Source organism: Ruegeria sp. I1 (assembly GCF_056532675.1).
The window spans coordinates 229,096-286,766 of the sequence record NZ_JBQFNM010000006.1 but is presented as its reverse complement, the minus strand read 5'-3'; the positions used below and the strand labels follow the sequence as shown (position 1 = coordinate 286,766).

Below are 57,671 nucleotides of genomic sequence, written 5' to 3'. Positions count from 1 at the left end.
ACACGCGGCCTTCGAAACCAAGCCCAAGCATCTCGCGCGTGGGCGAGCTCGCGCCGTCACAGGCTACAAGGTAGTCGGCTTCGACTTGATAGGGTCCATCCGGCGTATCGACGTCCAAAAGGACGTGATCTTGGTTTTGTGTCAGCGCTGTAAGTTGGTTCTGTCCGCGAATCTCAATCGGCGCGCCCAAAGCTTGCTGGCGGCGAATTTCCTCGACGATGAATTGCTCGAAATAGGGTTGTTGCAGGTTGATGAAGGCCGGGCGTTTGTGGCCTTCCTCTGGCAGCAGGTTGAACGAGTATATCTCTTCCGTGTCACGGTAGACCCGGCCCAGATTCCAGACCACGCCTTTCTCGACCATGGGTTCCCCGCAGCCTAGACGGTCGCAAATTTCCAGTGTTCGTTTGGAAAAGCAAATCGCGCGGCTACCCATGCCCACGCCGTCATGGTCATCCAGCACAAGGCACCCAACGCCTTTCTTACCAAGATCCAGTGCAAGCGCCATTCCAACGGGACCACCACCCACGATAACAACCGGATGGCGGCTGGGTCTGGTTGCATCCTGATCGGGGACCCTTTCATAAGGATAAAGCTGAAATGCCGTTTGATATCGTGCTGTAACCATGGCGGTTTACCCCTGCAGGGCCTCCCACATGTCCAAATCGCGCTGAGCGGTCCAGATCCGGGGTGTGTCGATGCCGCGGGCCTCGTCATAGGCGCGTGCCACATTGAAGGGCAGGCAGTGTTCATAGATGGCGTAGTCTTTGAACTTGGGATCGCATTCTGCGCGGACCGCGTCCCATGCATCTTTGAGGGAGCCGCCCTTGGCGGCAATAGGTTTCACCGCATTATAGGTGCTATCCACAAAGTCGCGCGTATTGGCCAAGGCTGCGTCGACCATCTGACGCCCGACAAGCGCATCCCCACGTCCGGGGGCAATGCTTTGCGGATCGTAAGACTTGACTGCATCCAGCGTTGCGCCCCAATCTTCGAAATGGCCATCACCGCAGTAGCAGGCTGAATGATATTCGACGATATCACCGGTGAACATCGTCTGGCTATCGGGAACCCAGATGACGCTGTCACCCGCCGTATGCGCGCGCCCGATCTGCTTGATCACAACCTTACGATTGCCCAGATAGACGGTCATCTGATCGTCGAAGGTTGTTGTGGGCCAGGTCAAACCGGGGATGCTTTCATGCCCTTCAAACAGGCGCGGAAAACGCTGAAACTCGCTGTCCCAGTCTTCCTGTCCGCGCTCCACCACCATGGCGCGCGCCGTATCGGACATGATGATCTGATCTGCGCCAAAGGCTGAGGCCCCCAACACACGCACAGCATGATAATGGGTCAGAACCACATGAGAGATTGGCTTGTCGGTCACGCCGCGCACGCAGTCGATCACCTTTTGTGCAAGGCGCGGGGTGGCCTGAGCCTCAATGATCATGACACTATCGTCACCAATGATCACGCCCGAGTTCGGATCGCCCTCGGCGGTGAATGCGTAAAGCCCTTCGCCGATCTCGGTGAATGAGATATTCTTTTCAGACATATCCCCTTGGCTTGCGAATGCTTTGGCCATGATCGGCTTCTCCCTGATACGGCCGCCCGTTTGCATGCGAAGCGACAGTTTGTTTCATCTGCAACGAGCTGTTTGTCTTTGCAAATGAGGCAAAAGTCAATATCGTTCTAGATGCAACGACCTTGGATATTGCCTATATGTCTGACGAATTTAACCTGTCTTCCTTCTTGCCATACCGGCTAGCGATATTGTCCGAGCGGGTCAGCCGCCGCTTGTCGGTCGAATATGACCGGACACATGGGCTGGTTGCTGCAGAATGGCGGGTGTTGGTGCATCTTCAGCGCTGTGTAACTGCATCGGTCCGCGATATCCGAACCTATGTGAACCTTGAAAAGCCACGGGTCAGTCGCGCGGTTTCCAAACTCGAGGCGGACGGGCTTGTCACAAAGGTGCGGGGTGATACGGATGCGCGGCTTGTTTCGATTTCGCTGACCGATGCAGGGCACCAAGCTCTCGCCGAGATATTGCCCGCCGCCCGAGAGATCGAAGACCGTTTGCTGGCGGTCGCCAGCCCCGACGAATTGGCAACATTCTTTGATGTCATAGAGCGCATGCATCATGTTCTGGACAAGGACCCGCAGGCCAAGCCGCGCTCGGCCATGGATCTGGACGGTGTTGAGACCTGAAGCCAACCCCACGCTTCTAGGAAGGCGCCGACAATCCCAGCGTTTTCAGGGTCTCAGCCGTCGTCTTGTGCCAACGGTCGCGCAATGAAGCGTTTGTGGTCCGCCGCAGCCCAAGTAATTTCAAAAGCTCGAACCGCTTATCATCGTCACCACCGAATGAGCCAGCAACGCGGGGCCACCAGTAGGTGACTGAAGTTTGCATAGGCTCAGCTTCGCCCAGTTCGATCAGTTTGATCGCCCCCTCCTTCGCCAATTCACCATGATGCGCCTCGATTGGAGCAATTGCGCGGAAAGCTTCGGCCAGCGGCTGATATGAAATTGTTGAATATTCGGCCAGTTGTTCGGCCACAGCACCGCTCATGAGCAGGTTCATGATCACCGCGTCCGACCAGCCCGAAAACGGATAGTTGAACACGGCCAGACGCATGTCATGTTCGGACCGGGTGGCCCCGATATCAGCATCCCGGTTCAGCCGCGCTGTCCAGGGGTGATGATTGGCATAACGGTCCGTATCGACGCCAAACTCGCCCATGATGTTCAAAACGCGATCTGCATGATCCGTTTTTTCAAGCACGATCTTTGAGGCGGCGATGCGTTCCTTGATACCCGGTCCAAGGTTGATCACATCTGCAAAACCTGCTGCCCCTGCCAGCTCACTGTCGACAAATGTTGCCATCAGTTTCAACAGCTCCGCGCGATAGCGTGGCGGAACGTTTGACGGGTTGGTCAGCACACCGCCCGAGGCAAGATAGGTGTCGAGGGTCATGGCGTCGTTCATATCGGGTTCCTCGCTACTGATCGTAATCCACGACCACGCGGTCTGTCAGCGGATAGGCCTGACAGCTGAGCACGTAGCCCTTCGCAACCTCGTAATCCTCAAGCGCGTGGTTGGCGAGCATCTCAACCTCGCCTTCCAGCACCTTGCAGCGACAGGTTGAACACACGCCGGCCTTGCAGGCGTAAGGGGCGTCCATCGCGTTTTCCAGGGCGGCATCAAGCACGGACATGTCCTTGGGAATGGTCAGAGTCTGGGTCGAGCCGTCTAATGTAATGGACGCACTGGTCTGATTGTCCGTCCGGCTGGCATCCGCCGCTCTTGCCTTGCGCTTTGCGCGACCGGGCTGCGCGCTGGCGAACAACTCGAACTTGATCTGGCTTTCATCCAGCCCGTGGTCGCGCAGGGCGGCGGCAATGCCCAGCATCATCGGTTCCGGCCCGCAGATGAACGCCGTATCGACGTTTTCGATGTCGACCCAGTGCTTGAAAAGGTCCGCGCATTTTTCCTGCGTGACCAACCCGGTGAACAGGTCGATTTCCTGAGAATCCGTTTCCAGAATATGAATCACATTCAAACGGCCCATATAGAGGTTCTTGAGGTCCTCCAACTCCTCGCGGAACATGATCGTGTTGATGCCTTTGTTGGCATAGATCAGCGTGAACCGCGATTGAGGTTCACGGGCGAGGGTGGTTTTGAGGATCGACAGAACCGGTGTCACGCCAGAACCACCCGCAAAGCCGAGATAATGCTTTTCAGCATTTTCATTGATCGGAGCGTGGAAGCTGCCCATGGGCGGCATGGCCTGCACAATGTCACCGACACTCAGCTCAGCGTTGGCCCAGCCTGAGAACGCGCCGCCATCAACACGTTTGATGCCAACCTGCAGAACGCCATCGTCTTTGCCTGCACAGATCGAATAAGACCGGCGCAGTTCTTCGCCCTCAAAATCGCGCCGGAATGTCAGGTACTGACCGGCGATAAAGTCGAATTCTTCCGTTGCACCATTCATAGGTTCGAGCGTCACAACCACCGCATCGCGGATCGTTTTGTGGATATCGGTAACTTTCAGATCGTGGAAACGTGCCATCCGGTGCTTCTCCTCAGATGCACTTGAAATAGTCGAAGGGTTCCAGACAGTCGGTACAACGCCAATGCGCCTTGCACGGGGTCGAGCCAAACTGGCTGACTTTTTCAACTGCCTTGCTGCCGCAGTGTGGGCAACGCTCGGGGCCGCCTGCCGGTTGCGGCGGGGCGATCCCGTATTCTTCCAGCCGGGCGCGGCCTTTGTCGCTGAGCCAATCCGTGGTCCAGGCGGGCGCGATGGTGGTTTCGATCTTCAGATCCTTGATCCCCTGATCCCGCAGCGCCGTTTCGATGTCCATGCTGATGACTGAGGTCGCAGGGCAACCGGAATAGGTTGGGGTAACCGTCACAGTCAGTGTGCCCGCATCCCAGTGCACATCGCGCACGATCCCAAGATCGACCACTGAAATCACAGGGATTTCGGGGTCAGGAACAGCATCCAGCCATTCCCAAATCTGGTCCGTTGGCACCCGTTCCATGTGGGCCTACCAGCTAGCGCCGGGATAGGCGCGTTGCAGCCATTGCATCTGAGTCAGCAGATGCCCCAGATGTTCCGTATGCATCTGCCCGTTGCGTCCGCCCTTATGCGCAAATGCGCTGTCGGGGATGGTCAGCGTCGCATCTGCCAAAACCCGCTGGACCAATGTGTCATACTCGGCGCGCAGATCAGCGGGATTGGGCGCGATACCTGCTGCCACCATCTCGGCATCCACCTCATCGCTGGCGAACATCTCACCCACATAGGGCCACAGATAGTCCAGCGCCGCCTGCATCCGGTCATGACTTTCGGTTGTTCCGTCGCCCAATCCAACAACCGTGTCGCTTGAGCGTTCCAGGTGATAAGCGACCTCTTTGCTGGCCTTCGCAGCGATGGCCGCAACACGGTCGTCTGAAGACTTAATCAGGCGCCCCAGCATGATCGAATGCCACGAATCGAACAGGAATTGGCGCATCAGGGTCCGGCCGAAATCTTCATTCGGAACCTCGACCATAAGAACATTGCGGAAATCCCAAGCATCACGCAGAAAAGCCATGTCATCAGCGCTCTTATTGCCATCGATTTCGCCAGCAAGGCCCAGCCACATCTGGGTTTGGCCGATCAGGTCCAACGCGGTATTGGCCAGCGCGATATCTTCTTCCAGCACGGGTGCATGACCGCACCATTCGCTGACGCGATGACCCAGGATGAGTGTATTGTCACCCATTCTGAGCAGAAACTGCAGGAAGGCTTCGTCGCGACTCATTACATCGCCCCCACTTCATCGGGAATGTCGAAGAATGTCGGGTGACGGTAAACCTTGCTTTCGCTGGGCTCATATAGCGGGCCTTTGTCACTGGGGGATGAGGCCGCAATGTTGTTCGCCTCGACCACCCAGATCGACACGCCCTCGTTGCGGCGCGTATAGACATCGCGTGCGTTCTTGATTGCCATTTCCGCGTCAGCCGCGTGCAGCGAGCCGACATGGCGATGGCTCATCCCGTGTTGACCGCGGATAAAGACTTCCCAAAGGGGCCATTCGTTTTTCATCGGGTTTCCTCCTCAGGTCAGGCTTATTCAGCGGCCACTTGACCGGCGCGTTTCTTCTTTGCGTGCGCCAGCAGGCCGTCCCGCACCCATTGCCCGTCGTCCCAGGCCTTATTGCGGGCGGCCAGACGGTCGGTGTTGCAAGGGCCGTTGCCTTTGATGACGTCAAAGAACTCGGACCAGTCGGGTTCCGAGAAATCGTAGTGGCCGCGTTCTTCGTTCCATTTCAGGTCCGGGTCGGGGACGGTCAGGCCCAGGAATTCGGCCTGCGGCACGGTCTGGTCGACGAATTTCTGACGCAGCTCGTCATTTGTGTTCATCTTGATCTTCCAGGCCATCGATTGGGTCGAATGAACCGAGTCCTTATCCGATGGCCCGAACATCATCAGCGATGGGTACCAGAACCGGTTCAGGGCATCCTGTGCCATCTTCTTCTGCTCGGGCGTGCCTTCAGCCATCTTGCGAATGGCGTCGTATCCCTGACGCTGGTGAAAGCTTTCTTCCTTGCAGATGCGGATCATGGCGCGCGAATACGGCCCGTAAGACGTGCGCTGCAACGGCACCTGGTTCATGATCGCGGCACCATCGACTAACCAACCAACCGCGCCGATATCGGCCCAGTTCAGCGTGGGATAGTTGAAGATCGATGAGTATTTCATGCGGCCGTCCAGCAGCATTTCGGTCAACTCGTCCCGGCTGACGCCCAGTGTTTCTGCCGCGCAATACAGGTACAGCCCGTGCCCGGCCTCGTCCTGCACCTTAGCCAGCAGGATCGCCTTGCGTTCCAGCGTCGGCGCTCGGGTGATCCAGTTGCCTTCGGGCAGTTGTCCAACAATCTCAGAGTGGGCGTGCTGACCAATCTGGCGGATCAGAGTTTTGCGATAGCCTTGCGGCATCCAATCCTTCGGCTCGATCTTGATGTCCGCGTCGATTTTTGCCTGAAATTCGGCAAGCTTTTCGGGGTCATCATTTGTGGCCTCGGATTTAACCATTTGTGCGTACATCTTGTGTCCTCCGTTCAGGTTGACCCAGACTTGAACCGATCAGCACGGTTCGTTCTGTGATCTGCCCGTCAAACCCGTTCCAAAATCAAAGCGGCACCCTGTCCGACGCCCACGCACATAGTGCATAGCGCGTAACGACCGCCTGTCCGGCGCAGTTGATACGCAGCCGTTAGCACCAATCGCGCGCCAGACATGCCAAGCGGGTGACCCAAGGCAATTGCGCCTCCATTTGGGTTCACATGCGCTGCGTCGTCGGGCAGGCCCAACTCTCTGAGCGACGCCAATCCCTGGGAGGCAAAGGCCTCGTTCAACTCTATCACATCCATCTGTTCGATGGTTAGCCCGGCCCGGGCCAGCACCTTGCGACTGGCCGGTACTGGGCCAATCCCCATGATGCGCGGTTCAACCCCGGCAACAGACATGCCCACGACGCGCGCGATTGGGGTGAGGCCGTTCTTTGCGGCCGCTCCCTCATTCGCCATCAATATGGCTGCGGCGCCGTCGTTGACGCCCGATGCATTGCCCGCCGTTACTGTATTGTCTGGTGCATTCACCCCTTTAAGGCCCGACAGTTTTTCTGCCGTTGTGCCCGGGCGTGGGTGCTCATCGGTATCGATCACAACCGGATCGCCTTTGCGCTGTGGAACCGAGACCGGGGTGATCTCATCCGCGAACAGACCTGCTTTGTGTGCGGCGGCCCACCGGGCCTGACTGCGCGCGGCGAAACTGTCCTGATCTGCGCGGCTGATACCGTAGTCTTCCGCCACGTTGTCAGCGGTTTGCGGCATTGAATCAATGCCATAGGCTTGCTTCATCTTTGGATTTACAAAGCGCCAGCCAATCGTTGTGTCATAAACCGCATTGCTGCGCGTAAACGCGGATGTCGCTTTGGGCATCACAAAAGGCGCGCGGGACATGCTTTCGACCCCGCCCGCGATTGCCAGGTCATAGTCTCCTGCCTTGATCCCGCGAGCCACCATCCCAACCGCATCCATCCCGCTGGCGCACAGACGGTTCAATGTGGTTCCTGGCACCTCGACCGGCAATCCGGCCAACAAGGCAGCCATCCGCGCTACGTTCCGGTTGCTTTCACCAGCCTGATTGGCATCCCCATAGATGACGTCATCCACGCTGGGCCAGTCCACTTGCAGGTTCCGCTCTTTCAAAGCAGCCAGCGGAATGGCCGCCAGATCATCCGTGCGGATCGAGGACAACGCACCTCCATACCGCCCGATCGGAGTGCGCGTCGCATCGCAAATGAATGCATCCATCCGTGAGGTCTCCTAGGTGTTCACGTTATTCATAGACCGTATGGTCGGTTTATAGGGTTTCTACCGATTCGAGGCAAGTATCATGTTACCAAAAAATATCGATTTCGGACATATCGGTAACATATCGAATCATCACCACCGATGCTTGGCACGGTTGGCCGTGATCCAGCTTAGCTGCTCAATTCAGCTTCCAACGCAGAGAGCTTTGGCCGGGGCAACCGGTCCAGAAGGTCAGAAACGGCCGCTCGGCATTCTGACCCTTTCCAATCGAAGGGAAGGAAATCTGATGGAAACACCGGGTGGCGCAGTACGATGCGGCGCCAATTGTGTACGACGAGGACGCGTAACATCGCGGTTTCCATCGGATCGTCCACACCGGTTCTAGGTAGAAGGCCATCGACGATATGAACAGATTCTAAGAAATCAGCATATGCTGTTTTCAACGGCTGCGGCCCGAACAGGTCTTGCAACCAGTCAGGAACAGAAATGGCGCTGGTCTCATAGCCCAGCAATTCCTCCAGACCATCCGGCATAGGTCCCGAAGCCATAGCTGTTGCCGGATTGAGTGACACGTAGTCGCCGGTCAGCAATAGGTCAGCCAGTTCTTTTCGGGATGTGTCGGAGTTGTTTGCAATCAGCACGTGCCAGATATCCGGCATACTGACTTCACGCCCATAAATGCGCGGTGCGGCTGCAGCGCTTTGATTGCGCCCATAGTCCGTGAGGTGATGGGTGCTTGCGCGCCCGATGCGGGTGCTTTCGATCCACCCGTCTTTGCGCAACCGATGCAAGGCAACCCTTGTTGCCTCAGCCTTGATGCCAACGCGACCCGTCAACGCCGTAATAAGTGAGCCGCTGATCTGGTCCGATCTGTTTTGCGCAAGATCGCCAAAAATTGTCACCAAAACCGACCACACCCGCAGGGAGTCGGTGGATGTCAGTCGACCGATACAGGAGTCAAACCAGTCGTTGGGCGCGTCTTTCATGACCGCAGTATAGGCGGGCCGGGCTGAATTGCCATCCGGCCCGAAGCCTTTAGTAGGCCACCATGGTCAGCAGCTCGTATTCAGCGACAAGTTCATCATCCTGCTGAGTCAGCGTGACGTGCCAGCGAACCTCGCCATACTGATCATTGCGTTTCGTCTTTGACTTGACGGTCAAGCGCACCTTGATGGTGTCCCCCGGCACAACCGGCTTCATAAAGCGCAACCCGTCAAGACCGGTATTGGCCAGGACAGGGCCCTCGTTCGGTTCGACAAACAACCCGGCGGCGAAGGACAACAGCAGGTATCCGTGCGCGACGCGACCAGGGAAGAACGGGTTCCTCTCCGCCGCGGCCTGATCCATGTGCGCATAGAACGTATCGCCCGTGAATTCGGCGAAATGTTCGATATCATCCATCGTTACAACGCGCGGCGCAGTGTGGAGTGTCTCGCCGATTTCAAGATCGTTATAGCGTCGGGTGAAGGGGTGGGCGGGTCCTTTGATTTCGGTTGCGCCCGGAACCCATTTGGACCCGATCGCGGCCAGGATGTCCGGAGACCCTTGAATGGCCGTGCGCTGCATATAGTGTTTCACGCCCCGCACGCCGCCCATTTCCTCGCCACCACCCGCGCGGCCGGGACCTCCATGCACCATATGGGGCAGAGGGGAACCATGGCCGGTAGATTCTTTCATCGAGTCGCGGTTGTTGAAGTAAAGCCGCCCGTGATAGGCCCCGGCGCCCATGGCGAATTTGCAAGCGACATCCGTGTCATGCGTGATGACCGACGCAACCAAAGAGCCCTGTCCCTTATTCGCCAGCTCAATCGCGTGATCGGTATCGCGGTATCCCATTATGGTGCTGACCGGGCCGAAGGCCTCGGTGTCATGGACGCGCGTTGCCGCATCCGGATTGGCGCAATGGAACAGCATCGGCGGCAGGAATGCCCCTTTTTCGGCATCTGCACCGTCAAGGGCAAAGTCATTCGGATCGCCAAACACACGCTCGGCTTCTTGCCCAATGACCGCGGCTTTTTCCAGCACATCCCGTTTTTGACCATTCGAGACCAGCGCTCCCATGCGCGTGGTTTCAAGTTTCGGGTCCCCGATGACCGTTTTGGACAGGCGTGCGGAAAGGGCTTCGATCACCGCCTGGACCTGTGGTTCAGGCGCGATGATCCGGCGGATTGCAGTACATTTCTGACCCGCCTTTGTTGTCATCTCCCGCTGAACTTCTTTGATGAACAGATCAAATTCCAGCGTTCCCGGTTCTGCATCGGGGCCCAGAACCGAACAATTCAGGCTGTCTTGTTCAGCAACAAACCGTACCGAATTCCCAAGAATGACAGGGTTGGAGCGCAGTTTTAATGCCGTGTCTGCCGAACCAGTAAAACTGACCACATCCTGTAAGGTCAGACGATCCAGCATATCCCCCATACCGCCTGAAACAAGCTGCAGTGCCCCGGCTGGCAGAATGCCCGAGTCCAGGATCAGCCGCACGCACAGTTCAGTGACATAGCAGGAGTTTGTCGCCGGTTTGACGATCGCTGGAACACCAGCAAGCAGAGTCGGGGCGAGCTTTTCCAGCATGCCCCAAACCGGAAAGTTGAACGCATTGATGTGGACCGCCACGCCTTGCAGTGGGGTGCAGATGTGCTGGCCCAGAAACGTGCCGTTGCGCGATAGCTGCTCGACGTCACCGTCCAGATATACATGTCCGTCCGGCATCTCGCGGCGGCCCTTTGATGCGAAAACGAACATGGTGCCGATCCCGCCATCGATATCGATCAGGTGATCTGATTGCGTGGCGCCCGTATTAAACGACAGGTCATACATGGCCTGCTTATGCTGCCCCAGATGCAGAGACAGCGCCTTGAGCATCTTGGCGCGTTCGTGAAAGGTCAGCTTACGCAGCGCAGGCCCGCCAACTTTTCGGGCATAGTCCAGCATGCCCTGCACATCCAAGCTGTTGTTGCCAGCGGTTGCGATCACCTCGCCCGTTACGGCGCTGGCAATAGTGCGGGCCCCGTCGCCCGGGGCAATCCATTCGCCCGCTGCGAAACTTGAAATCTGCTGGATTGTCATGAGCCACTCCTCAGTCCTGAGATGATCTGCGCGGGCTTGCGCGCGATGAAGACAAGCATATTATTAACCGTATGGTCGGTCAATGTTTAACGGCTGCCTATTTGTTGTTCTGGTCATTTCAAACCTCTGCCGGTAATTGGGCGAAGCCGCGAAAACGGATACGCCCGCCGCGTATTGCGCCGTCTGTGATCTGATAGTTTGGAAAACGGTTCAGAAACCGGCTGACCGCGATCTTGCCTTCCATCCGGGCGAGTGTCAGGCCGACGCAGGTATGTGGACCACCGGCAAACCCATGATGTTTATTGGGCCTGCGGTCCAGCTGCACGTCATCAGGCTGGTCAAACTGCCTAGGGTCCCGGTTGGCGGCCCCTATGCATAGATGAATATCAGTCCCCGCAGGAATGGTGTGACCATGAAACGTGACCTCTTCGGTCGTCAGGCGGTTGCCAAACTGGTTTGGGCTTTCCAGTCGCAGGAATTCATCCACAGCCGAGGTGATGAGGTCGGGGGAGGTCAGCAACTCGGACCGTTTATCCGGGTGTCGGTGCAGCAGCTCCAGCGCGTTGCCGATCAGGTTTGTCGTGGTTTCGTGCCCGGCGTTCAGGATGAAAATGCAGTTCTGATACAGCTCAACCGCGGTCAGACCGCCATCCGCGTCGTCCTGTATCAACCGGGTCAGAACATCCGTGTCCAGGTTGCCGGGATTGCGTCTTCGGTCGTCAACGATTTGGCGCAGAAACTCTTTGAACTCAGTGACAGCGCGGTTGCCCCAGTCTTCCTGCTCAGGCGTCAATTGCGGTTCCAAGGCACCAAGAATGGCCAGAGACCAATCCCGCAAGGGTCCGCGTTCGGATCGGGGAATGCCCAGCAAGTTGCCGATGATTTCAATTGGGATTGCCCCGGCAAAATCCTCGATCAACTCCACACGGCCTTTTGCCTGCATCTGATCCAGTAGAGCATCGACCAGGTGGATCAAACCCGGTTCCATCTGCGCCAAAGCGCGCGGATTCATTGCCCCAACCATCACCTTGCGGACACGGGTATGCAGGGGCGGATCATTGAACACCAGACTGGTGGTGTGGTGTTCGTATAAGGGACTGTCGACCCCGTATTTGGGGCCAAACACCGCTTTTTTGTCCGAGATGAACCGCGTTGTATCCCGATAGACCAGATCCAGATCCTCGTACCGCGACAGGATCATTGAGCCGTCGGGTTGAGGGCAAACCGGCATATCCTCGCGCAATGCGGCATAGGTTGGATAGGGGTTCTCGTGAAACCCGTCTGGAAGCGCGGTCAGGGAAAACATCAGTGACCCATCGCCCCCATATGTTCAGGCAGGACCAGCACAAGCCATGGCACCAGAACGATCAGGGCCAGACGGAAGATATCGGCGATCCAGAAAGGCGTTACGCCTTTGAAAATCGTTCCGGTCGAGACATCCCCAACCACGCCTTTCAGAATGAACACGTTCAGGCCAACTGGCGGTGTGATCAGGCTGATCTCTGTCACGACGACAACCACGATGCCGAACCAGATTGGATCATAGCCCAGCGATGTCACCAGCGGGAAAAAGATAGGCACGGTCAGCAGGAGCATTGATAGCGATTCAAACACGCAGCCCAATATGATGTAGATGCCTAGGATCATCAGGATCACCACAAAAGGTTCTACATCATATGCGGAGACCAAGCCGATCAGCGCTTCAGGCAAACCGGCAAGGTTGATGAAGTTTGAAAATATCTGCGCCCCGATCAGGACCGAGAACAGTGCTGCGGCGGTAAACGTAGTTTCTTTCAAAACCTCGAAGGTGGAACTCAGGCTCAGCCCGCCACGCGACAGGGCAATCAGAAAGGCGCCCATGGCCCCCATACCTGCGGCCTCGGTCGGGCTGAATGTCAGGTTCAGTGGGTGAAAATCAAAGGCACCATAGAGGCCGCCAATGACCAGAAAGAACAGCAGTAACACAGCCCAGACCGAGCGCAGGGCATTCAATCGCTCCCCCCAGCCATGCTTTTCACCGGCCGGTCCCGACTCTGGCTTGCGCCAGACGGTCCAGCGGACTGCAAACAGGTATAAAAGGATGCCCAATACACCTGGGATGATCCCGGCGACGAACAGTTTGCCGATAGATGTTTCGGTCAACAAACCGTAGATCACAAGGATCACAGAGGGCGGGATCAGGATACCCAGCGTGCCGCCTGCCGCGATTGAGGCAGTCGACAGCTCATCTGAATAGCGATAGCGGCGCATTTCCGGCATGGCGACCTTGGACATCGTCGCGGCCGTTGCCAAAGACGACCCGCAGATCGCGGAAAACCCACCACAGGCCGCGACCGTAGCCATTGCGATCCCACCTTTGAAATGGCCAAGAAACGCATTTGATACGGCGTAGAGCTCACGCGCCAGACCGCCTTTGTTCACGAACAGTCCCATCAGGATAAAAAGTGGGATAACTGACAGGCCGTAATCCTGTGCTGTGTCGGTGATCTGACGACCGACCATCGACATGGCCGCTTTCAAACCGCGTTCGGACAGGATGCTGCCACCACGCTCATATGCAAAGCCCAACGTTCCGACCAAGCCCATCGCGAACACGATGGGCAGGCGCAGAAGCACGAGAACAAGAACAAGGCCAAAACCGATCAGCGCAGCAGTCATTGCTGGTTCTCCGTCAGAACTTGGGGCGCGAAGATGTACAGCAACCCGGTTGTGATCATTGCAACGGCAGTGACCGCAGTGGATGCAGCGATAAACCAGCCGATGTAGAAAACGGGGATCGACAGGTACTCGGTCACATCTCCATAGTCCCGTGCCCGTTCGGCAAGGATCCAGACTCGCTGAATCGGCCAGAACAGCATGATGCCCGAGATCAGATAGACAATCGCATCCCTGGCGCGGCTAAGCCGGAATCGTGAAAACAGCCCGTCGGTCAGATCAACGGCAATCTGGCCCTTTCCTGCGGACACCATTGGCAGGACCGAAAAAACGAGGATGGCCATCAGAATGCGCGTTAGTTCGGTTGCCGCCTCAATCGGTGCATTGAAGATTGATCGCAACAAGACGTCGAAGAACGTCATCACCATCAGCACGAATAGCGCCAGACAGGCAAGTATCGTCGGGGCGACGCTGACGCGACGCGCGAAGGTCACAAAGGATTGCATGTATAGTTCCCGCAGGCTGAGGGTGGCTGGCGGTTCGTTCCCGCCAGCCAGGCTTGGTTACTGCGACGCCATTTCGTTGACGATCATGTCATACGCGGCTTGTGCGTCGACACCTGCACCATTGACTTCGTCAATGACCTTGGCGCGGACATCGACAGCAATCGCGTTGAACTTTTCCAGGTCTTCGGCAGATGCGGTGTTGATCGCGTTGCCGTCGGTGCCCTCGGTGGCTTCGCGCCCGATGGCATCAATCTCATCCCAGATTTTACCGATTTCGCGGCTCAGCGGTTCACCAAATACCTGCTCTTCCAGCGCTTGCTGCAGCTCAGCAGGCAGATCAGCAAATGTGTCTTCATTCATGATGAACGCGAAGGATCCACGGTACAGACCGCCAGGAACTTCATAGACGTTCTGCGCGACTTCGGTCAGCTTAAAGCCTTTGCGAGATTCAAACGGCATCACAACGCCATCGGCCGCTTTGGATGCCAGTGTCTCGTACACTTTCGGGGCTGGCACCTGGATGCCGGTTGCGCCAAGTGCTGCACCGACATCGCCGCCAACACCGCCTGGGATGCGAACCTTAAGGCCCGAAACCTCGTCCAGCGAGGTAACTGGGTTGCTGGAATGCAGCTGCGCCGGTCCGTGGGTGTGCAGGGCAATCACTTTTACGCCGCGATGTTCGTCTGCGGCTTTCAGGTGCTTGTCATAGGCGCGCCAATAGGCAACCGATGCGGCCTCGGCTGAGCCCTCATAGCCGGGCAGTTCGATCATTTTGGTGGTGACAAAGCGACCGGGCTGATAGCCGTGGAAGATGATCGACGCATCCGCCGCCCCGTCCATGATCAGGTCCATCTGGGCGGGTGGGGGCGCAATGCCCAGCTTCAGTTCCGCTGTGACCTGGCCGTCTGTCGCTTCTTCAACCATCTCAACGAATTTTGGCCACATCTTGGCGTTGATGCCGTGGGTCGGCGGCGCCCAGCTGGAAATCGTCAGCGTATAATCTGCGGCCAGTGCCACGGTGCCTGAAACGGCCAAAGCGGCCGATGCCAGCAAGGTGCTTAACTTGGTGAGTTTCATGTTCAGTGCCTCCCTTTGAAACATGCATTCAGAATGCGCTAATGGTTACTTTTGTAACTATCAACATGTTATTGGCGTTTTGCTTCGGTCGCTAAGACCCAAGACGCGGGGCTTTCTTCCGCCACAACCCGCATGGTCGCCGCTGACGTGCGGCTTCCGATTTCATTGCGATAGTTCATGGGTCCTCCGCGCCAGCGCGGGAAGCCATAGCCGTGGATTTGAACCATATCGACGGCCTCGGCGTTTTCGGCGATGCCTTCTTCAATGATCCGCTCGCCCTCATTCGCCAACACGGCCAGAAGACGCGAAGAAATATCCTGAGCGCTATAGCTACGCCGGGTAATGCCTTCGGCGGCAGAGTATGCTTCGATCAGTGTCTCTACTTCGGGGTCGCGGATCGGTTTGCGATCCCCGGCATCGTATCGATACCAACCTTTTCCCGAGCGCTGGCCAAGCCGCTCCATCTCGCAGAGTTGATCGGCGATGGTCACATAGCGTTCGTTCGGATCGCGCGTTGCGGCATTGCGTTTTCGATTGGCCCACGCGATCTGTAGACCGGTCAGATCCTGCAGCTCATATGGGCCCATGGGCATTCCGAACCCACGCATCGCCTCATCCACCTGATAGGGCAGGGCGCCATCCGCTAGCAGATAGTCGGCTGCGCGGCGATAGGCTGCCAGCATACGGTTGCCGATGAACCCGTCGCAAATGCCTGACAGCACGGAAATCTTGCGCAGCTTTTTACCCAGCGCGAACCCTGTGGCGACAACCTCTGGTGCCGTTTGAGGTGTATGCACAATTTCGAGCAGTTTCATCACATGAGCCGGGCTGAAGAAATGCAACCCGATGCAACGCGCCGGATTTTCGATACCTGCAAAAATTTCAACCGGGTCGAGATACGAGGTGTTGGTGGCCAGAATGGCTTCGGCGCTCATGTGCTGCGCCAATTCGGCAAAGACCTTTTGTTTGACCCTGATATCCTCGAACACAGCCTCAATTGCCAGTTGCGCGTCGGCCGCCTCAGCATAGCTGTCAACGGCGCGAAACCGGGACAGGGCGTTCCGGAATTGAGCCTCGGTCATCTTTCCGCGTTTGACAGCACCGTTCAACAGACGGTTAACCCGCTCATGAGCGGCCTTTGCAGCCTCGGTATCCCGCTCAATCAACGTAACGGATAATCCACTGCTCAGCGCGGCAGTTGCGATCCCAGCTCCCATCAAACCGCCGCCGACAACCGCAATGCGATGAATTTCGCGTGCCTCGACACCCTTGATCATGGCGGGTTTCGAGACGGCGCGTTCAGCAAAGAATGCGTGGCGTAAGGCGCGACTTTCCGCGCTTTGTCGCAGCGCCATATGAAGCGCGCGTTCTTTCGGTTGCCCCACAGAAAATGGTTCTGTCGCCCAGCCTAGTGCGGTCAGGTTTTCCATTGGTGATTGCTGCCCCTTGGCGCGCTTCTCCAATTTACTGCGCAAGGCCTCGATTAGGTCAGGCGCAAAATCAGCAACAGGGCGCTGGCTGACGGGTACGGGGCGTTCTGGCAAATCAGAGACAAAGCGATCAACTGCATCTTCCAAAGGATCTGCCACCAGATCGATGGCACCGTGCTGTTGCATAACCTCGGCTTTCAGGATCTTGCCCGAACAGGCCAGGTCAATCGCCAGGTCCATCCCCACAAGGCGCGGCAGACGCTGCGTGCCGCCCGCGCCGGGGATCAGCCCGACATTGACCTCGGGCAGTCCGAAGCCCGTGCCGGGTGCCGCAATGCGCCACGCGCAGGCCATCGCAATCTCAAACCCACCGCCCAGAACATTGCCATGCATGCAGGCGATGAACGGAACCTCGCTGTCTTCAATCATCTGAATGACATCGGGCAGATGTGGCTCGACGGGCGGCCTGTCGAACTCGGACATGTCGCCACCTGCGACAAAGGTTCTGCCAGCGCATCGCAGCACTGCAACCCGTGCGCCTTTGACTGCGGCAACGGCATCGACCAGCCCCTGACGAACGCCGACCGAGGTCGCATTCACAGGCGGATTGTCAATGGTGATCCATGCGACATCGCCCCTTAGTTCAACGCTCACAGTTGACGAATGCGGCATGTCTGCGCCCTTCAGATGGTTCGGATTCGAAATTGAATCATATATTGACCAACCGTTCGGTTAATGCAATGCTTTAATTCAACGGGCACCAGACGGGACAGTCATGAGCGATACGATTCTAGTGGGAAATCACGGGCATTGGGTGGAAATCACACTGAATCGGCCCGACAAGCTGAATGCGTTCAATGACGAGATGCATGAGGCGTTACAGAATGCTCTGAAGTCCGCCCGCGACGGCGGCGCGCGCGCGATCCTGCTGACAGGCGCGGGTCGTGGGTTTTGCGCCGGCCAGGACCTTGGAGATCGCGATCCGTCGAAAATGGATGGTCCCCCTGATCTGAGCGTGAGCGTCCGGACATACTACGCCCCGTTGGTGCGTTTGATCCGCTCGCTGAATTTTCCCGTTGTCTGTGCAGTGAACGGGGTCGCCGCCGGGGCCGGGGCCAATCTGGCACTGGCCTGCGATATTGTCCTCGCCAGTGAAAGTGCCAAGTTCATTCAAAGCTTTGCCAAGGTCGGTCTGATCCCTGACACGGGTGGCAGTTGGCATTTGCCACACCTAGTCGGAGAAGCGAGAGCCAAAGGCCTGGCGCTAACCGCTCAACCCTTGTCCGCACGCCAAGCGGAGGAATGGGGTCTGATATGGAAGGCGCTTCCTGATGAGGAGTTGCTGAGCGAAGCGCGTTCCTTGACCAGCCAATTGGCCAATGGCCCAACCGTTGGGTTGGGCAAAACCAAACAATGCATTCAGGCTGCTGCAACAACCACGCTTTCGGATCATCTTGAAATCGAAGCAGATGCCATGAAAATCTGTGGGGAAAGCGCGGATTATGCCGAAGGAGTATCCAGTTTCCTCGAAAAGCGTGCTCCGCGGTTTTTGGGCAAATGACAATGACCCCTCAAGAACGCGCAGCCAAATCCGCTGCCGCCATGTGGGCCCATGATGCGGCCAGCAAGTGGTTTGGCATGGAGCTTGTCGAAGTTGACGAAGGCCGCGCCGTTCTGGCGTTGACCGTCGCGCCGCATCATTGCAACGGGCATGGGATTTGCCATGGTGGCGTGACCCACGCTTTGGCAGACAGCGCGTTTGCATTTGCGTGCAACAGCCGCAATGCGACGACGGTCGGACAGCACACCATGATGAGCTATCTGGCGCCAGGGCAATTGGGTGACCGGTTGACCGCAACGGCCACCGAAACCACGATTGCGGGTCGTAGCGGTGTGTATGACGTGCGCGTCACCAACCAGGATGACACCATAATCGCCGAGTTCCGGGGTATGTCCCGTGCAATTGGCGGGCAGAATTTTGAAGAATAGAACGACGTCGGAGGAGCAACACTATGGATGACCTCTCACCGAGCAAAGCGGATTTGGATCCGATAGAAATTGCCTCGATTGATGAAATCCGTGCAACACAACTTGAACGCCTGAAATGGTCCGTTCGACATGCCTATGACAACGTCGCGATGTACAAGCAGCGTTTTGACGAGGCGGGCGTGCATCCCGATGATCTGCGGCACCTCTCGGACCTGTCGAAATTCCCGTTCACCTATAAGAACGATCTGCGCGACAACTACCCGTTTGGTCTTTTTGCGGTGCCACGTTCAGACGTGATCCGGCTGCATGCGTCATCCGGCACGACCGGAAAACCAACTGTCGTGGGCTATACCCAACGGGATATCGACAATTGGGCGGATCTGGTTGCGCGTTCGCTGCGCGCCGCAGGTTTGCGAAAAGGCGATATGATCCATAACGCCTATGGCTATGGCCTGTTTACCGGTGGTCTGGGGGCCCATTATGGGATCGAACGGCTGGGCGCGACCGTTGTGCCGATGAGCGGCGGGCAAACCGAAAAACAGGTCGGCTTGATCACCGATTTCCAACCCGACGCGATCATGGTGACCCCGTCATACATGCTCAATATCCTTGAACAGTTTCACAAAGCGGGGCTCGACCCCCGGCAAAGCTCTCTCAAGGTTGGTATCTTCGGCGCGGAACCCTGGACCGATGCCATGCGCGCTGAGGTCGAAGCCGCATTCGATATGCATGCAGTGGACATCTATGGCCTGTCCGAAATCATGGGGCCTGGCGTGGCCAGCGAATGTGTTGAAACAAAGGATGGCCCGGTGATCTGGGAAGATCACTTCCTGCCCGAGATCATCGACCCTGCGACTGGAGAGGTGCTGCCAGATGGCGAAACGGGCGAACTGGTCTTTACCACATTGACCAAAGAAGGGCTGCCGATGATCCGCTATCGCACGCGCGATCTGACCTGTCTTTTGCCCGGAACAGCACGTTCAATGCGGCGGATGGCCAAGATCACCGGGCGCAGTGATGACATGATGATCCTGCGGGGTGTCAACGTGTTCCCCAGCCAGATCGAAGAGCAAGTCATGGCGACAGGCGGTCTGGCCCCTCACTATCAGATCGAGCTGTACAAATCCGGTCGCATGGATGCGATGCGGGTGTTTGTCGAGGCAACTGAGGGGTCGACAGATGAAATGTCCAAAACGGCAGCGGCCCGTATGCTGACAAAGCGCATCAAGGACATGGTTGGTGTCTCAACAGAAATTGTTGTAGGTGATCCCGGCGAGGTCGAACGCTCTCAGGGCAAGGCAAAGCGCATCATCGACAACCGCGACAAGGAATAGGCCATGGCCCGAACAATCGCCAAAGACCATGACCAGAAGCGGGAACAGATCCTGAAACGCGCTGCAAAGATTTTTGCGGATCAGGGATTTGACCGCGCCTCCATGACTTTGCTGGCAAAAGAATGCGGGATATCAAAGGCGAATATATACCACTACTATGATAGCAAGGATGCCATTCTCTATGACATCCTTGAAACTTATCTTCGCGAGCTGCGTGATCGCATCTGCAGTGTCGAGCTAGGCGGGCTTACCCCCGAGGAAAAACTCCGCAAGGCGGTGCGCGAAATCCTGTATGCCTATCAAGGGGCCGATGACGAACATCGCGTGCAGATCAGCGGCATGGGGTCCTTGACCCAAGACCAGCAGAAAACACTGCGTGCCTACCAGCTGGATATGGTGAGCTTTATCCGCGAGCTCCTGACGGAGCTGTCCCCAGAGACCTTGCGTGATGACAAAGAAAAACTGCGCGGCGCCACCATGTCGGTCTTCGGGATGCTCAACTGGTACTACATGTGGAACACCGGGGCCGGAACCAAGGCGCGTACCGAATATGCTGACCTCGTCTGCACCCTGACAGTCCACGGTATTCGAAAGCTTTAGGCGCAAGTCTAATGGGGGCCAATATTCGGGTTTCGTCTAACTATAGCAGCCTCATCTTTAGATCTGCGCGTCCGCGTAGAAACGCCACGCGCAATCGCGCTATACATTTCCGTGGGCTTTCCACATAAAAGCGATATGTCAGTAATCGAATATGTCTATTCCGCACATTCCGCCTTTGCCTATCTGGGCTCTGCCGAACTTGCCCGAATATGCGCCAAGTACGATGTCACTCTAATCCACAAGCCGGTCCTGTTGTCACCAGTAGTTGAGGCGCAGGGAAGTTTGCCTTTCCATGCGCGCACGCAGGCTCATGTGGATTACTTCTTCGGGCGTGAAATCGAACGCTGGGCCGAGTATCGCGATGTCCCGGTTATCCGGTTCAGGCCGACATATCACGATGCGGACTACAGCTTGGCATCTGGTATAATCATCGCGCTGGGTGAGACAGGGCCGGAGACTGACGCCATGGCTCATAGACTGCTCGAGGCCCATTGGCGCGACGACGCAGACCTTTCCGATGCCGGGACGCTTGCGGCCGTGGCGGCAGAGTTGGGTCACAATCCAACCACGCTGCTGGATCAGGCCGGATCGGAGCAGGTCCAACAAAAACTGCGCGATAACTCGGCCTGGGCGCGAGCTTGCTACGTCTTTGGGTCACCAACCTATATCGTGGAAGGCGACCCGTTTTATGGGCAGGACCACCTGAGCCTTGTGGAACGCGCTCTTGAGCGACCGTTTCAGCCATCGACATGGACCAATCCATCGGTTGATTGAACCAAGCTCCTGCTCGTTTTTAACGTCCCAGTCCGGTTGGCGTGACCTCGTAGCCGGGTTCCTCAGGCTCATCATCTGTCATCTCGGCTGGGAAGCCAGGGGCGCGGATGTCCAGGCTAGTTGCGTCTTCCAAACGGCGGATAATGTTTGGCGAAAGCTCTCGGTCGCCGTAGCGCGCGATGCCATCGTCGAAGATTTTGCAGATCAGCGGCGAGATTTCCAGTGGCACATTGTTGCGCTCGGCAATCTCCTGAAACAGCCCGATATCCTTTTTCACAAGGTCCATAGTGAATGAGATATCACGCGACCCGTTCAGGATGACCTGGCTCTCGGTTACGTGACTAAAGGAGTTGCCAGACGATATCGCGATGGCCTCATAGGCGGTGTTGAGGTTCATCCCGGCGGCTTTGGCCACGACCAGCGCCTCGGCATTGGCCACCAGATGAACGGTGGCCAGATAGTTGGTCAGCACCTTAAGCATCGAGGCCGAACCCAACTCTCCCGTGTGCAGCACGCGGCGACCAAGGGTTGTCAGCAAGGGCAGAACCCTTTCGAACGTGACGCGATCACAGCCCGCAAAGATCGAGATATTGCCTGTATCTGCGCGATGGCAGCCACCCGAAACCGGGCAGTCCACCGCAGCCCCTCCGGCTGCGATGACAAGATTTCCCAGACGAACAGCCTCGGCCTGATCGGTGGTGGACATCTCCATCCAGATCTTTCCTTCGCGTACCTCGGGCAGCATCTGTTGCAGCACGGTTTCGCAGGCCGCAGGCGATGGCAGGCACGTGATGACCACGTCACACTCCCGCATCATCTGAGCCGGGTTGGCCCCGGCTGTCGCGCCCTGCGCAACTTTTTCAGCTACGAATTCGGCGTTCAGGTCGTGGACCATCACATCGCGCCCATTGCGGATCAGGCTGCCGCTCAGCTTGCCACCGACATTGCCAAGGCCGATAAATCCGATTTTCATTGTTTTGCGTCCTGTTGTTCTGAGAAGTTGTAGACCACATCGCCAAAACGATGCTGGGCGAAGCCATAGACAAACTCAAGGCTTTCATCGCTGGCGGTCACGCCATGTTCGGCCCCAGCGGGAACGAATACCGCCATGCCCGGGTATACAGCGGTTGCTTTGCCTTCGATGGTAACTTCGCCGTGGCCCGAAATGAAATAGTAGAACTCGGCCGGATCGTGACGATGAAGCGGCAAGCGACCGAACGCCGGAAGATGGGCTGTGCCCAGCACGATATCGTCCGAGTTCATTCGATCTTTGCAGATCAGTGTTCTCCAGGTGACATCTCCGAATTTGGGGTCGAAACCGCCCTCAATCGGGGCATCATCACGAAACGCAAACCAAGGGTTTTGCGGCGTGTCACTTGCGGGGCTTGGCTCTAGAGCCAGGTTGAGGTCCATGTCGGACATATTGCTTCCTCCCAAGCAAAAAAGTTTCTTTGACCGAAGTTGCCCGCAAGCTGTGTTCGGCGATTTAAGCCAGCCCCCTAAGCGGAAAGTGCCGGGGGCTGGCCTGTTGCGTATGGGTTAGACAGGCAGGCCAAGCCCACCCCGGACCTTCAGTTCCAGATAGTCTTCAAGCCCGAAGGTCCCGCCTTCACGTCCGTTTCCGGATTGTTTGTACCCACCGAATGGCGAGCCATAGTTTGTGCTTTGTCCGTTTATGGTGACAGTACCTGCCTGCAATGCGGCACAGACACGTTCGGCACGTTCGGCGTCGCCCGTCTGAACGTAAGCCGCCAGGCCATAGACAGTGTCATTGGCAATCTGAATGGCCTCGTCCTCGGTCTCGAACGGGATCAGGACGAGAACCGGGCCAAAAATCTCTTCTCGCGCGATGGCCATCTGGTTTGTCACATCTGCGAAAATCGTGGGCTGCGCATACCAACCGCTTTCAAATCCATCCGGTTTGCCGAGGCCACCGGAAATCAGGCGCGCGCCTTCGTCAATGCCGATCTGGATCATCCGCTGCACGCGGTCATATTGGATCTGATCAAAAAGCGGACCGATATGATCGCCGGGCTGGGCCGGGTCCCCCACCGTCTGCGCCTGTGCCGCCGCAGCGGCGATGTTAACGACCTCATCATAGCAGATGCGTTCGACAATCATCCGTGTTGGGGCGTTGCAGGATTGGCCAGTGTTATGGAAGCAGCTGATAACAGACGCTTCGACGCGCGCTTTCAGATCGGCGCCATTGTCAGCAAAGACCAGATTGGGGGATTTGCCTCCCAGTTCCAGCGCCACGCGTTTGACTGTATCTGCGGCGTCTTTCGACACCAGGATGCCCGCGCGGGTCGAGCCGGTGAAGGACATCATTGCGATGTCCGGATGCCGCGACATTGCAGAGCCGACTTCGGCCCCATCGCCAAACACAAGATTGAAAACGCCCGCAGGGTAACCGGCCTCATGAACGATCTCGGCAAAGATCGCGGCGGATAGGGGCGTGTGTTCCGAAGGTTTCAACACGCAGGTGGCCCCGACGGCAAGCGCAGGCAGGACCTTAAGGGCGATCTGGCTGATCGGCCAGTTCCAGGGCGTGATCAGACCACAAACGCCAATCGGCTCTCGATACAGTACATCACCACTGGGCAGAGTTTCGCGCGCGTCGTGGTCTTTGAGCACACGGATGAAATCCTTGATGTGCTCGATCCCGCAGCCTGCCTGCTCTTGGCGTGACATATCGATAGGTGCGCCCATCTCGCTTGTGATGGCCCAAGACATGTCCTCAAGACGTGCGGTGTAGACCTCTAGCAAACGCTCCAGCAAGGCAAGCCTTTCGGCCTTGGAGGTTCTCGAGAAGGTTGCAAAGGCACGCGACGCGGCGGCTACAGCGCGGTCTACATCCGCAGCCGATCCCAGCGCAACCGTGCCGATCACAGAGTCATTTGCCGGGTTCCTGATCGGGAAGCCTGTGCTCGACAGGGGTGCGACCCAGGCACCGTCGATATAGTGGGTGTTCAGGTTTTTCATATTGATTTTGCCTTTCGAAAGACCTTGGTCCTGCGTTGGTGCGCCTGTCGGCCGATCGCGTTTCATGCCGGGCGCCTGTGCACGCCCGAGATTTTTGCATCTGCCAGGATCATCTCGGCCCCGCGCGCGGCCAGCATCATGACAGGCGCGTTGGTGTTGCCAGAGGTGATGTTTGGAAACGAAGACGCATCGATCACGCGCAGCCCGGTCATGCCATGGACCCGCAGGCGCGAGTCGAGAACTGAATCTGCGGCCGAGTTCCCCATCCGGCAGGTGCAACTGGCGTGATACACCGAATTGGCGCGTGCTTGGAAATCCTTTAGCAACGCGTCATCGGAACATTCCGTGAGTTCGGCCCGGTCGCGGATTACAGCACGGATCGCAGGCGTGTTCGCGAGCTTCTGGATATTGCGCCCTGCGGCGATTGCCATGACGCAATCTTCATTCGTCGACAGCGAGTGTGGCCGGATTTCGGGCGCTTTATTCGGGTCCGCTGATGTGATCAGAACCGCGCCACGGCTCGTGGGGCGGCAGGGCTGCGCGCAGATCAAAAAGCCGGCCTTCTTGTCCACATCGGGCTTTCCGGCGGCATTCACGCGATAGGACATCGGATTGCAATACATCTGCAAATCGGCGTGCCTGTTGCGCCCGGACCGCACAAAGCCGCTGACCTGATTGATGGGTACGGCCAGGGGGCCTTGCCGCATCAAAGCATATTGCGCCCCGGCAATGATCTTGCCTGGCCAGTTGCCCAAGCGATTGTTCAGTGTCGGCTCAGTGGCCTGAAACTGATAAGAGACTGCCAGATGATCCTGCAAACCCTGACCCACCTGCTCAAGTTGATGCTGCACATCGATACCGTGCTTTTTCAGCAATGCTACAGGGCCGATGCCCGACCGCTGCAGGATCTGCGGCGAGTTCACGGCCCCGGCGCAGACGATTACTTCACACGCGGCGTGCGCCACGATGCTGCAGTCGCCCTGTCGATACGTGACCCCTGTTGCGGTACCGTTTTTGATGGCTATCCGTTCGACCAGAGCGTCAGTGACAATGTGCAGATTGGTTCGGCCTCGGGCCTTATGCAAAAACGCGTCTGCTGCCGACCAGCGCCTGCCGTTTCTGACGGTGCTGCGTAGGCGCGCCATGCCCTCGCGCGCTGACCCGTTCAGATGATCCAGAATGGGCCAGCCCGCCTGTCGCGACGCGGCCAGAAAGTGGTTCGAAAACGGATGCATCTTTTGGCTCAGATCAGAGACGTGAATTGGGCCGTTTCCGGTATCACCCGTCTCGGTATGCTGCGTTTCGAGCGCGGCAAAGGTTTCTGAAACAGCGGCCCAATTCCATCCCTTAGCACCTGCATATTCCCAATCGTCATAGTCATGCGGCAAGCCCTGAACATAGGCCATTGCATTGATCGAGCTTGACCCGCCGATCACACGCCCGCGCGGCCAAAAGGCCCGTCGCTGGTTCAAGCCCGGATCAGATGCGGCTGTGTAGCACCAGTTGACCTTTGGGTCATCATAGGTTTTGCCATAGCCCAATGGCATTTTGATCCAGAAACGACGATCCGATCCGCCCGCTTCGATCAGCAAGACCTTGTGACCTCCGCAAGCTGTTAGTTTATCGGCCAAAACGCAGCCCGCAGACCCGGCGCCAATAATGATGAAATCGTAGCTGTCCATCGTGACAACCTGCCTCCCTTTCGCGGCGCGCAACTGGCATCCACGATCCTTGGGGGCATCTTTCTGGCAGAAGTATTGTTAAATCAAACAATGGATTTTAGGATATAGGCTAAAATTTACTTAACGGTTATGTGACATGGACCTGCCTCATCCAACTTGGCTGCGAACCTTCGAGGCTGCCGCTCGGCTTGCCAGTTTTTCTGCTGCGGCTGACGAGCTGGGCCTGACCCCTGCCGCTGTCAGCCAGCAGATGCGTTTGTTGGAAGATCACCTGAAGACCACTCTGTTCGAACGCTTGCCGCGTGGTGTTGCACTCACCGATATGGGCGAAGCCTATGCGCAACCGGTGCGTCAAAGCCTTGCCGACATGCGCACCGCTACAGCCGGGTTGTTTGGTGCTGCCAGGAAGCGACAGATCAAGGTCAGGGCCTCGATCTCATATGCCACCCTCGTCATTGCGCCCCGCCTGAACGAATTTCTAGCCGAACATCCAGACATTGATGTTGAGCTTTCAACCTTTGTCTGGGCAGGCCGTTTTCAGCAGGGTTTAGGGGATGTCGACATCCGGTTCGGCCATGGCGATTGGGCAGACGGTCACGTTACGCATCTAGGCCATGAATATGCCATACCCGTCTGCCACAGGGACCATCTTGCGCGGTTTGGAAACGCGCCCACCTTTGATCAGCTTGCAGCCGATCACATCACAACCATCCATGGCTCCGAAACAGATTGGCCGCAGCTGATGGAACAGTTGGGCTTAACCTCGCCGGTTCCGCAAAAGGTGACGCGCTTTGATTCGTCGTTGATGGCTTTGCAATTTGTAAGTTCCGGCTACGGGACGGCCATTGTTGTCGAAAGCTTTGCCAGCGCGTTTCTTGATCGCGGCGCCGTCGTAAGGCCGATTCCAGAAAAGCTTGCGATCCGACCGGCTCATTTCATTGTCGAACGTGAGGGGGCGGAAAGACGTGACGAGGTGCGTGCGTTTTCGGATTGGGTGAAGTCAATCCACAACTGGTCCTAAGCCGAACAGTGCGCATCGTTGATGACACTATCTCAGGTCAAGTTGATCTGAGCGATCATCGGTGCGGCTCTGAGTTCGGTTCCTGCTTTTGAGCAGTATTGGTGTATCTGAGCCATTCTTTTCCGCTTCTTTGCTTTCCCAAGTTTAGCGCCCGCACAAAGATATTTGCCTGTCTGATGCGCCAAAATCCGATAATGCCATTCCTTGTTGACAGTTAGAAATGTATAATGGATACATTATGCAAGATAAAACTGCTGCACTGGCATAATGAGGCAGGCGAAAAGCTCAACGTTTACCCGTCGGCCCTATCAAGCGGTCAGCAGCAGCGCCTGGCCATCGCGCGGGCCTTAGCGATGGAGCCGGAATACATGCTGTTTGACGAGGCGACCTCGGCCCTTGATCCTGAATTGGTGGGTGAGGTTCTCGATACCATACGTCTTTTGGCCGAAGAAGGCAGGACGATGATCTGTGTGACACATGAGATGGGTTTCGCACGGGATGTGTCGGGCAAGGTTGCTTTTTTCCATCAGGGCGTAATGGAAGAGATTGGCCCACCCGGTCAGATCTTTGCTAATGCACAGTCCGAGAATACACGCAAATTACTGGCCAATGTGCGCTAAGCAGATTGGCCAAACGACACGTTAAGGAAGGTTACGTTCATGTCCCAGAACATTTTTACCGGCACGATGCCGGCCCTGATGACCCCGTGCGAACCGGATCGGACACCGGATTTTGATGCGCTGGTGAAAAAGGGCAAGGAAATGATCGCGGCTGGAATGTCGGCTGTTGTGTATTGCGGTTCGATGGGCGATTGGCCGTTGCTGTCTGATGCCGAGCGCATGGAAGGGGTTGAGCGTTTGATCGACGCCGGGCTGCCCGTTGTCGTCGGAACTGGTGCGATCAATTCCAAATCTGCGGTTGCTCTGGCGGCACATGCGCAAAAAGTCGGGGCGGCCGGGCTTATGGTGATCCCGCGCGTGCTGTCGCGCGGCTCGTCGATTGCGGCACAGAGGAACCATTTTAAGGCGATCCTGTCAGCGGCTCCGGATATACCTGCAATTATCTACAACAGCCCGGTCTATGGCTTTGCAACCCGTGCCGATCTGTTTCTGGAACTGCGCTCTGAACACCCCAGCCTTGTGGGATTCAAGGAATTCGGCGGCAAATGCGATCTGCGTTATGCAGCAGAACACATCACATCCAAAGATGATCAGGTCACTTTGATGGTTGGTGTGGACACCGAGGTTTACCATGGCTTCGTCAATTGCGGTGCAACCGGTTCGATTACAGGCATTGGCACAGCCTTACCGCGCGAGGCGCTGTTGCTGGCGGCGCTATGCCAAAAGGCAGCCGTAGGTCATGCCGAGGCGCGTCAGCGTGCGCTGGAACTGGAAGAGGCTTTTGGAGTGCTGGCCAGCTTTGACGAAGGCACAGATCTGGTGCTCTACTACAAATACCTTCTGGTGCTAAACGGTGAAGAGGAATACCGCTTGCATTTCAATGAAACAGACGAATTGACGGACGCGCAACGCAACTATTGCGAACAGCAATATGCCCTGTTCCGCGCTTGGTTCAAAGATTGGTCCAAACAGGGCGGGATCATCGCTGAATGCATGTGATCGACAGCCACACAGGCGGGATGCCCACACGTGTAATCCTGGATGGTGGCCCTGATCTGGGTTCAGGGTCTCTGGCTGAACGTGCCCACCGTCTGGCGACCGAGCATGAGGCGTTCTACAAATCCGTTCTCCTGGAGCCGCGCGGTCAGCCTGGGATGGTTGGGGCGCTGCTGGTTGATCCGCAGGACCCGGGTAGTGAAACAGGTGTGATCTATTTCGACTCTGATGCGGTTCTGGGCATGTGCGGCCATGGCACTATTGGGCTGGCTGTTACGCTGGCCTATCAGGGCCGGATCGCCCCAGGCAGGCACATTCTTGAAACCCCGGCCGGTCTGATTTCGGTTGACCTGTTAGATGCAAATACCGTGCGTGTCACCAATGTTGAAAGTGGCCGGGTGCGGGCCTCTGTTGCGGTTGAAGTTGCGGGCCATGGGCAGGTGACTGGTGATTTGGCCTATGGCGGGAACTGGTTCTTTATCGTTGACCCAAGTCCAGTCGCTGTGGAGCCGCGCAACATCCGTGACCTGAGCGATCTGGCGATCGCCATTCGTAAAGCGTGCATCGCGCAAGGTGTGACGGGCGAAAAAGGTGAGCTTGTGGACCATGTGGTGTTGCAGGGGCAATCCGATATCGCAGGTATCCACAGCCGTAATTTTGTGCTGTGTCCCGATGATGAATATGACCGTTCGCCCTGTGGAACTGGCAGTTCCGCCCGCCTGGCTTGCCTTGCGGCCGATGGGGTATTGGCGCCGGGTGAAGAGATCGTGCAGGAAAGCGTTATCGGCAGCCCTTATCGGCTGAGCTATCAACCGGGCGCAAATGGCGGCGTCATTCCCAGCCTGACCGGGCAGGCCCATGTCATGGGGGAAGGTAAGTTGATTTTCGCGCAAGAAGACCCGTTTCGGGCAGGCATATCCTTTTGATAGGCTCTTTCGGGGCAGAGCAATCTGACCCTATGGGAAACGCAATGTGAAAGCACTCAACCATGCAGTCTAGCATTCAACCGGATATTATTGTGATCGGAGCAGGCCTGATCGGGATCAGCACGGCACTGGCATTGCAAAAACGCGGCAAACAGGTGTTGGTGCTGGATCGGGAAGGGGTTGGGGCAGGGGCCTCGCAAGGCAATGCCGGGGCGTTTGCCTTTACTGAAATCGAGCCGCTGGCCACGCCGGGGATCATGCGCAAGGCGCCGAAGTGGCTGATTGACCCGCTTGGGCCGTTGTCGATCCCGCCTTCCTACGCGCTGAATATAGTTCCATGGATGCTGCGGTTTTGGCGGGCCAGTTGGCGGGATCGTTATATCGCGTCGCTAAATGCGCAGGCAGAGTTGATGAACCACTGTCGTGCCGCTTTGGAGCGTCAGGTTGCAGATGTAGGCGGTGAGGCATTCATCCAGCGCGATGGTCAGTTGCAGCTGTTCGAAAGCGAGGCCGAGTTTCGGTCCAGCCTGCCCACATGGGAGCTGCGCAAAGAACACGGTATTCCTTTTGACCTGCTTGAGAACCCGGAGGCGATCGCGGAGATTCAGCCGGGTCTGGATCGCAGATTCACCCATGCAGGGTTCACGCCAACCTGGTTGAACACCATAGACCCGGCCCTCTGGACCAGCCATTTGGCCAAACAGTTCACATCGCGCGGAGGGCAGATCGAGATTGCGGGTGTTTCTGCGCTGACACCCATTGAAGCCGGAGTAAGGGTGACAGCCAGCACGGGGGAGCTGACAGCGGGGCAAGTCGTTGTCTGTGCAGGCGCATGGTCGCACCGATTGGCCGCAACCCTGGGAGATCGCATCCCGTTGGAGACCGAGCGCGGATACAACACGACTCTACCCGAAGGGGCCTTTGATCTGCGGACGCATCTGACTTTTGGCGGGCATGGCTTTGTCGTGTCACGTATCAATGGCGGTGTGCGCGTTGGTGGCGCGGTCGAGCTGGGGGGGCTGCAACTGGCGCCCAACTTCAAGCGGGCAAAGACGTTGCTGAACAAGGCAAAACGCTTCATGCCGGGCTTGAACACAGACGGTGGCACGCAATGGATGGGTTTTCGCCCGTCGCTGCCGGATAGCCTTCCGGTCATTGATCGTTCGGCCCGTTCTCCGCAGGTTCTTTACGGCTTTGGGCATGGCCATCTGGGGCTGACCCAATCGGCGGGCACAGCTGAGCTGATCGCTGATCTGGCCATGGGCAGTGAACCGATGATTGATATGCGGCCTTACGCGTCGACGCGTTTCTGATCCGAAGGACGCCTCGATTTGCGACACTTTAGGTCAACTCGCCGCTTGGTAGGATTGAGGGACAGATGCGCAGCAGCAAAACGATTCACGTTATTTCTGCCCATGCAGAAGGAGAGGTGGGGGATGTCATCGTAGGCGGCGTGGCCCCGCCGCCGGGAGAGACACTCTGGGATCAGCGCAGTTTTATTGCTCTGGACCAAGCCCTGCGCAATTTCGTGCTGAACGAGCCCCGTGGCGGTGTGTTCCGGCATGTTAATCTACTGGTGCCGCCCAAGCATCCCGAGGCTGATGCCGCCTGGATTATCATGGAGCCGGAAGACACGCCGCCGATGTCTGGATCAAACTCGATCTGTGTTGCAACGGTGTTGTTGGATGGGGGGATCATTCCCATGCGCGAACCCGAGACCCGAATGGTGCTTGAAGCGCCTGGAGGGTTGGTGCGAGTGCGGGCAGAATGTCGTGAAGGCAAGGCACAACGTATCTTTGTGCAGAACTTGCCTAGCTTTGCGGATAAATTCTCGGTCCCGTTGGAGGTTCCGGGCCTGGGCACACTCACAGTCGACACGGCATATGGGGGCGACAGTTTCGTCGTGGTCGATGCGCAGGCGCTGGGGTTTGAGATCGCTGAACACGAAGCGCGCGACATTGCCCGGACGGGCGTGCGCATAACCAATGCGGCCAACGAACAACTTGGGTTCTCGCATCCCGAAAACCCGGATTGGAACCATATCTCGTTCTGCGCATTTTGCGGGCCTCTGTCGTCTACAGAGATCGGGTTGACCAGCAAATCTGCTGTGGCAATCCAGCCGGGCAAGGTGGATCGCTCGCCGACAGGTACGGCAGTTTCCGCACGCATGGCGTTGATGGCGGCCAAAGGGATAGTGGCGCCCGGTCAAACCTTCGAGGCAACTTCGATCATCGGGTCCAGCTTTACCGGTCGCATTCTGGGCAAGGCTACGGTCGGTGGTCGTGACGCGATCATCCCTGAAATCGGTGGCCGAGGTTGGATCACAGGTATCCACCAACATATGTTAGACCCCGATGACCCATGGCCCGGGGGCTACCGTCTGTCCGACACCTGGGGCGTCTGAGGAATGCCGGTCCGATTGTGCCGGTGCATTGATCACTTGATCTGCTAAGATGTTGGATACAAAATAAAAGCTAGAATATTCAAAGCTATGCGAGGATACCGGATATGCGGCTTTGCTTGGAAAAACCACCACTAGTCGCTACGCGTATCTTCAGAGCGTAACTGGGCAAGGGCGGAAATGGCGGGAAAACGCGCGATCACAAGGCAAAGCCTTCCAGACGTCATCGCAAATGACCTGCGTGAACGTATCCTCAGCGGCGAGCTGGCAGAAGGCGAAACAATTCGACAAGAGGCGCTGGCCGAAGACTATGACGTGTCCCGGATGCCGATCCGAGAGGCGTTGAAACGCCTGAATGCTGAAGGTCTTGTTCAGTGGACCAACAATCGTGGCGGGTCGGTCACCAAACATTCCCTCAGTGAAATCGGAGAGATATTCGATCTGCGCAGCCTGATTGAAGTCGACCTTTTTCGCCGATCCATCCCCAAAATGGATGCCAGCGACTTCGCCCGCTGTGAAGAAATTCTTAAGCAGATGGAAACATCTTACGACGACAACGACGTCAGTAGATGGGGAATTTTGAACCACGAATATCACTCGGCGCTTTATACAGCCTCGGATCGCAAGCTCACCCAAGAGCTGCTGGACCGCATAAATATGCAATCAGACCGCTATGTTAGGATGCATCTGAGTGTCATGAAACAGCGTGAACCGGCAAAGATGGAACACCGCGACCTTCTGCAATTGGCCCGGGACGGCAAGGTGGAAGACGCCTGCGAGCTTTTGACCTCGCATATCCGGCGGACCAAGGAACAGTTGCTTGAGATGATTGCCTCAAAGCGTGCTGTTGAGGCCCAAAGATGAATTGAAGGGGTACACACCCCGCTATTTCCAGATGGCAGTACAAGCCGTTTCGGCCCAGTCCAAACCCTCAGGTGACAATTCTGAACGCAGCCCGTTCAAAATGCCGGCGTGTGCCTGGCCCAAGCCAATCCTGCTAATCTGTTCCAGAGACGCCTTCAAACTGTGTTGTTTGCAAATTCATAGCGGCACATCGAGGCCAGTAAGGGCATTTACCTTCAGAAACGGTCTTTATCCAGAACTCATATCTGACACCGCCCATGGCCCTTTTGATATTTTATCTACGCTCAATCGCGCCACGTGACATGACCTATGGCCAAATGTATCGCGGGGTATTGCCTTTTGTCGAGGCGCAGATGTTGGTGCTGGTGGCGATCATTCTGTTCCCCGAAGTCGTAACCTGGTTGCCCGATATGCTTGTAGGTCTGTAATTTGGCGTGCAGCAACTGGTGATTCAGGACGACACTTGCAGCTCGGTGCAGTTAAATACGTCGTCAGCAACCGGAGTGCGAAATGTCATTCCGTGTATCGCTTTTCCATTTCGTCATAATAGGCTTTCTGAACTGCGCCCTGCCGTACCTCGAAGCTCGCCACCGGTCCGTTTTCGTCCATCCGACCATCTGATTTCAGCAGGGACAGCGCATCATGCATGCCTTTCAATGCACCCTGCAACGCGACATTGGCATATAGCACAAGGCCGTAGCCCATCTCATCCAGTGCCGAAAAGTCGACGATTGGGGTTTTGCCGCCAACAACAAGGTTGATCAATTGCGGTGTGCCATTCAAGCGCCTGGGGATGTTGCGAATATCTTCCATGCTTTGGGGCGCTTCGACAAATGTGATGTCGGCCCCGTCTTCGATGAACGCCTCGGCGCGTTCGATCGCAGCATTGAACCCTTGTGTGGCGCAGGCATCCGTGCGGGCAACCACAAGGAAATTTGGATCCTGACGCGCGTCCACTGCTGCCTTTATCCGGCTGCGCGCTTCGACCAGATCGACCACATCCTTGCCCGCAAAATGGCCGCACCGTTTTGGATTGACCTGATCCTCCAGCTGAATTGCACTGGCACCCGCACGCTCCAATGTGCGCACGGTGTGATGCACGTTCAGGGCATTGCCGAACCCGGTATCTGCATCAACCACGATGGGCAGTTCGGTACTGTTGCGAATGGCCGATGTATGCTGCGCAATCTCGGGGAGCGATATAAAGCCCAGGTCGGGCATGCCTAAGTTGGTGTTTGTCAGGCCCGCACCCGAAATATAGACCGCCTCAAAACCCAGCTGATCGATCACGCGCGCGGCGAGGGCGTTGGCAGCACCAGGCATCAGAACCGCTTTGCCCGTGTTCAGGCGTTCGCGGAAAGCTTTGTTGATCTCGTGGTTCATCATCGGGGCGCCCTCCGGCTTGTGGCGTTACCTGAATGCCTATCGAAGCCCGGTTAATGTGGCAAGTTGAGCAGCTTGGCGTTCTATCAGATGAAACAAACCCATCAACTTGTGGTCAGGCTGCGCGCCAGACTTTCAAGCAACGGGATCGTGTTTGCCCTTGTTTCGGCGTCGAACCTATTGGCCAGACCCGAGACCGTCAGCGCGCCGATAAGGTGCCCTTCGGCATCGAAGACCGGAGTGGCCACTGACGAGATGTTCGGATTGGTTTGGCCTTCAGAACTGGCTGTGCCGTTTTTGTTGAACTTCGCCAGGTCACCAACATCCTCGCCCGAGAAGTGTCGCAGCACCAGCCCTGAGGCCCCAGTAGACAGTTGAAGGCGCATGCCTTCTTCGACATGAAAGCGCAGTAGGTTTGGTGAGTTTTCTCTGTATAAACAAATGCGTTCATTGCCAGAGCGCACATAGAAAGAGGCGGTTTCCCCTGTCGCTTCGGCCAGTATTTTCAGCGATGGTGCGACGTGTTCGCGCTTGGTGAAATCACGCCGGAAAATCAACCCAAGCCGCCAGACACTGGGACCCACACTGAACCGGCCGTCCTCGTCACGCTGGATAAAACCATAGATGCTCATGGAATTCGTTAGGCGCAGGATGGTGCTTTTGTGCAGCCCGGTTTCCTCGGCCAACTCGGCCAGAGACATGATGGGGTGCTGGGTTGAAAACGCGCTTAGGATTGACATGGCGCGCTCGACGGATTCCGTTCTGTTCGAGGACATAGCGTTCTGTCAGATGAAACGAGACTGGATCAACCTTGCTGCATCCCTTTGGTATTGTCTAGCCTGGTGGCAATTCTGGAGGCCGCCGTGACACACGCCACCCACAAACCAATCGCTAGTACATCGTTCCGGGTTGTGGACTATTGTGCCCTTTTGGGCCGTGACTATCGCACTCTTCCCTATTCGTTGCGGGTCTTAGCGGAGAATGCAGCGCGCCATTCCGAAAAAGGGGCCGCTGCGCTGGACGTACTCGCGCGGGCCGGGGATGCGGTTCCGTTTCGCCCTGCGCGCTTGTTGCTGCATGACATGCTGGGTATTCCCGCGCTGATCGATATCATGGCCATGCGCAACCGGTTGGAAGAGATGGGTGGCGACCCGAACGTGGTTGATATGAGTTTGCCGGTCGATCTGGTGATCGATCATTCCATGTCCATCAATCACTGGGCTGAAAAGTTTGCGCTGACCAAGAACATGGAGCGCGAGTTTGAAGTGAACCGCGAACGGTTCGCGTTTCTCAAAGCCTGTGAGGCCAGGTTTCCAAAGCTGAGGGTTATCCCACCAGGAGGGGGTATTTGCCATCAGGTAAACCTTGAATATCTTGGGCAGACGGTTCTGCCGTCGAATGAGAACCCGGATATACTGATCCCGGATTCCAGCCTGGGCACTGACAGCCATACCCCGATGATCAACGCGCTTGGGATCATGGGCTGGGGTATTGGCGGGCTCGAAGCCGAGGCATTGCTGTTCGGTGAAACCACGCCAGTAAACGTGCCGCGCGTGATCGGGCTTGAGGTGACGGGTAAGCCGTCAGACCATGTGACCGCCACGGATATTGCGCTGGTCATCGCCGAGAAGCTGCGCGCGATTGGGGTGGTTGACACCTTCGTCGAACTGTTTGGCAGCGGCTATGCTGAACTGAGTGTGGCCGACCGCGCCACCATTGCCAATATGGCCCCGGAATATGGCTCGACCATGGTATTCTGTCCGGTGGATGAGCGCACAATCGGATATCTGCGTCAGACCGGCCGTAACGACAGTGCTAAACTGGCCGAGCTGTATTGCCGAGAGCAGAACCTGTGGGTCGAGGGTCTGGATGCTTCGGTTGACTATGAGCAGGTTGTTGAACTCAACCTCGATCAGATTGGCCGCTCGGTTTCTGGCCCGTCGCGCCCTGAACAGCGGATCGACCTCTCGGCTGCGACGGACCGCCTGAGTTTCGAAGGTGAGACCGAGCGCAGAGTGCCCGTGCCCAATGCGGATCATGATATTGGCGATGGCGATGTGATCATCGCGGCGATAACCAGTTGCACCAATACGGCGAACCCCCGAAACATGGTTTTGGCTGGCCTTGTCGCCCGCAACGCTGTAGCGCGTGGGTTGACTGTCAAACCGCATGTCAAAACCTCTTTGGCGCCGGGCTCGCGCGTAGTGGCCAAATACCTGTCTGAAAGCGGCCTGCAAGATCCGTTGGATGCGCTTGGCTTTGAGGTTGCCGCGTTTTCCTGCTCGACCTGCAATGGGATGTCCGGCCCCCTTGAGCCCGCGCATGAAGAGGCGATCAAGGCACATGATGTCAAAGGCATTGCGGTCTTGTCAGGAAACCGGAATTTTGCCGGGCGGATTCACCCGCTCGCATCGCGAAACATGATCGCCTCGCCGCCTCTGGTTGTGGCCTACGCCTTGATGGGAACAATCCTTAAAGACATCACAACCGAACCGCTGGGAACCGATCAAGATGGCAACCCCGTGATGATGGATGATTTGTGGCCCTCGGCGGATGAGGTAGCGCGGATTGTTGAGACCTACGTGACGCCTGAAGAATTTCGCGACAATTACGCGGCCATCGGGGATGTTAACGATCAGTGGAATGCCATGGATGTCGGGACAGGGACCTATGCATGGGAGCCTTCGACCTATGTCTCTTTCCCGCCCTTCGTAAAAGACATCGGCCCCAAGAATATAGGGCTTGAACCTCTGCGGGATCTGCGCCCGTTGGCCATTCTGGGTGATAGCGTGACAACCGACCATATTTCGCCTTCGGGTATCATCACACCCGAGTCAGAAGCGGGCCAGTTTTTGGAGGCACAAGGCGTCGCGCAACGCGACTTTAATTCTTTCGGAACCCGACGCGGTTGTTCTGACGTTGTTATTCGCTCGACATTCGCGAACTATCGCCTGCGCAATGAAATGACCCCCGACAAAGAAGGGTCCTGGACCAGGGTGGAGCCCGGGGGGCAGGTAACATCGATTTTCAAGGCGATCGAAACCTATCTGGACCGGGATCAGAAACTCGTCGTTATCGGGGGCAAGGAATATGGCTGCGGCTCCTCCCGGGACACAGCGGCCAAAGCCCCTTGGTTGGCTGGCATTCGTGCCGTCATCGCAGAAAGTTTCGAACGTATTCACCGCTCGAATCTTGTGAATATGGGGATCGCGCCGCTGTGTTTCCCGGATGGTGTAGACCGCAAAAGCCTGCAACTGGACGGGTCCGAGACCTTTGATATCGATTTCAGTGAGGACCTGAACACAGCCTCTCTGACCATCCATCGAAAGGATGGTCGTACCCAAACCACGCCGCTGGACCTTCGGCTGTATAATGACGGCGAACGCGCGACCTTTGCCGAGGGCGGGTTGTTGCCGCGCGCGTTTCGCGGTTTTCTGGCGGGGGCGGCCTGATGGCGGAGCGGTTGCGGGCGGCATTCTATCGGGGCGGGACCTCGAAGGCGGTTGTGTTCAACGGTGCAGATTTGCCCAAGGATCAGTCGGTGCGTGATCGCATATTCCTGCACGTCCTGGGTAGCCCGGACCCCTATGGCCGACAGTTGAACGGAATGGGCGGGGGGCTTTCTTCGCTGTCCAAAGTGGTGATTGTTGAACCGTCGAGCCGGAACGATGCGGATGTGGAGTACACCTTCGTACAAATTGCGGTGGATGAGCCGGTTGCCGATTACGGCTCGGCCTGCGGAAACATGTCATCCTGTGTAGGGCCCTTCGCTGTCCAGGAAGGGATAATTCCGGTTGCATCGGATCAAAACGAAGCACTTGTTCGCATCTACAGCACCAATACCGACAGTATTTATCACGCGCGTTTTCCCGTGTGCGATGGTCACCCAGTGGAAGAAGGCTCGTTTGAGATTCCCGGTGTGTCCGGGGCTGGGGCAAAGGTAACAATAGACTTTCTGGCCCCCGGTGGCGCGGGTACCGGGACGCTGCTGCCAACTGGCAATGGTGTTGATGTTCTTCAGATTGATGGGTTCGGGGCGCTTGAGGTCTCTTTGATCGATGCCGCTAATCCGGTGGTGTTTTTCCGTGCTGCGGATCTGAACAAAACGGCCACTGAACCTCCGCAGGATTTGGATGGTGATCCTGAATTCATGGCGCTGATAGAACAAATTCGTGCAGCGGGGGCTGTGGCGATGGGGATGGCCTCATCTGTTGGAGACGTGAAACGCTCAAGCCCGAAGGTCGCCATGCTTGGTGCCCCGAAAGCATTCACGGCCCTTGATGGACGTGCGCATGGACCGGGCAGCCATGACGTGAATGTACGGCTTGTCTCGATGGGGAATTTTCATCGTGCCATTACATTGACCGGAGCGATGTGCGCTGCAGTCGCTGCCCAGATACCGGGCACGCTGGTGCAAAAGATCGCGCAACCCACAACTCAGGACCTGCGCATCGGCAACCCGTCGGGTAATTTGCCGACCACTGCGAATGTCCAGACTCGTCCATCTGGACCTGAGGCGATATCTGCCGGAACGTTTCGAACCCAAAGGCGCCTCATGGAAGGTGCGGTGCTGTATCCGGCCGAATTGGCGGAGGGTGCGCTTTGATCAATGCGAACGATAAACCCACAGCAGACCTGAGCGATGCGCATCCCAACAAGCTCTGGCCGGTGCGGCAACAGTTCACGGATTATGGAGCAAAACGAAGCTTTGCGGGGCATATCCACACCGCAGTCACGGCTGAAGATTCCAAGCTGGTTCAAGAGAAACTCTTTACTTTGCAGGGAAATGGCGGTGTCATTGTTCTGGATGGCGGCGGATCACTGCGCACGGCATTGCTGGGAGATATGATGGCAGAACGGCTGATTGCCAACGGCTGGTCTGGGATCGTCATAAACGGGGCGGTTCGTGACAGTGAATGTCTTGCGCGTCTTGACCTTGGGATCAAAGCGCTTGGGACGACACCGGTTCGATCAGGCAAAAGCGGCATTGGGGCAATTAATGTTCCTGTCGCCTTCGGAGGAACGCTGTTTGAGCCGGGGCAATACATCTACTGTGATCAAGACGGAATTCTGGTGGCACAGAATCCGATCTAATAAAAATAACGAAATGCCAACCAATGGGAGGAAACAATGGCAAAACTTCAACTTACACGCCGGACCTTTGCGGCTGCTGCGGTGGCAGCGATGTCGCTGGGGATGCCGACGCTTGCACAAGCGCAGGAAGTCGTGGACAGCATTCACTTTCTCATTCCTGGCGGCGCTGGCGGCGGTTGGGACGGTACAGCCCGAGGTACTGGCGAGGCGCTGACAAAGTCAGGGTTGGTCGGAACTGCGAGCTATGAAAACATGTCGGGCGGTGGTGGCGGTAAGGCCATCGGCTATCTGATTGAGAACGCAGAAAGCAATCACGGCACCTTGATGGTCAACTCAACGCCCATCGTGATCCGATCGCTGACAGGTGTGTTCCCACAGAACTTCCGCGATCTGACGCTTGTGGCCGGAACGATCGGTGACTATGCGGCGCTGGTGGTTGCGGCGGACGGGCCTATTCAGGACCTGAATGGGTTGATCGAAGCGTTCAATGCTGATCCAAATTCGACAGCGGTTGGTGGCGGATCAGTTCCCGGCGGGATGGACCATTTGGTTGCAGCCATGGTTTTCCAGGCGGCGGGCGCTGATCCAGTGGCCATGAAATACGTCCCGTATGATGGCGGTGGTGCCACCATGGCAGGCCTGCTGTCGGGCGAAGTTCAGGCAGTCTCAACCGGCTTCTCCGAAGCGGTCGAACTGGCCAAGGCCGGTGAGGTGCGCATCATTGGCGTGACCTCGGATGATCGAGTAGACGCATATCCAGATGCTCCGACCATGAAAGAGCAGGGCAACGACACCTCGTTCGTCAACTGGCGTGGGTTCTTCGCAGCCCCTGGTCTGCCTGACGACAAGCTGGCGGCTTATCAGGACGCTTTGACCCAGATGTACGGAACGCCGGAATGGGTCGAAGTTCGTGATCGCAACGGCTGGGTCGACATCCACAACAACGGTGACGACTTCCGCACCTTCCTGGAGCAGCAGGAACAGGAAATCGGTGATCTGATGAAGAAGCTTGGCTTCCTCTAAATCGACTGTTCACAGCTAAGACAGGCGCCCGACCCAGAGTCGGGCGCCTATAGCAATTTGGGGAGGGGATGAAATGGCACTGGATCGCTGGATTGCGCTTATCATTCTTTTGATCTGTTTGGCCTATGGCTATGCGGCTTTTTTTACCATGGATGATTTGCTGCCACCAATCATGCGGCGCAGCCCGATATGGCCATCCAGCTTTCCCAAGGTGCTGGTTATCGGTGCCATTCTGATGGCCATTTCGATCATTTTGGGTTTGGAAAAGACGCCCGAGAAAGAAAAACCCACAGATATCAACCTTGCGAAACTGCATGAATACAAGGTCGGCCAAGCGGTCATGTTACTGGCGCTGATGGTAGCCTACGCGCTGCTGCTGCGCCCTCTAGGGTTTCTGGCGTCGACCTTCCTGTTTCTAAGCATTGGCAGTTTCATATTGGGAGAACGGCGATACGTACTGATGGCTGTTGTCGGCGGCGTCGCCGCCGGTGTTGTCTGGTATCTTGTTGATGTGGTGCTTGGGATTTTCCTGAGCCCGTTCCCCGGATTTCTGACCGCTATGGCAAACGGAGGCTGATATGCTTGAGGGACTTATGACAGGCCTCGCAACGGCCTTTACACTCACAAACATCCTGATGGTGATCGGTGGATGTCTGATCGGAACATTTATTGGCATGTTGCCGGGTTTGGGGCCGATGTCGATCATTGCGATCATGATCCCGGTGGCGATCACCATTGGCGACCCGTCGGCGGCACTGATCCTATTGGCAGGGGTCTATTACGGCGCTGTTTTTGGGGGGTCGACCTCGTCAATCTTGATCAACGCGCCGGGGGTGGCTTCGACTGTGGCCACCAGTTTCGATGGCTATCCGCTGGCCCGTTCGGGCCAAGCGGGTAAGGCGCTGACCGTTGCCGCGATCTCATCCTTTGCGGGTGGTACGATTGGGGCTGTGTTGTTGATGGTCTTTGCCCCAGCTTTGGCCTCGGTGGCGTTGCTATTCCATTCCTCGGAGTATTTTGCGCTAATGGTCGTCGGCTTGTCCGCCATTGCAGCATTTGCCGGTACAGGACAGGTTGGCAAAGCGCTGTTGATGACGTTTTTGGGTCTGATCATGGCCACGGTGGGCGAAGGTGTTCTGTTCAATGCGCCCCGCTTCACCATGGGGATCATGGACCTGCAATCTGGCTTTGGCTTCATTACGCTTGCGATGGCCATGTTTGCCTTGCCCGAGGCGATTTACCTGGTGCTTGATCCTAATCGGTCCAAAACCGGCGATGGTGACAGCGGCAAGATCAGCAATCTACGCATCGACCGGGAAGAGGCCAAGAAGATTGCACCCGTGATTGGACGCCAATCAATTCAAGGCTTCTTTATTGGCGTCTTGCCAGGGGCAGGCGCGACCATTGCATCCTTTCTTGGGTATGCGGTCGAACGGAATATCGCACCGAAGGAAGAACAAGAACGCTTTGGCAAGGGTGAGATCAAAGGCATTGCCGCACCGGAAAGTGCCAACAATGCCGCCTGTACCGGATCGTTTGTGCCTTTGTTGACGCTGGGTATTCCCGGGTCGGGCACAACCGCTATTCTGCTTGGGGCTTTGATCGCCCTGAATGTCAGCCCGGGCCCACGGCTGATGATCGATGAGCCGCAGATTTTCTGGGCCGTCATCATTTCGATGTATCTGGGCAATCTGGTTCTGCTGATCCTGAACCTGCCGCTGATCCCTTACATCGCCAAGGTTTTGGCGGTGCCGCGCAATTTCCTGATCCCCTTCATTTTGTTCTTTACGCTCATGGGGGCGTATATCGGGCAGAACAACGCGACAGAGCTGCTGATACTGGTCGGCTTCGGTGTCTGCGCGACGATCTTGCGCTTTGCAGACTATCCGCTGGCGCCGCTGCTGATCGGGTTCATCCTTGGGCCGCTGCTGGAAAACAACTTTTCGCGTGCAATGCAGCTTTATGATGGCATGGGCTTTATCTGGGAGCGGCCGATGACTTTAGGGCTTCTGGCGATCGCCGTCATACTGGTTTTGCTTCCAAGCTACCGTCAGCGTCGGGCCGTCGCGCGCGCCAAAGGGGTTGCTGACGGCGACTAATGTTCAACCTTGGCGTTGTGAATATCGCGGATCACGTGCCAGACAGAGTTAGGTCTGGCGCGTGATTATCTATCGTCTTTGTTGAGTATTGCCGCAGCTTTAGCCGCCTTAGAACACAAACATCAGCTGGCCTCTGCAAGTAGGCTTGCATTGCCGCCTGCGGCCGTGGTGTCGACACAGACGTGGCGCTCCACTACGCAACGTTCGCCGAAATCGCTCTCAGTGGCCAACGGGATAAGGGCGCCGTCGCGATCTGCGAGCGCTTTTCTGATGGCACGCTGTTCAGCCTCTGATCCCCAGTAAACGACGAGGTCAAAGCCACGGAGCGCAGTAAGAGAAGCCGGGTCGAGTACACCGTCTATTGCGCCGATGCCTTGTGCACCGGGTGCGACCGTGATCGGAGCGCAGCCATGTGCGCGAACAATCGACGCCTGCTGTTGCGCGGCGACAAGATTTGGCCCCAAGCACAGAACCTTACCACGACCATAGGTCGACAGAACGTTGGATTCTCCGGTTGGGCCGGGTAATTCAGAAGTACTGAGCGCCAGCCTTTCGGGGGTCGCCGTTGCGTCAATCGCCTTCTGAACATCGGCTAGCGATGCCATGGTTCCGGTTTCGGCTGGAAGCTGGCTGGACGTGCCTTGGGTAAAGCGCCTCACATAGGAGGGGCCACCTGCTTTTGGCCCGGTTCCTGAAAGACCCTCGCCCCCGAACGGCTGCGATCCAACGATCGCGCCAATCTGATTGCGGTTGATGTACATGTTGCCTGCGTTCACACGCGATGTGACCTGCTCGATCCGATCATCAATCCGCGAATGCATGCCAAAGGTCAGACCGAACCCGGTTTGGTTGATCGCATCGACAACCTGGTCCAGCTCGGAGGCTTTGAAGGTCGCGACATGCATGACCGGGCCAAAGACCTCTTTTTCCATGTCGCCGATACCCGAAACGCGCAGAACGGTGGGCTGCACAAATGTGCCTGTGTCGGGAACAGCAAGCTGTTTGAGGACACGGCCCTGACGGCGTGCGACTTCGATATAGTCCAGGATTTCTTTCTGAGCACCACTTTCGATGACAGGGCCGACATCTGTACGTAGATCCCATGGGTTGCCGATGACCAATTCGTCCATCGCGCCATAGAGCATTTCCAGAACCGTATCTGCGACATCTTCCTGAACATAGAGGATACGTAGGGCCGAACAGCGCTGACCAGCGGATTGGAACGCCGATGCGACGATATCCTTGATCGCTTGCTCGGGCAGCGCCGTGGAGTCGACGATCATCGCATTCAACCCGCCAGTTTCTGCGATCAGCGGGGCGCCGGGTTCGATTTCTTGGCTCATTGCGCGGTTGATGGTTTGGGCGGTGAGGGTCGAGCCTGTGAAGCACACACCGTTGACGCGGGGGTCAGACGTCATTTTGGCGCCGACAACGGAACCACGGCCGGGGATCAATTGCAGATTGCTGATAGGCACACCCGCCTGATGCATCAAGCGAACTCCGATTGAGGCGATGATTGCCGTCGGTTCGGCGGGTTTTGCAATCACGCCGTTACCTGCTGCAAGTGCCGCCGCGATTTGGCCCGAGAAAATCGCCAGAGGGAAGTTCCAGGGCGAAATACACGCGATCACCCCGCGCGCCGGGCGGTTCAGCTCCAATGCGCGCGCTGCGTAGTAGCGTAGGAAATCGACGGCCTCGCGCAGCTCGGCAATGGCGTCCATCGGGGTTTTACCGGCTTCTCGGGTCAGGGCTGCGAAGATTTCGCCGAAGTTCTCCTCGTACAGATCCGCAGTCTTATTCAGAACCTCTGCGCGCGTTTGGGCATCCGCGCTCCAGGCCTTTGCCGCGCTCAGCGCTGTTTCCATGTCTTCTGCAGCGGCCTGCTTTGCAGTTCCCAGCTTGTCCGCGTGATCAGCCGGGTTGATTACGTCAAGAACGCGGTCACCGGTGACCTCACCTTCGATGATCGGGCCGACATTCCAAACGGTGTTTCGGAAGGGGGTGCGGGCCTGTTCAATCTCTGCCAGATCGGTTGTGTCATGCAAATCCCAACCGCGCGAGTTCGGGCGTTCGGTCCCGTACAAGGCATTCGGCATCAGCACAGATGAGTTGCGGTCGGGGGTGGCAATTGTTTCGAACGGATCGGTGGCGATGGCTTCGGCCGGAACAGCCTCATCTACGATCTGGTTTACGAAGGAAGAGTTTGCGCCGTTTTCCAGCAACCTGCGGACCAGATAGGCCAGAAGATCGCGATGCGCGCCAACCGGAGCATAGATACGGCAGCGGGTGCCTTCGCCTTCCAGCACCAGATCGTGCAGTGAATCCCCCATGCCATGCAGGCGCTGGAATTCAAACGCGCGCTTGTCATCAGCCATTTCCAGAATGGCCGCGACCGAATGTGCATTGTGCGTGGCAAATTGCGGATAGATGCGATCCGTCATCTCAAGCAGTTTTTTGGCGCAACAGATATAGGAGACATCGGTTGCTGCTTTTCGGGTGAACAGGGGGAACCCGCCAAGCCCTTCGACCTGTGCCCGTTTGATTTCGGTGTCCCAATAGGCGCCTTTGACCAGACGCACCATGATCTTGCGATCAAGTTCGGTGGCCAGCGCGTTCAGCCAGTCCAGCACATGAGACGCACGTTTTCCGTAGGCCTGAACCACAACCCCAAAGCCATCCCAGCCTGCCAGCGATGGATCACGCAGAACGGCTTCGATCACGTCAAGCGAAAGGTCGAGCCGGTCAGCCTCTTCCGCGTCAATATTCAGGCCCATGCCGGCGTATTTCGCTTGCTGTGCAAGTTTCAGTGTCAACGGCACCAGCTCGGCCATGACCCGGTCTTTCTGACCAACTTCATAGCGGGGATGCAGCGCTGACAGCTTGATCGAGATGCCCGGGTTTTCGCGAATATCCTTGGAGCGGCATTCCCGTGCCAGAGCGGCAATGGCGTCCTGATAGGCGATAAAGAACCCCTTTGCATCTGCTGCCGTCAGTGCAGCCTCACCCAGCATGTCGTAAGAATAGGTGTAACCCTGCGCTTCTTTCTTCTCGCCGCGCTTAACCGCCTCTTCGATGGTTTGACCCAGAACGAATTGAGCCCCCATTTCTTTCATCGCACGTCCGACAGCCGCGCGGATCACCGGCTCACCCAAGCGTTTTACGGCGCCTTTCAGGGTCGCAACAAGGCCGCTGCCTTCCTGAAGAACCTTGCCGGTCAGCATCAGCGCCCATGTCGACGCGTTGACCAGTGAGGAAGAGGAGTTGCCAAGGTGCTGGCCCCAGGCCGAAGGTGCAATTTTGTCTTCGATCAGGGCGTCGATCGTATCTGCATCCGGCACGCGTAACAGCGCCTCGGCCAGACACATCAGGGCAACGCCTTCGCTGGTGGACAGGCCGTATTCGGCCAGAAAGACCTCCATCAAGCCGGGTTTGTCGTCGGCCCGGATCGATTTCACCAGAGCAATTGCACGGTTGCGTGCTGCTGCACGATCAGATGCTGTCAGTTCAGCCGCTTGGGTGAGTTCTCTCAGAACCTCGGATTCGTCACGCAAATGGTTCTGGCGAATTCGGTTCCTGATTGTAGCCAACTCTGACATTGCAGCTCTCCTGAGTTCTTTGCGCTTTGACGCTTGCCGCGTAGGATATCAGAGTTCCAGAATTCGTGTTGCCTAAAGAAAGGCAAAAAGGTAGAAAAAAGTACTGAAATTGCTGAAATAAGCAGGCATAATGGTGGAAATATCGGGCAAGAATAGGCAATTAGATCGCCATGATCGCGCAATCATTGCGATTCTTGCGCGGGAAGGCAGAATACCTGTTACAGAGTTGTCTGTGCGGGTTGGTTTATCAAAAACCCCATGCCAGATCAGGCTGAAACGCTTGCAGGAAGATGAGATCATCCTTGGTTTTCAGGCCGTAATCAATCCGGCCAAGATGGACCTGGAGCAAGTGGCCTTTGTCGAGGTCAAGCTGTCCGATACGACCGAGCCCGCTTTGTCCGCTTTCAATGCAGCGGTGCGCAAGGTGCCAGAGGTTGAACAGTGCCATATGATTGCGGGGGCATTCGATTATTTGATCAAGATCCGTACATCGAACATGAGGACATTTCGCGAAGTGCTGGGAAAAACCATCTCGTCCCTGCCTAACGTCGCCAGCACGTCGACCCATGTCTCAATGCAATCTGTCAAAGACAGCGAAACATTTTAGGCACAGCTGTAAACGCGACACTGGTATACGTGATATGTGGCTTTGAAATTTTCCGATTTGCTGGCGTTTGAGTCGGTTTGTCAAAAGATGATGAAACCAAAACTGATGGCCTTTCGCTCATCGATTGCGGCGATTGATCTGCACCGTATCAGATCGGTGGATCAGGCCCATCAGCGGTTCACGTTGACAAATCAGTAGATCAACTGGCGTCGTGATGGGTATTTATGAAATGGATCATTCTGCCAGAAGCGCCGAAAGATCAGCCGCGCCTTTCTGCAAAGTCTGCAAGAAAGACATCAGGCTTTCTACGTCATGACGCTGAGTTGGCGCATGAACGGAAAGTGTTGCAACCAACCTGTCCTGCCCATCCTGAACAGGCACCGCAAGAGCAGTCATCCCGGTCATGAACTCTTCATCATCGGTGGAATACCTGTTGCCGGCGATACGTTGGATTTCTGTGCGTAAAGCGTCGGGATCGGTCAACGAGCGTTCGGTCTGCGGTTGCAGATTGCCGGCGGAAAGAAAGCCGTCCAGTGTCTTTTGCCGCAATGTGGAAAGGTACATCTTTCCGCTGGCGGTGCAATGAAACGGCACTTGTGTACCGACGGGCAATTGAATGCGCAAAGGCCATTTGGTTTCGACCCGGTCCAGATAGATCATGCCTTCACGGTCCGGGGTGGCGAGATTGCAGGTTTCACCCACTTGTTCGGCCACGCTGCGCAAGATCGCCAGACGCGCCGTACGCAGGTGCTCGGAAGACATCGTATTGACTGAAAGCAACCTTAGCCGGTGGCCGGGGCCGTATGAGCGGCCATCCAGATCGCGCTGTAGGAACCCTTCGGCCTCGGCGGTTTGAAGCAGGCGGTGGACCGTTGGTTTTGCCAATCCCAATGCGTCGATAAGATCAGATGGTTTTACGGCAACCCCGCGCCGCGCCACCTCCTCTAGTATGAGGAGAAGGCGCAAGTTGGTCGGGATCTGAGTTTCTTTTTCTTGTGTTTCCGTCAGGGCCATCCCGCAACAGTCTAGTTATTTGGCAGCAGGATCAAGGCCAGATCGGGCACAAGTGAAACCAAAATCCATACTGACAGCAAAGATACCAGATAAGGCACGGTGTATCTGAGCAGCCGGAAATAGGGCACTCCGGTCACACCTGAAGCGACATACAGGTTCAACCCGTAAGGGGGTGTGATGAAGCCGATGGACGCGCCGACCAGGAAGATCACCGAGAAGTGGATCGGATCAATGCCAACCGAGGCCGCGATGGGGGCCAAGATTGGGGCCAAGATAATCGTGACCGGCAGGCTTTCCAGCACCATACCCGAGAAGAAGACGATTACCATTGAGGTGAACAGAACTGCGTAATAGCCACCCATTGAGGTTACGAAATTGCCGATAGTCTCCTGTGCGCCAAGCAAAGACAGGATTTGCTGCATCACGACTGAAATTGCGATCAGTGGTGCCAGGATACCTGTGATCTGAGCCGATCGGATCACGATCGAAGGGATTTCTGGAATCGTGAACCCTTCGACCACGAACATCTCGGCAAAGGTTTTTTCGGTGGGTGAAATGTCGTTCCGTGCACCCATGATGCGGTTGATCGGATAGCTGACGAGGCCCGCAATGACGCAGAAACCTACGGTCACGCCCGCCGCCTCAGTAGGGGAAAATTTGCCAGTGTAGATGCCCCACAGCACCAGGCCAATGGCGAAGAAGCCAAGCCAAGCTCCGAACGCGGTTTTTAGCACCCGGTTCAGTTGCAGCGGGATCAAGTGGCCCCAGCCATTCATGCGGCAGATGATCCAGCAGGCAAACTGCATGCCAAAGACCATCAGCGCGCCGGGCAGGATACCTGCGACGAACAGCTCAGAAATCGGCAGGTTCATCAGGAATCCGTAGACGATGAAGATAATCGAGGGAGGAATGATAATCCCCACCGTGCCGCCCGCCGCAGCGGTTGCCGCGCTGAACCGTTCGTCATAACCACCCTTGACCATCTCCGGGTGCAACATGGAACCAATCGTAGCGGTGGTTGCGGAATTTGATCCCGAGATTGCAGCGAACAATCCGCAAGCGCCCAGTGACGCCATCGCAAGCCCGCCACGTATCCAACCGAGACAGGCATAGGCGAAGTCGCTAAGCCTTCGGGCGATACCAGACTTGTTAATCAGGTCACCGGTCAGAATGAAGAGGGGCATCGCCAGAAGGGCAAAGCCTTTATTGAAAACATTCAGAAGCTCTGCGCCCATGTTGTCCAGCGTCAGGCCAAGGACAAAGGAACAGCCGATGACCCAGTAGCCGATGACCAGCAGAACGGGCACGCCCAGCATGAAAAGGAAGGTGACCCCCAGCGAGATCAGTGTAACCATGGTTCCATCTGTCATCAGTCTGCTCCGATCACGGCTTGCTTGATCAGCGGCTCGCCTGTTTTCCAATTGTGCAGATCGTCGGCGAGGTTTTGAAACACCCGTCCAACCATCAGAAAGAACGAAAGCGGTGCGGCCAGAAGGAACCACCACTGCATAATGTTGTCAGTCCCCAGGACAATCTGGAAGTTCGAAGCCGACAGCGCCACCAACCGCGTGGTGGTCACGATGACGATCACTGCGAAGATGAACCAAAGGACCGCATCCAGGATCAAACAGGCCAGTTGACCGGCGCGGGGCATGGAGGTGCGGAATTCACTAAAGCTCAGATGTGTACGCAGGCGAACATTGTAGGAGGCACCGAACCATGCCATCACCATGAACAGCAGGGGCGGAATGGTCGTTGACCAGGGTTCTTGATCGTTGAACACAAATCGATCAATCACGCCCCAGAAGATGATGAAGGCAATCGCCAGGTAGGAATAGACCATCACGGACCGTTCAAAATGGCGTTCGACAAAGGGAACTTTCCGGTAAATCCACATGATGAGAAGCCCACCCAAGGCCGCGACGATTGCGCCCAAAACCCATGTCGCGTCGGATTCCAGTGCAGATTGTATCTCGAATGAATCAAAGGTGAGAAGAGCGCTAAAGATAGCGCCTATGTCTGCCCAAAATGACATGAGCCCCGTCCTCCCAGTCGGTGTTTTGTGGAACCGGCCCAAACGGGCCGGTTCTTGAAGAGCTTAAATTAGGCTTGGCCCATCCACCAACGGCGTGGCTCGACATTTTCGGGCAGAGTGTCAGCCGGAATTTCACGCGCGATGTCGTAGATTTCCTGATACGTATCGATGCCACCAGCCCATTTATTCAGACGTTCACGCCACTGCGCCCAAGGCTCAGGGTTGTAGTTGGGCGCGCACATCTCTTCGGCCAGTTTGATCTGGTCGTCTGGCAGGAAAGCCGGGCGGACGCCGTTCTCGGCGAAGATCGTATTCGGCAATTGCGGCTCTGAGAAGCCAACCGTGTTCAACAATGCAGCTTCATTGGCGCCCTGAATCAGAGCCTGCGTAAAATACGAGGACTCCATGACTGCGTCCTGCAAATCACCACCCAGGCTGTCGAACACCTTGGCCGACATCGAGGTATGCTCGGTACCGCAGAAGAACTTCAGGTTCACCGACTGTGAAACCACCGGTGCCATGTTGGCGTAGGCCACGGCTGAGGCCCATGTCTCGGCCCCGTCAATTAGGCCGGTCTTCAACGCGTCCAGGGTTTCTTCCCAAGCGACAGGCACAGGGTTCAGATTCAGCAATTGCATGGCAATCCGGCCCAGCTGTGTACCTGTTACACGGTTTTTTGTGCCAAACAGTTCTTCCAGCTTGGTAACGGTTGGCTTGTCGGCAAAGTTCGAACCCATTTGCAGACCACGCAACTCGCAATGGGTGAACAGGAATTTCAGCCCATGCCGTTTCTCAAGCGGATCGCGCAGGATGCGCTGGCTCGCGGGGCTGTAGAAGAAGTGATACTGCGCTGCGCGGCTTGGGAACATATAGGCATAGTCCAACACGTTCAGATAGGGTGCGCCACCTGCAGAGTTCTGAGTTGAGGCTGCATAGATGTCGACGATACCCTGCTGAGTCTTCTCGACACAGCTCAGCTGACCGCAGATTTGGTTATCGCCGATGAACTCAATGCGAATCTCACCGTCCGTACGCTCTTCCAGATCACGCGCAAACTCGATGGCTCCGGCGCGTTCGATCAGAAGGTTGCGGGTGTTGAAGCCAGAAGCGCCGAATTTCAGCGTGTGCTTCGGCTCTTTTGAAAAGCGCTTTTCATAGGTTGACTCAGCGGCTTGCGCCAAATTCGCCAGGCTCATCGCGCCGCCGAACCCGCCTGCTGCTAGCAGCGTCGAGCTCATGCCATAGCGTCCGGCCACACGGAAGAAATCCCGCCGCGAAATACCACTTAGTTTCTGACCAATCTCCATTGCTTACCTCCCTGATCGCAAATAATGAGACTATTTGTATCAAAAAATGCTAGTATAATTCTTGCATCTTGCATAGAGTTTTTTTCAGCGACTTTGGGAGGAGGCAGTCATGGAAGTGGATTATGCGGTTGTTGGCGCGGGGTCTGCGGGCTGCGTTATTGCCAATCGGCTCAGCGCTGATCCCAAGAGCACAGTTGCTCTGCTAGAGGCCGGCGGGCGCGATACAAACCCGTGGATTCACATTCCTGTTGGGTACTTCAAAACGATGCACAATCCGTCAGTCGACTGGTGTTATCGCACCGAACCCGACCCCGGCCTGAACGGTCGGTCCATCGACTGGCCGCGCGGCAAAGTCTTAGGTGGCTCATCTTCGCTGAACGGGCTACTATATGTCCGCGGACAAAAAGAAGACTATGACCGTTGGCGCCAGATGGGCAATGAAGGCTGGGGCTGGGACGATGTGTTGCCCTTGTTCAAACGCAGCGAAGATCAGGAACGGGGCGTGGATGAGTTCCACGGTGTTGGCGGGCCATTGTCTGTGTCGAACATGCGCATTCAGCGCCCAATCTGTGACGCATGGGTCGCCGCCGCGCAGGCCGAAGGCTACCCCTTTAATCCCGACTATAACGGCGCCGAACAAGAGGGCGTTGGGTATTTTCAGCTGACCACGCGCAATGGTCGCCGTTGTAGTGCTGCTGTCGCCTATCTGAAGCCCATTCGCGATCGCCAAAACCTGAACATCATCACCAAAGCTTTGGTATCGCGCGTGATCCTGGACGGCAAGAAGGCCGTCGGGTTAGTGTACCGTGATAGATCTGGGGTGGAGCACACTCTGAAAGTGCGACGCGAGATTGTCCTGTCGGGTGGTGCGATCAACTCGCCCCAGATTTTGATGTTGTCAGGGATCGGAGACCCGGATCACCTCAAGGAAAACGGCGTTGTACCGCTGCACGCGCTGCCGGGTGTTGGCAAAGGTCTTCAGGATCATCTTCAGGCTCGGCTGGTCTTCAAATGCAATGAACCTACACTGAATGATGAGGTGCGCAGTCTATTCAATCAAGCGCGTATTGCGTTGAAATACGCCCTATTCCGCGCAGGACCGATGACCATGGCGGCCAGCCTCGCCACAGGGTTCATAAAAACCCGCCCAGATGTCGAAACGCCAGATATTCAATTCCATGTTCAACCCTGGTCCGCCGATAGCCCGGGGGAGGGCGTGCACCCGTTTTCAGCCTTCACAATGTCTGTTTGCCAGTTGCGCCCGGAAAGCCGCGGAGAGCTTAAGTTAAACGGCGCTGATCCATCCACGCACGTCAAAATCATACCGAATTACCTATCGACAGAAACTGATTGCCGTACCATGGTAGATGCGGTGAACATCGCCCGGCGGATCGCCAAACAGAATCCACTTGCCTCGAAGATTTCTGAGGAGTTTCGACCATCGGCAGAGCTGAGCCTTGACGACTATGAAGGTACATTGGATTGGGCCAGATCGAACACAGCATCAATCTATCACCCTACCGGTACTTGCGCGATGGGACAGGCCGAGACATCGGTTGTCGATGCAAAATTGAAGGTCCATGGAATATCGAATCTGCGCGTCGCGGATTGCTCGATCATGCCGGAAATCGTCAGTGGCAACACAAATGCACCGGCGATTATGATCGGTGAAAAAGCAAGCGATCTGGTAATGGCTGATGCCTGATATACGGGCTGACCGGAGTTGGAGTTTGCCCCAACAGGCGGGCAGTTCAAAACTACTCCAGAAGTAGCTTGAATGAAGGATGGCGTTCCGCGCCACTTGGCATAATCTCTTGGATCGCTGATAGAACTTCATCGGATGAAGACAGCTGCAGGCGTCTGCGGCTGTCCAGAATATGGGCCAACCAGGCAAGTGCCCTGATATCTCGGGCCATTTGTTCTGCGTGATCCAAATCTCTCACCAGTACATCTGCAGGCGCTTTTGCCAGATAGCGAGATTCCGCGCGCAGCCGCAGGATTTCGGGCCAGATCATTGTATTGCCTTGGGCGTTTTCGGGCGTGTCAATCGTCGCCCACAAACCTTCGGCGTCTTCATGTCGCCCCACGCACGCATAGGCATGCGCGAGCAATGCTTCGTGGTATCTGGTCAAAAATCGAATGCCCAGAGCCTCAGCCCCCGCGATGGCGGCTTCCAAGTCAGCCAGCGCCGCGGTGGGGCTTTCGTTGTGATAGCATGCGGCAGCCATCCAGAGATTTGCACCGACAATCCAGAAGGGCTGCCCAAATGTTTCAGCCAGTGCCTTGGCCTGTTCCAGTTCTTTGCGGATCGGTAGGCCGCTTGGCGCGTAACAGCGCGCTGCTGTGCGGAAAACGCGAATATATGGGACAAGTGGCGCAACATCCAACCGTTCCCCATGCGCGCGGGCCGAGGCTAACGCTTGCTCCCAGCCATCAGCATCACCCGCGATAAAGCGCCCGTGCGCCCGGAATAGATGGACCAGTTCCAGACAATCCATCGAATAGGTCATTACATGCAGCTTATGTTGATCAAAGTCATACAGTTCGGCGGTGCGCTGATAGGATGCTTCTTGCTCGGCGAATTCACCAAGGCTGAAGCTCGTAACCGATCGTGCGCAGTTAGAAACAACGCCCAGCTTGGGATCGACTTTGGCGATGTGTTCCATGCGCTCAACCATCCGCACGGTGCCCGACACATCTGACAAGGTGTAAGCGTGAGTCCATATGCCCCACGCAATCTGGAATTCAAGCTCACCACCCCCGGCGATAGCTTCGCACAGTGCCAGTGCATTCCCATAGGCCGCTGCCGCACGAGGGGATCCAAACCCCCCCTGCTGGACCAGCGCGTTGCCAAGTACAAATTCGGTCGACATTTCCAGGCGATTGCGCAGATCCTGATTTTCGATTTTCTCTAGTAGCCCCTTGGCAATTTTCGCGACACGCACGCTTTCGGCGATCTCACCGCGCATGGTTGCGACCTGAGCGGCCTCGGCCAGTTTAGGGATGGCTTGCGCATAGTCTTCGCACCCCATCAAGTGCTTTGCTTCGATGATAGGATTGGCCTTCAGAGATTCAGGTGCGATCGCCCGATAGGCCTGCAGCGCGTCCCCGTGCAGCTTGCGGGCGCGCGTGTTCAACATAGATGTGACCACCGCATCGCGCAGCAGTGCATGATCGAACGCAAGCTCGTTGGCACCCCTTTGCTGAAGCAAACTGCGATAGACAAGCGTGTCCGTAGTCTTTTGAACCTCGTGCAATGGTTTGTTCATCATGGCAGCAGCCACGTCCGTTGTTGCATAGTCCTGCAGGACGGCGACGACCTCGACCAATTGCCTTTCATCCTCATCGACATCTAGCCGTTGCTGCAGTGCTTCTATCAGGGTTTGTGGTATGGCTGCCTCGATACTCGCTTGCGGCTGCTCCAGCAGGGTCATCGTGTAGTGGTACACATAAAGCGGTATGCCATTCGCGCGTTCGATTATTTTTTCGCGCGTTGATTGGTTGAGCCGGGTATCTGGATCGAGAAATTCTATCAGTCTGCCCGCATCGTGATCTGCAAGTGGGGTCAGATCGATACGCAAGTCTGCTTCCACTTGCAGATTTCGCCCTTCCAGCCTGTGTGTCGCCAACAAAAACAGGGGCTGGTTGCGAAAAACCTGCGAAAGCACGGTAAGGAATGCAACAGAATCCTCATCAAGCCATTGGGCATCGTCGATGAAAAATATGAGTGGTCCCTTGGCAAGCTCGCGTTCTAGAATTGCTTGCAATGCTTCTGTAATCCGGCCTTGGCGGACGATTGGGGCGACAGGTATTTGCGACGTATTCAAGAGGCGCTGAAGACCGTCTAGCATACCGTCCGGAGCCCATTCCTCGAGGGACGCGGTGGGGTCCGTTCCGTTCTGTTCTTGAGCGATCAACGTACGTATTGCGGCGTTGAAACATGCAAAACTTTGCTCGCTGCGGTGAAGGGATCCCACGACGCGTATGACGTTTGCTTTCGGAACTGACGTTAGGAATTGCTCGGCCAGCATTGTCTTGCCATAGCCTCCGGGGGCCATAACGTCTGCAAATGCAAATCGGCCCGAAACAGCGTCTGCATAACAGGTGCTGATCTGGCTTATCAGGTCAGAGCGGCCCAGCATCGGCTGTCCGACCGGGTTCAATTCTACTTGCCCGTCCCAGAGCGCAGTTTGATCCTGAAAACCTTGTTGGTCATGCAGGATATTGCCTGTCGTCAGCATGGCCTGATCACCTGTCAGGTGCGGAACGTCAATCGCCCAAACATCAATTGGATTGCGAAAGCCTTTGAGCGCTGTCTCACCAACCTCTCTAAGATTAAGCGCCGCCTGATCAATGGACCGCCTGACTTCGGATGAAAAGAAGATGCTGCTTGGGCTCGCCAGTGATTGCAGCCGCGCAGCGCGGTTCACCGCGTTACCGATAGCCAATGCTTCCTGAGCCGCCTCGCCGGCGCGCACAGTGTTTACCACGCTCCATCCGGTTGCGACGCCACAGCAGGCTTGCAGAAGCTTTCCTTTTATCTTCAGAGCGGAGGCGATTTCGATGATCTTAATTGCGCAAACAACTGCGGTGGCGGCGCTGTTTTTGATCGATCTTGGGTACCCAAAATAGGCCATGGCGCCGTCGCCCATATATTTCGCAACAAAGCCGCCTGCGTTCTGGATTTCCTGCTGGCACTGGCTTTGAAAGCTCTGGATCACTTCGAACATAGCTTCATTGCCAAAATGCTGTGTTGCATCCGTAGAACCAACGAGATCAACGAAGAGAACGGTCATGTATTGTGATCTTGCTTCGCTGGTTTCTCCGATACGGGCACCGAAGCTTGAACAGAAATTCCCACCAGCCTCGGAAGGAACTCCGCACCGCTTACATACAACTTCACTCATCTGGCCAGCTTCCTCAGGGTCTTTTTGACTCTGCACACAGGGAAACAAGTATTGGTTACAGCGGCGTCGTTCTGAAAAGCATCAAAACCAAGACATTTAGGTATCTAAATCCCAATTCGGGGCCAGAATCCGGGAATGAGATATCTGATTGCACGTTCCCCCATTTGTGCGATCTTCCAGATATGCACGGCTCAATCATCGAGGCCAAAGCATAGCGTATTACGATATAATGCTTTAAATTTGATAGATTGTCGACAAATTCGAAACACTGATGAAGGCGATTGTTCGGCCAGTGTATCTATGGTTGCTGTGATCCGATCCGTATCGTGTTTAGAGAACCCGCAACTGAGATTCGAATGTGACACCACGCATTTGGTCAAAACTGTTTCGCCAATAGTAAAGTTTTTTCAAGGATTGCGGACGACGATCCCGCATTTGCAACACCCCAAACCCGCAATGCTGCAGTAGCGCGCAAAGCGCTGCCGGAGCCGAAACATAAGAGGGCGGGTCGTCTGTCATGCTGAAATCAAAAAAAGTGAGAATGCAGACCGTTCTCATTCAGTCTGCTCACCCGCTCCATGGGCGAAAACGGTGATTTCGCGTCGCTTTTTCTATCTTAATCAATTCCGCAATGAAGGCAGGAAGAAAACAAACTTTGGGCACATTGAAAGGATTCTTTGGGTTGGCGCCGGATTCTGGGGTGATTGTTGTACTCGCTAGCTCGTCTGAACTTGGACCTGATGCGAGTTTGCTCCTACGTCTATGCGCGTTTGGCCATCATAGGATTGGCTCAAAAGTTGTGAAAAGTTAGATGGTGAAACAGATGTTCAAATACAAAAGTCCGCTCAGCCGTATTCTTGATGGAACCAATATGCCCAGCGTCGCTGAAGACGAACCGGTCGATTTTGGTGTCATCGTTGCCGAAGATTCAGAATTGACGACTGAACCTACAGAACCTGAAACGCCCGAGGCGGAAGCGGCCCTTCAATCCGAAATACAGTTGGCCGGATCGGATGCGATTGCATCTTTGGCGTTTGCGGAAAGACTGGAGGCGCTGAATACGCCTAACGTGGAAGATGCCCTCGACGCCGCAGCACCTCAGATAGTTGAACCGGCTCCGATGCCCGATCCTCATCCGGGACCCGGCGAAAGTGTCGAAGCCCCTGAAGCTGATGCTTCGAATGCTAAACGCGGCCGGCGCGTCAAAACAACTTTCCTGGGCTTTGGGAACCAGGCGGATCCGATCGAAGATATTCTAAAAACCGCGGAGCCAGTGAAAAACAACTCCCAACAACACGAAGCCTATCCGGTCGGTTGGTTGGTTGTGACCAAAGGCCCCGGTCGCGGTACAAGTGTGATGCTCACAGGTGGATTGATGCAGATCGGTCGGAATGACGATCAAGCCATCCAACTCGATTTTGGCGACAACGGTATCTCTCGCAGTAATCATGCAGTGATCGCTTATGACCCAGAAGCCCGAAAGTGCTATTTGGGTCATGGCGGTAAAGCGAATTTGGTTCGCCTAAATTCGGGGCCTGTGCTTAGCACGGTTCCATTGGCGAGTGGCGACGATATTCGCATCAGTGACACCACAATGCGCTTTACCGCATTTTGCGATGATGAGTTCGACTGGCAGGCCGATTGAGTTGATCTGAAGTAAACTCTCCTTAAAGAAGAGCGCTTCGCATAAATGTGGAGCGCTCTTCTTCTTTACGTGTATCAGTTTGATAGCAACAGTCGAAGAATATTGAATAATTTCAACGCTTAGTTCGATTTTGAAGTTAGTCAAGAAATCAACACAAACTTTTCTTGGG

50 protein-coding genes and 1 pseudogene (1 of these 51 running past the window's edge) are annotated in these 57,671 nt (G+C 56.3%); 23 read left to right on the top strand and 28 right to left on the bottom strand.

What is annotated here, in order from left to right:
* Together ACR0DH_RS13620 and ACR0DH_RS13615 are read right to left on the bottom strand one after the other, a co-directional pair.
* Positions 1 to 625, bottom strand: partial view of an FAD-dependent oxidoreductase gene (locus ACR0DH_RS13620; protein WP_480549855.1) — the start only. 992 nt of this gene lie to the left of the window's left edge; the window shows 625 of its 1,617 coding nt (coding positions 1-625); it begins with the start codon at positions 623 to 625; the stop codon falls past the left edge of the window.
* Between the two features lie 6 nt (positions 626 to 631).
* Positions 632 to 1,582, bottom strand: a complete 951-nt coding sequence (locus tag ACR0DH_RS13615) for an MBL fold metallo-hydrolase (RefSeq protein ID WP_480549853.1) — start codon at positions 1,580 to 1,582, stop codon at positions 632 to 634.
* A 137-nt stretch (positions 1,583 to 1,719) separates the two neighbouring features.
* On the opposite strand from ACR0DH_RS13615, the gene ACR0DH_RS13610 reads away from it, so the two are divergent.
* On the top strand, positions 1,720 to 2,208 hold the full coding sequence (locus tag ACR0DH_RS13610) for a MarR family winged helix-turn-helix transcriptional regulator (RefSeq protein WP_480549851.1): 489 nt from the start codon (positions 1,720 to 1,722) through the stop codon (positions 2,206 to 2,208).
* Between the two features lie 16 nt (positions 2,209 to 2,224).
* Here the strand turns inward: ACR0DH_RS13610 and ACR0DH_RS13605 are convergent, their stop codons facing one another.
* The 14 genes from ACR0DH_RS13605 to ACR0DH_RS13540 all read right to left on the bottom strand — a co-directional run bounded on the left by ACR0DH_RS13605 (position 2,225) and on the right by ACR0DH_RS13540 (position 17,275).
* A complete protein-coding gene (locus ACR0DH_RS13605) occupies positions 2,225 to 2,986 on the bottom strand; it encodes a Phenylacetic acid catabolic protein (RefSeq protein WP_480549849.1) in 762 nt (253 codons plus the stop codon).
* A 13-nt stretch (positions 2,987 to 2,999) separates the two neighbouring features.
* Positions 3,000 to 4,073, bottom strand: a complete 1,074-nt coding sequence (locus ACR0DH_RS13600; RefSeq protein WP_480549847.1) for a 2Fe-2S iron-sulfur cluster-binding protein — start codon at positions 4,071 to 4,073, stop codon at positions 3,000 to 3,002.
* A gap of 13 nt (positions 4,074 to 4,086) precedes the next feature.
* A complete protein-coding gene (gene paaD, locus ACR0DH_RS13595) occupies positions 4,087 to 4,548 on the bottom strand; it encodes a 1,2-phenylacetyl-CoA epoxidase subunit PaaD (protein WP_480544525.1) in 462 nt (153 codons plus the stop codon).
* 6 nt (positions 4,549 to 4,554) lie between these two features.
* Positions 4,555 to 5,313, bottom strand: coding sequence for a 1,2-phenylacetyl-CoA epoxidase subunit PaaC (paaC, locus tag ACR0DH_RS13590; protein WP_480544527.1), 759 nt, complete (start codon positions 5,311 to 5,313; stop codon positions 4,555 to 4,557).
* Positions 5,313 to 5,597 (bottom strand): 1,2-phenylacetyl-CoA epoxidase subunit PaaB, encoded by a 285-nt coding sequence (gene paaB / locus ACR0DH_RS13585; RefSeq protein WP_480544528.1) that lies wholly within the window; start codon positions 5,595 to 5,597, stop codon positions 5,313 to 5,315. The genes paaC and paaB overlap by 1 nt, the downstream gene beginning before the upstream one ends.
* Positions 5,598 to 5,620: 23 nt before the next feature.
* On the bottom strand, positions 5,621 to 6,598 hold the full coding sequence (paaA, locus tag ACR0DH_RS13580) for a 1,2-phenylacetyl-CoA epoxidase subunit PaaA (protein WP_480544530.1): 978 nt from the start codon (positions 6,596 to 6,598) through the stop codon (positions 5,621 to 5,623).
* 68 nt (positions 6,599 to 6,666) lie between these two features.
* Positions 6,667 to 7,869 (bottom strand): 3-oxoadipyl-CoA thiolase, encoded by a 1,203-nt coding sequence (gene pcaF / locus ACR0DH_RS13575; protein WP_480549845.1) that lies wholly within the window; start codon positions 7,867 to 7,869, stop codon positions 6,667 to 6,669.
* A 170-nt stretch (positions 7,870 to 8,039) separates the two neighbouring features.
* Positions 8,040 to 8,855: a PaaX family transcriptional regulator C-terminal domain-containing protein gene (locus ACR0DH_RS13570; protein WP_480549843.1), complete on the bottom strand. Its 816-nt coding sequence runs from the start codon at positions 8,853 to 8,855 to the stop codon at positions 8,040 to 8,042.
* Positions 8,856 to 8,904: 49 nt separating this feature from the next.
* Positions 8,905 to 10,935, bottom strand: coding sequence for a phenylacetic acid degradation bifunctional protein PaaZ (paaZ, locus tag ACR0DH_RS13565; protein WP_480549841.1), 2,031 nt, complete (start codon positions 10,933 to 10,935; stop codon positions 8,905 to 8,907).
* Between the two features lie 118 nt (positions 10,936 to 11,053).
* Positions 11,054 to 12,241, bottom strand: coding sequence for a cytochrome P450 (locus ACR0DH_RS13560; protein ID WP_480549839.1), 1,188 nt, complete (start codon positions 12,239 to 12,241; stop codon positions 11,054 to 11,056).
* On the bottom strand, positions 12,241 to 13,593 hold the full coding sequence (locus tag ACR0DH_RS13555; protein WP_480549837.1) for a TRAP transporter large permease: 1,353 nt from the start codon (positions 13,591 to 13,593) through the stop codon (positions 12,241 to 12,243). Before ACR0DH_RS13555 ends, ACR0DH_RS13560 begins: the two co-directional genes overlap by 1 nt.
* Complete coding sequence (locus ACR0DH_RS13550; protein WP_480549835.1) at positions 13,590 to 14,096, bottom strand: TRAP transporter small permease; 507 nt, start codon at positions 14,094 to 14,096, stop codon at positions 13,590 to 13,592. Before ACR0DH_RS13550 ends, ACR0DH_RS13555 begins: the two co-directional genes overlap by 4 nt.
* Before the next feature lie 57 nt (positions 14,097 to 14,153).
* Entirely contained in the window at positions 14,154 to 15,173 is a 1,020-nt protein-coding gene (locus ACR0DH_RS13545; RefSeq protein ID WP_480549833.1) for a TRAP transporter substrate-binding protein, read from the bottom strand.
* A 68-nt stretch (positions 15,174 to 15,241) separates the two neighbouring features.
* A complete protein-coding gene (locus ACR0DH_RS13540) occupies positions 15,242 to 17,275 on the bottom strand; it encodes an FAD-dependent oxidoreductase (protein WP_480549831.1) in 2,034 nt (677 codons plus the stop codon).
* 103 nt (positions 17,276 to 17,378) lie between these two features.
* Between ACR0DH_RS13540 and paaG the strand changes: the two genes are divergently transcribed.
* From paaG to ACR0DH_RS13515, 5 genes are all read left to right on the top strand, one after another.
* Positions 17,379 to 18,164 carry a 2-(1,2-epoxy-1,2-dihydrophenyl)acetyl-CoA isomerase PaaG gene (gene paaG, locus ACR0DH_RS13535; RefSeq protein ID WP_480549829.1) on the top strand — a complete coding sequence of 262 codons (786 nt, stop codon included), beginning with the start codon at positions 17,379 to 17,381 and terminating at the stop codon, positions 18,162 to 18,164.
* Between the two features lie 2 nt (positions 18,165 to 18,166).
* The gene (gene paaI, locus ACR0DH_RS13530) at positions 18,167 to 18,592 is read left to right on the top strand and encodes a hydroxyphenylacetyl-CoA thioesterase PaaI (protein ID WP_480549827.1); all 426 of its coding nucleotides are present in this window, start codon (positions 18,167 to 18,169) and stop codon (positions 18,590 to 18,592) included.
* A 23-nt stretch (positions 18,593 to 18,615) separates the two neighbouring features.
* Entirely contained in the window at positions 18,616 to 19,926 is a 1,311-nt protein-coding gene (paaK, locus tag ACR0DH_RS13525; protein ID WP_480549825.1) for a phenylacetate--CoA ligase PaaK, read from the top strand.
* Between the two features lie 3 nt (positions 19,927 to 19,929).
* Positions 19,930 to 20,526: a TetR/AcrR family transcriptional regulator gene (locus tag ACR0DH_RS13520; protein WP_480549823.1), complete on the top strand. Its 597-nt coding sequence runs from the start codon at positions 19,930 to 19,932 to the stop codon at positions 20,524 to 20,526.
* Positions 20,527 to 20,661: 135 nt separating this feature from the next.
* The gene (locus tag ACR0DH_RS13515) at positions 20,662 to 21,300 is read left to right on the top strand and encodes a DsbA family protein (RefSeq protein WP_480549821.1); all 639 of its coding nucleotides are present in this window, start codon (positions 20,662 to 20,664) and stop codon (positions 21,298 to 21,300) included.
* Positions 21,301 to 21,319: 19 nt separating this feature from the next.
* Here ACR0DH_RS13515 and ACR0DH_RS13510 read toward each other — a convergent pair whose 3' ends face one another.
* The 4 genes from ACR0DH_RS13510 to ACR0DH_RS13495 form a co-directional block, all read right to left on the bottom strand.
* Positions 21,320 to 22,273: an NAD(P)-dependent oxidoreductase gene (locus ACR0DH_RS13510; RefSeq protein ID WP_480549819.1), complete on the bottom strand. Its 954-nt coding sequence runs from the start codon at positions 22,271 to 22,273 to the stop codon at positions 21,320 to 21,322.
* Positions 22,270 to 22,722 carry a cupin domain-containing protein gene (locus ACR0DH_RS13505; RefSeq protein ID WP_480544546.1) on the bottom strand — a complete coding sequence of 151 codons (453 nt, stop codon included), beginning with the start codon at positions 22,720 to 22,722 and terminating at the stop codon, positions 22,270 to 22,272. The genes ACR0DH_RS13510 and ACR0DH_RS13505 overlap by 4 nt, the downstream gene beginning before the upstream one ends.
* 117 nt (positions 22,723 to 22,839) lie before the next feature.
* Positions 22,840 to 24,282 carry an aldehyde dehydrogenase family protein gene (locus tag ACR0DH_RS13500; RefSeq protein ID WP_480544772.1) on the bottom strand — a complete coding sequence of 481 codons (1,443 nt, stop codon included), beginning with the start codon at positions 24,280 to 24,282 and terminating at the stop codon, positions 22,840 to 22,842.
* 62 nt (positions 24,283 to 24,344) lie between these two features.
* Positions 24,345 to 25,964: a GMC family oxidoreductase gene (locus ACR0DH_RS13495; RefSeq protein WP_480549817.1), complete on the bottom strand. Its 1,620-nt coding sequence runs from the start codon at positions 25,962 to 25,964 to the stop codon at positions 24,345 to 24,347.
* Positions 25,965 to 26,100: 136 nt separating this feature from the next.
* On the opposite strand from ACR0DH_RS13495, the gene ACR0DH_RS13490 reads away from it, so the two are divergent.
* The 8 genes and pseudogenes from ACR0DH_RS13490 to ACR0DH_RS13455 all read left to right on the top strand — a co-directional run bounded on the left by ACR0DH_RS13490 (position 26,101) and on the right by ACR0DH_RS13455 (position 33,220).
* Positions 26,101 to 26,985 carry a LysR substrate-binding domain-containing protein gene (locus tag ACR0DH_RS13490; protein WP_480549815.1) on the top strand — a complete coding sequence of 295 codons (885 nt, stop codon included), beginning with the start codon at positions 26,101 to 26,103 and terminating at the stop codon, positions 26,983 to 26,985.
* A 293-nt stretch (positions 26,986 to 27,278) separates the two neighbouring features.
* Positions 27,279 to 27,605 (top strand): annotated as a pseudogene (locus tag ACR0DH_RS13485) (ATP-binding cassette domain-containing protein); the annotation flags it as partial.
* Positions 27,606 to 27,644: 39 nt separating this feature from the next.
* A complete protein-coding gene (locus tag ACR0DH_RS13480; protein WP_480544549.1) occupies positions 27,645 to 28,604 on the top strand; it encodes a dihydrodipicolinate synthase family protein in 960 nt (319 codons plus the stop codon).
* Entirely contained in the window at positions 28,595 to 29,527 is a 933-nt protein-coding gene (locus ACR0DH_RS13475) for a 4-hydroxyproline epimerase (RefSeq protein WP_480549813.1), read from the top strand. The genes ACR0DH_RS13480 and ACR0DH_RS13475 overlap by 10 nt, the downstream gene beginning before the upstream one ends.
* 62 nt (positions 29,528 to 29,589) lie before the next feature.
* Positions 29,590 to 30,840, top strand: a complete 1,251-nt coding sequence (locus ACR0DH_RS13470) for an NAD(P)/FAD-dependent oxidoreductase (RefSeq protein ID WP_480852353.1) — start codon at positions 29,590 to 29,592, stop codon at positions 30,838 to 30,840.
* Positions 30,841 to 30,905: 65 nt separating this feature from the next.
* On the top strand, positions 30,906 to 31,931 hold the full coding sequence (locus tag ACR0DH_RS13465; RefSeq protein ID WP_480549810.1) for a trans-3-hydroxy-L-proline dehydratase: 1,026 nt from the start codon (positions 30,906 to 30,908) through the stop codon (positions 31,929 to 31,931).
* A 177-nt stretch (positions 31,932 to 32,108) separates the two neighbouring features.
* Positions 32,109 to 32,792 (top strand): GntR family transcriptional regulator, encoded by a 684-nt coding sequence (locus ACR0DH_RS13460; RefSeq protein WP_480544553.1) that lies wholly within the window; start codon positions 32,109 to 32,111, stop codon positions 32,790 to 32,792.
* 230 nt (positions 32,793 to 33,022) lie between these two features.
* The gene (locus tag ACR0DH_RS13455) at positions 33,023 to 33,220 is read left to right on the top strand and encodes a TRAP transporter large permease subunit (RefSeq protein ID WP_480544773.1); all 198 of its coding nucleotides are present in this window, start codon (positions 33,023 to 33,025) and stop codon (positions 33,218 to 33,220) included.
* An 85-nt stretch (positions 33,221 to 33,305) separates the two neighbouring features.
* Here ACR0DH_RS13455 and ACR0DH_RS13450 read toward each other — a convergent pair whose 3' ends face one another.
* Both ACR0DH_RS13450 and ACR0DH_RS13445 read right to left on the bottom strand, forming a co-directional pair.
* A complete protein-coding gene (locus tag ACR0DH_RS13450) occupies positions 33,306 to 34,178 on the bottom strand; it encodes an isocitrate lyase/PEP mutase family protein (RefSeq protein ID WP_480549808.1) in 873 nt (290 codons plus the stop codon).
* Between the two features lie 101 nt (positions 34,179 to 34,279).
* Positions 34,280 to 34,951 (bottom strand): IclR family transcriptional regulator, encoded by a 672-nt coding sequence (locus tag ACR0DH_RS13445; protein ID WP_480549806.1) that lies wholly within the window; start codon positions 34,949 to 34,951, stop codon positions 34,280 to 34,282.
* 87 nt (positions 34,952 to 35,038) lie between these two features.
* Between ACR0DH_RS13445 and acnA the strand changes: the two genes are divergently transcribed.
* From acnA to ACR0DH_RS13415, 6 genes are all read left to right on the top strand, one after another.
* A complete protein-coding gene (acnA, locus tag ACR0DH_RS13440; RefSeq protein ID WP_480549804.1) occupies positions 35,039 to 37,627 on the top strand; it encodes an aconitate hydratase AcnA in 2,589 nt (862 codons plus the stop codon).
* Positions 37,627 to 38,781 (top strand): PrpF domain-containing protein, encoded by a 1,155-nt coding sequence (locus ACR0DH_RS13435; RefSeq protein ID WP_480549802.1) that lies wholly within the window; start codon positions 37,627 to 37,629, stop codon positions 38,779 to 38,781. Before acnA ends, ACR0DH_RS13435 begins: the two co-directional genes overlap by 1 nt.
* Complete coding sequence (gene rraA, locus ACR0DH_RS13430; protein WP_480549800.1) at positions 38,778 to 39,269, top strand: ribonuclease E activity regulator RraA; 492 nt, start codon at positions 38,778 to 38,780, stop codon at positions 39,267 to 39,269. The genes ACR0DH_RS13435 and rraA overlap by 4 nt, the downstream gene beginning before the upstream one ends.
* A 36-nt stretch (positions 39,270 to 39,305) precedes the next feature.
* Positions 39,306 to 40,292 (top strand): tripartite tricarboxylate transporter substrate binding protein, encoded by a 987-nt coding sequence (locus ACR0DH_RS13425; protein ID WP_480549798.1) that lies wholly within the window; start codon positions 39,306 to 39,308, stop codon positions 40,290 to 40,292.
* 73 nt (positions 40,293 to 40,365) lie between these two features.
* The gene (locus tag ACR0DH_RS13420) at positions 40,366 to 40,869 is read left to right on the top strand and encodes a tripartite tricarboxylate transporter TctB family protein (RefSeq protein WP_480549796.1); all 504 of its coding nucleotides are present in this window, start codon (positions 40,366 to 40,368) and stop codon (positions 40,867 to 40,869) included.
* Position 40,870: 1 nt separating this feature from the next.
* Complete coding sequence (locus ACR0DH_RS13415) at positions 40,871 to 42,391, top strand: tripartite tricarboxylate transporter permease (RefSeq protein WP_353009730.1); 1,521 nt, start codon at positions 40,871 to 40,873, stop codon at positions 42,389 to 42,391.
* 122 nt (positions 42,392 to 42,513) lie between these two features.
* Here the strand turns inward: ACR0DH_RS13415 and putA are convergent, their stop codons facing one another.
* Positions 42,514 to 45,987, bottom strand: a complete 3,474-nt coding sequence (gene putA / locus ACR0DH_RS13410) for a bifunctional proline dehydrogenase/L-glutamate gamma-semialdehyde dehydrogenase PutA (protein WP_480549794.1) — start codon at positions 45,985 to 45,987, stop codon at positions 42,514 to 42,516.
* Positions 45,988 to 46,117: 130 nt separating this feature from the next.
* On the opposite strand from putA, the gene ACR0DH_RS13405 reads away from it, so the two are divergent.
* Positions 46,118 to 46,594, top strand: coding sequence for an Lrp/AsnC family transcriptional regulator (locus ACR0DH_RS13405; RefSeq protein ID WP_480544563.1), 477 nt, complete (start codon positions 46,118 to 46,120; stop codon positions 46,592 to 46,594).
* A gap of 234 nt (positions 46,595 to 46,828) precedes the next feature.
* On the opposite strand, the gene ACR0DH_RS13400 is transcribed toward ACR0DH_RS13405, so the two are convergent.
* From ACR0DH_RS13400 to ACR0DH_RS13385, 4 genes are all read right to left on the bottom strand, one after another.
* The gene (locus ACR0DH_RS13400; RefSeq protein ID WP_480549792.1) at positions 46,829 to 47,608 is read right to left on the bottom strand and encodes an IclR family transcriptional regulator; all 780 of its coding nucleotides are present in this window, start codon (positions 47,606 to 47,608) and stop codon (positions 46,829 to 46,831) included.
* 11 nt (positions 47,609 to 47,619) lie between these two features.
* The gene (locus tag ACR0DH_RS13395; protein ID WP_353009741.1) at positions 47,620 to 48,978 is read right to left on the bottom strand and encodes a TRAP transporter large permease; all 1,359 of its coding nucleotides are present in this window, start codon (positions 48,976 to 48,978) and stop codon (positions 47,620 to 47,622) included.
* The gene (locus ACR0DH_RS13390; RefSeq protein WP_480549790.1) at positions 48,978 to 49,643 is read right to left on the bottom strand and encodes a TRAP transporter small permease; all 666 of its coding nucleotides are present in this window, start codon (positions 49,641 to 49,643) and stop codon (positions 48,978 to 48,980) included. The genes ACR0DH_RS13395 and ACR0DH_RS13390 overlap by 1 nt, the downstream gene beginning before the upstream one ends.
* Positions 49,644 to 49,711: 68 nt before the next feature.
* Positions 49,712 to 50,950, bottom strand: coding sequence for a TRAP transporter substrate-binding protein (locus ACR0DH_RS13385; protein ID WP_480549788.1), 1,239 nt, complete (start codon positions 50,948 to 50,950; stop codon positions 49,712 to 49,714).
* A gap of 109 nt (positions 50,951 to 51,059) precedes the next feature.
* Between ACR0DH_RS13385 and ACR0DH_RS13380 the strand changes: the two genes are divergently transcribed.
* Entirely contained in the window at positions 51,060 to 52,655 is a 1,596-nt protein-coding gene (locus ACR0DH_RS13380; RefSeq protein WP_480549786.1) for a GMC family oxidoreductase, read from the top strand.
* 52 nt (positions 52,656 to 52,707) lie between these two features.
* Here ACR0DH_RS13380 and ACR0DH_RS13375 read toward each other — a convergent pair whose 3' ends face one another.
* Positions 52,708 to 55,746 (bottom strand): AAA family ATPase, encoded by a 3,039-nt coding sequence (locus tag ACR0DH_RS13375; RefSeq protein ID WP_480549784.1) that lies wholly within the window; start codon positions 55,744 to 55,746, stop codon positions 52,708 to 52,710.
* A gap of 934 nt (positions 55,747 to 56,680) precedes the next feature.
* Between ACR0DH_RS13375 and ACR0DH_RS13370 the strand changes: the two genes are divergently transcribed.
* Positions 56,681 to 57,502 carry an FHA domain-containing protein gene (locus ACR0DH_RS13370; RefSeq protein WP_480549782.1) on the top strand — a complete coding sequence of 274 codons (822 nt, stop codon included), beginning with the start codon at positions 56,681 to 56,683 and terminating at the stop codon, positions 57,500 to 57,502.
* Positions 57,503 to 57,671: the final 169 nt, after the last annotated feature.

Coding starts and splice junctions, on each gene's coding strand:
- ACR0DH_RS13615 (WP_480549853.1), bottom strand. CDS start 1,582: ATGGCCAAAGCATTCGCAAGCCAAGGGGATATGTCTGAAAAGAATATC.
- ACR0DH_RS13610 (WP_480549851.1), top strand. CDS start 1,720: ATGTCTGACGAATTTAACCTGTCTTCCTTCTTGCCATACCGGCTAGCG.
- ACR0DH_RS13605 (WP_480549849.1), bottom strand. CDS start 2,986: ATGAACGACGCCATGACCCTCGACACCTATCTTGCCTCGGGCGGTGTG.
- ACR0DH_RS13600 (WP_480549847.1), bottom strand. CDS start 4,073: ATGGCACGTTTCCACGATCTGAAAGTTACCGATATCCACAAAACGATC.
- paaD (WP_480544525.1), bottom strand. CDS start 4,548: ATGGAACGGGTGCCAACGGACCAGATTTGGGAATGGCTGGATGCTGTT.
- paaC (WP_480544527.1), bottom strand. CDS start 5,313: ATGAGTCGCGACGAAGCCTTCCTGCAGTTTCTGCTCAGAATGGGTGAC.
- paaB (WP_480544528.1), bottom strand. CDS start 5,597: ATGAAAAACGAATGGCCCCTTTGGGAAGTCTTTATCCGCGGTCAACAC.
- paaA (WP_480544530.1), bottom strand. CDS start 6,598: ATGTACGCACAAATGGTTAAATCCGAGGCCACAAATGATGACCCCGAA.
- pcaF (WP_480549845.1), bottom strand. CDS start 7,869: ATGGATGCATTCATTTGCGATGCGACGCGCACTCCGATCGGGCGGTAT.
- ACR0DH_RS13570 (WP_480549843.1), bottom strand. CDS start 8,855: ATGAAAGACGCGCCCAACGACTGGTTTGACTCCTGTATCGGTCGACTG.
- paaZ (WP_480549841.1), bottom strand. CDS start 10,935: ATGACAATCCAGCAGATTTCAAGTTTCGCAGCGGGCGAATGGATTGCC.
- ACR0DH_RS13560 (WP_480549839.1), bottom strand. CDS start 12,241: ATGTTTTCCCTGACCGCGCTTCCAGACGGGTTTCACGAGAACCCCTAT.
- ACR0DH_RS13555 (WP_480549837.1), bottom strand. CDS start 13,593: ATGACTGCTGCGCTGATCGGTTTTGGCCTTGTTCTTGTTCTCGTGCTT.
- ACR0DH_RS13550 (WP_480549835.1), bottom strand. CDS start 14,096: ATGCAATCCTTTGTGACCTTCGCGCGTCGCGTCAGCGTCGCCCCGACG.
- ACR0DH_RS13545 (WP_480549833.1), bottom strand. CDS start 15,173: ATGAAACTCACCAAGTTAAGCACCTTGCTGGCATCGGCCGCTTTGGCC.
- ACR0DH_RS13540 (WP_480549831.1), bottom strand. CDS start 17,275: ATGCCGCATTCGTCAACTGTGAGCGTTGAACTAAGGGGCGATGTCGCA.
- paaG (WP_480549829.1), top strand. CDS start 17,379: ATGAGCGATACGATTCTAGTGGGAAATCACGGGCATTGGGTGGAAATC.
- paaI (WP_480549827.1), top strand. CDS start 18,167: ATGACCCCTCAAGAACGCGCAGCCAAATCCGCTGCCGCCATGTGGGCC.
- paaK (WP_480549825.1), top strand. CDS start 18,616: ATGGATGACCTCTCACCGAGCAAAGCGGATTTGGATCCGATAGAAATT.
- ACR0DH_RS13520 (WP_480549823.1), top strand. CDS start 19,930: ATGGCCCGAACAATCGCCAAAGACCATGACCAGAAGCGGGAACAGATC.
- ACR0DH_RS13515 (WP_480549821.1), top strand. CDS start 20,662: ATGTCAGTAATCGAATATGTCTATTCCGCACATTCCGCCTTTGCCTAT.
- ACR0DH_RS13510 (WP_480549819.1), bottom strand. CDS start 22,273: ATGAAAATCGGATTTATCGGCCTTGGCAATGTCGGTGGCAAGCTGAGC.
- ACR0DH_RS13505 (WP_480544546.1), bottom strand. CDS start 22,722: ATGTCCGACATGGACCTCAACCTGGCTCTAGAGCCAAGCCCCGCAAGT.
- ACR0DH_RS13500 (WP_480544772.1), bottom strand. CDS start 24,282: ATGAAAAACCTGAACACCCACTATATCGACGGTGCCTGGGTCGCACCC.
- ACR0DH_RS13495 (WP_480549817.1), bottom strand. CDS start 25,964: ATGGACAGCTACGATTTCATCATTATTGGCGCCGGGTCTGCGGGCTGC.
- ACR0DH_RS13490 (WP_480549815.1), top strand. CDS start 26,101: ATGGACCTGCCTCATCCAACTTGGCTGCGAACCTTCGAGGCTGCCGCT.
- ACR0DH_RS13480 (WP_480544549.1), top strand. CDS start 27,645: ATGTCCCAGAACATTTTTACCGGCACGATGCCGGCCCTGATGACCCCG.
- ACR0DH_RS13475 (WP_480549813.1), top strand. CDS start 28,595: ATGCATGTGATCGACAGCCACACAGGCGGGATGCCCACACGTGTAATC.
- ACR0DH_RS13470 (WP_480852353.1), top strand. CDS start 29,590: ATGCAGTCTAGCATTCAACCGGATATTATTGTGATCGGAGCAGGCCTG.
- ACR0DH_RS13465 (WP_480549810.1), top strand. CDS start 30,906: ATGCGCAGCAGCAAAACGATTCACGTTATTTCTGCCCATGCAGAAGGA.
- ACR0DH_RS13460 (WP_480544553.1), top strand. CDS start 32,109: ATGGCGGGAAAACGCGCGATCACAAGGCAAAGCCTTCCAGACGTCATC.
- ACR0DH_RS13450 (WP_480549808.1), bottom strand. CDS start 34,178: ATGATGAACCACGAGATCAACAAAGCTTTCCGCGAACGCCTGAACACG.
- ACR0DH_RS13445 (WP_480549806.1), bottom strand. CDS start 34,951: ATGTCCTCGAACAGAACGGAATCCGTCGAGCGCGCCATGTCAATCCTA.
- ACR0DH_RS13435 (WP_480549802.1), top strand. CDS start 37,627: ATGGCGGAGCGGTTGCGGGCGGCATTCTATCGGGGCGGGACCTCGAAG.
- ACR0DH_RS13425 (WP_480549798.1), top strand. CDS start 39,306: ATGGCAAAACTTCAACTTACACGCCGGACCTTTGCGGCTGCTGCGGTG.
- ACR0DH_RS13420 (WP_480549796.1), top strand. CDS start 40,366: ATGGCACTGGATCGCTGGATTGCGCTTATCATTCTTTTGATCTGTTTG.
- ACR0DH_RS13415 (WP_353009730.1), top strand. CDS start 40,871: ATGCTTGAGGGACTTATGACAGGCCTCGCAACGGCCTTTACACTCACA.
- putA (WP_480549794.1), bottom strand. CDS start 45,987: ATGTCAGAGTTGGCTACAATCAGGAACCGAATTCGCCAGAACCATTTG.
- ACR0DH_RS13405 (WP_480544563.1), top strand. CDS start 46,118: ATGGTGGAAATATCGGGCAAGAATAGGCAATTAGATCGCCATGATCGC.
- ACR0DH_RS13400 (WP_480549792.1), bottom strand. CDS start 47,608: ATGGCCCTGACGGAAACACAAGAAAAAGAAACTCAGATCCCGACCAAC.
- ACR0DH_RS13395 (WP_353009741.1), bottom strand. CDS start 48,978: ATGACAGATGGAACCATGGTTACACTGATCTCGCTGGGGGTCACCTTC.
- ACR0DH_RS13390 (WP_480549790.1), bottom strand. CDS start 49,643: ATGTCATTTTGGGCAGACATAGGCGCTATCTTTAGCGCTCTTCTCACC.
- ACR0DH_RS13385 (WP_480549788.1), bottom strand. CDS start 50,950: ATGGAGATTGGTCAGAAACTAAGTGGTATTTCGCGGCGGGATTTCTTC.
- ACR0DH_RS13380 (WP_480549786.1), top strand. CDS start 51,060: ATGGAAGTGGATTATGCGGTTGTTGGCGCGGGGTCTGCGGGCTGCGTT.
- ACR0DH_RS13375 (WP_480549784.1), bottom strand. CDS start 55,746: ATGACCGTTCTCTTCGTTGATCTCGTTGGTTCTACGGATGCAACACAG.
- ACR0DH_RS13370 (WP_480549782.1), top strand. CDS start 56,681: ATGTTCAAATACAAAAGTCCGCTCAGCCGTATTCTTGATGGAACCAAT.